Raw genomic sequence first — 57671 nt, 5'->3', positions numbered from 1 at the left:
TTTGGCTCTCGGCCTGAACCGTTACACCTTCTTTGGCTTCAATCGCCTGGTGCAAACCTTCTGACAAACGACGACCGGCCATGGTCCGACCAGTATGCTCATCAATTAGCACAACTTGATCATTCTGAACAATGTATTCCACGTTGTTGTGGAATAAAATATGAGCGCGCAAGGCCGAATTGACGTGATGTAGTAAATTCAGATTACCTGCAGAGTAAAGGCTATCGCCTTCATCCAATAATTTCGCCTGGGTAAGCATATCTTCAGCTAGCTGATGACCGTGCTCTGTCAACTCAACTTGACGCATTTTTTCGTCAATAGTGTAGTGGCCTTCGTCTGTAGGCTTACCGGCCTCATCCACTTCAGCTAATTTTAAGGAGGGAATAAATAGATTGATTTGCTTGTAAAGCTTAGAGCTATCTTCCGCGGGACCGGAAATAATCAGTGGCGTCCGCGCCTCATCGATCAGGATAGAATCGACTTCATCGATAATGGCAAAATTCAGGCTGCGCTGAAAGCGGTCATTGATTGCAAACGCCATATTATCGCGCAGATAATCGAAACCAAATTCGTTATTGGTACCATAGGTAATATCAGACTCATAGGCGGCGCGCTTTTGATCCGACTCCTGACCAGAGCGAATAACGCCGACCGCCAGCCCTAGAAATTCATAGAGTGGTCGCATCCAATTAGCATCGCGCTGCGCAAGGTAGTCATTAACCGTGACCACAAACACGCCATTGCCGTCTAAAGCGTTAAGATAAACCGCAAGCGTCGCCACCAGCGTTTTACCTTCACCCGTGCGCATTTCCGCAATGGTGCCTTCATGCAAGCTGATGCCGCCGATAAGCTGCACATCAAAGTGGCGCATACCCATCACTCTGCGGCTGGCCTCCCGGCACACCGCAAACGCTTCACTCAGTATCTGATCGAGGGTTTCACCGCCGTTTATGCGCTCCCTAAACTCACCGGTCTTGGCCGCCAGCGCCGTGTCGTCTAGCGCACTCAAGCCCTCTTCAAGGGCGTTGACCTTGGCCACCATTTTACGCATCCGCTTGAGTTCGCGGTCGTTTTTGCTACCAAAAAACTTTCTTACTACTGCTGTTATCATGATGAATTCGTTACTATTCCCGGGATCGTGTCCCTATCATTGATGGCTTTGGCAAATTGCAAAAGTTCTAATCTGGCTCTGCCCGAACATGATACTGAGTTCCAAGCCATGAATCGAATTTATAGAGCGTACGAAAACCGCGCCAAGTTACATTATCCGAATTAAAATATGACGACCGCTCCACCGTAATATTCATTTGAATTTACGCCAAAGTTCGCACTGATTACCCGCAGGTAGGAAATAAACTATACCCTTACACCGCGGCGCAATATCGCATAGATGAGAGAATATTACCATGCTTAGGCTGACGCCAGATCAAGCATGGCAGGGATATACACTAAGCTACAGCGGCTGGCGCCATGTAACTAATCGGTGCGTCAGCAGGGTCTTCAAACGTTACCCACTCCCAAGCATCCGTATCCTTAATAAGAGCGCGAAGGGACGCATTATTAAGGCCATGACCTGACTTGTAGGCCCTAAACTCACCGATCAAACTGGTACCCAATAAGTACAGATCGCCAATCGCATCCAACACTTTATGCTTAACAAACTCATCTTCATAACGAAGCCCTTCTTCGTTTAGAATACGGTATTCATCAACCACGATGGCGTTATCAACACTGCCGCCCTGCGCCAAGCCTTTGGAGCGCAAATATTCAATTTCGTGCATAAATCCAAAGGTTCGCGCGCGGCTGACTTCTTTAACAAACGATGTACTTGAAAAATCTAGCTCTGCATGACCAGTCCGGTCTTTAAAAACCGGGTGATCGAAGTCAATGGTAAAAGAGACTTTAAAACCGTCAAAAGGGAGGAAACTCGCGACTTTATCACCATCTTTTACCGTCACCGGACGCTTTATACGGATAAATTTCTTAGGCGCATTTTGCTCCTCAATCCCGGCAGATTGGATGAGGAACACAAATGGCCCAGCGCTGCCATCCATAATAGGCACTTCCGAGGAGCTGACTTCGACATAGGCATTATCAATACCCAGACCCGCCATTGCCGACAGCAAATGTTCAACCGTAGATACTCGCACGTCGCCGTTCATCAACGTGGTCGACAGCGTGGTATCACCCACATTTTCAGCACGAGCGTGGATTTCAACAACTGGATTTAAGTCGGTACGACGAAAGATAACACCGGAATCAACCGGTGCCGGCTTCAATGTCAGGTAGACCTTTTCACCTGTATGCAAGCCTATTCCAGTGGCACGGATAGTATTACGTAAGGTACGTTGTTTAATCATGTATCACACTCACTCTGTAAACCGGACGACTACATATACAGGGACGACCTCGTCATGTGCTAGCGAAAAATCGCTAACACCCCGCCCTGCTGCACCGGCTTCTGCTAGTTAATCGGCTTGACGCCGCAGAAACGCAGGAATATCTAAGTATTCCATGTCTTTATCTGCCATTGGCGCCGGAGCCACATCTCGCGCAACCGCCGCTTGTTGGTTGTTGCGCATTACTGTTGGTCGATCAAGCCTACGATAGTCGGTTGAGCGCGCCTCTACAGGTCTAGACTCAACTACTTTTAGTGGCGTTTCTTGTCCAAGTCCGTCAAGACCGGTTGCGACCACGGTCACACGCAATTCATCAACCATATCGGGATCAATTACCGTTCCGACAACAACTGTTGCGTTCTCGGACGCGAACTCCTCGATAGTATCCCCGACATCGTTAAACTCGCCTAGGGATAGATCTAGACCTGCGGTAATATTAACCAAAATGCCGCGAGCCCCTTGCAAATTAACATCTTCGAGCAAAGGACTACGAATCGCAGCTTCAGCAGCCTCACGAGCACGATTTTCGCCAGTGGCGGTACCGCTACCCATCATCGCCATACCCATCTCAGACATCACAGTGCGCACATCGGCAAAATCGACGTTGATCATGCCTGGGCGAATGATAAGGTCTGCAATGCCTTGAACAGCACCCAACAATACATCGTTTGCGGCTTTAAAGGCATCCAGCAAACTGGTGTTTTTACCCAAAACTGGCAGCAACTTTTCGTTCGGAATGGTAATCAACGAATCCACGTGTTGACGCAGTTCCTTCATGCCTTCCAACGCGACGGCCATCCGTTTCTTGCCTTCAAAAGGAAATGGCTTAGTAACAACCGCTACGGTCAAGATTCCCAGCTCTTTTGCCACCTGCGCAACAACTGGCGCTGCGCCAGTACCTGTGCCGCCACCCATCCCCGCGGTGATGAACACCATGTCAGCACCTTGCAGCGCTTCGGCAATACGGTCGCGATCTTCCATCGCCGACTGACGGCCGATTTCAGGGTTTGCACCCGCACCTAAGCCCTTAGTGATGGTCGTGCCCAACTGCAACACGGTTTTAGACGACACATTCGTCAAAGCCTGCGCATCGGTATTGGCGCAGATAAAATCTACCCCCTCTACGTTTGATGCAATCATGTGCTTAACAGCGTTACCGCCGCCGCCACCAACACCCACTACTTTAATTACTGCGTTTTGAGGAACGTTATCTACTAATTCAAACATGGTTTTCTCCCTTTTACATATTCAATCGCGCTGCCAACGCGACCGCCTGTCACTTCGTTAAAAATTATTTTGAATCCACTGTTTCAGATTCGCCAAGAAACCACCGCTGCGGATGCGACCGCGACCGCGGCCGCCGCGCTCCGCCTGATGTTTAATACCGTAATGCAGCAAACCCACCCCGGTAGCGTAAATGGGGTTGCGAACAATATCGGTTAATCCACGTGCATCCTGCGGAACACCGATACGAACTGGCATATGGAAGATCTCCTCAGCCAATTCAACAACCCCTTCCATTTTTGACGTACCACCGGTTAGAACAATACCGGCGGCACATAAGTCTTCGTAGCCGCTACGACGGAGCTCTGCCTGTATTAAGGTAAACAACTCGTCATAGCGCGGTTCAACCACTTCTGCCAAAGCTTGCCTAGAAAGCTCGCGCGGCGCGCGATCGCCCACGCTGGGCACTTTAATCATCTCGCCCTCGCCGGCTAACTGAGTCAGCGCACAAGCGTATTTAATCTTTATTTCTTCCGCGTATTGGGTTGGCGTCCGCAAAGCCATGGCAATGTCATTAGTGACCTGGTCACCGGCAATAGGAATAACACCGGTATGGCGAATCGCCCCATCGGTAAAGATAGCGATATCGGTGGTGCCACCACCGATATCCACCAAACACACGCCAAGCTCTTTTTCGTCTTCGGTCAACACCGCATAGCTTGATGCCAATTGCTCCAGAATCACGTCTTCAACTTCCAAGCCGCAGCGACGAATACACTTTTCGATGTTCTGGACTGCGTTTACTGCGCAGGTAACCAAATGCACCTTGGCTTCAAGCCGCACACCGGACATGCCAAGGGGTTCCTTAATGCCCTCTTGCTCGTCGATGACAAATTCTTGGGGCAAAATATGCAGCACTTTTTGATCAGCGGGAATCGCAACGGCCTGCGCAGCATCGATCACTCGATCAAGATCCAGCTGGAACACCTCGCGATCGCGAATCGCGACGATACCGTGGGAATTCAAACTGCGAATATGGTTGCCGGCAATACCCACGTAAACGCTATGGATCTCGCATCCCGCCATCAGCTCCGCTTCTTCGATCGCGCGTTGAATGGAATGCACAGTGGATTCAATATTAACCACCACTCCCTTCTTCAAACCCCGCGACGGATGCGAACCAATGCCGACAATTTCCAGCTTGCCGTCTTCGTTCATCGATCCAACGATAGCCACCACTTTCGAGGTGCCAATATCCAGACCGACGATCATCCGGCTTGCATGTGAACTAGCCATTGCTTTGCTTCTCCCTATTTAGCGATCCGTTCCGCACCGGTAACGCACTTACTTTAGCCATTGTCTTTATCTACCTTCCAACTGATGCCATGACACTGCCAAACCATTTATATAGCGTGTGTCTACCCGCCTTACCTGCTCAAAGTCTGCCGCCAATTGCTGCTTGTAAACCCACATAAAGCGACGCAACTTCTCCAGCGGCTCCTGCCGTCCAAGTACCAGCACCGCGCCGCCATTTAAGGTAGCGATCCATCCACCCCGGTCATTCATTTGCAAGCGCTGCAAAACCAAGTTCTCATCACCCAGTAGCTGACTCATCAAACGATACTGGCGCATAATTTCAATGGCACCACCGTCTGGGCCCGTCAGCAAGGGTAAGCTTGCGTCGCTACGTAATTCCTTAGCTGGCAAAAAAATCTTGCCGCGATGATTAAGTAAACCGCCGTTACCCCATGCCGCTATTGGCGTTTCCTCAACAATCGTAATTTTTAACTCTCTAGGCCAAACCCGCTCCACAATGGCGCGATATACCCAAGGTTCCTGCTCCAATTCGCTCTGGATACTCTCCAGATCTAAACTGATATAACCCACTGCCAAATGGCTAGTAACCCTATCAACCAGAATCTCACGGCTGACGTGGCGAAAATCTCCAGCAAACACCACCCTATCAACGGGAATAGATTCCAACTGGCTACCCAGCCGCTCCACTCCATATACAAAGCCCATCACCGCCGCCACCAATAGAAGACGATTAAAAATACGCCCCCATTCCCGCGATACCGGCTGGCGCTCACTGCGCTCCGGTTTACTACGCTTAAAGCGATTATGCTTGGCGCTTACCCGCTTCATTAGCCGGCTGTACCTTCACCGATACTGCCCGCCAATATTGCCAGCACTAGCTGCTCAAAATTTAAGCCTGCTTGCTTGGCCGCCATCGGCACTAAGCTGTGATCCGTCATACCCGGCACGGTATTCACTTCCAGCAGATAAAAGCGGCCGTCGATGTCGCGCATCACATCGACACGCCCCCAGCCCTCGCAACCCAAGCTGTTAAACGCTGCCAATGCCAGCTCGCTCAGTTCCAACTCTTCCTGTGTACTTAAACCGCAGGGACACAGGTAGCGAGTCTCGTCCGATACATACTTGGCATTAAAATCATAAAATGCGGCGTCAGTTTCGAGCTTGATCGCCGGCAGCGCCACCCCATTTAAGATCGCGACAGTATATTCACTGCCTACCACCCACTGCTCAGCAAATACTCGGCCGTAGGCTTGCGCGTCTTGCCATGCACCGCGCAACTCTTCTGCAGTCGCTGCCCGCGACATACCAATGCTAGAACCTTCACAGGCCGGCTTAACAATAACCGCACCGAGGTCTGTAATAATCGCCGCCCAGTCGCTGGCCGCCGTCAATTCAATAAATTTCGGGGTAGACAACCCCATCCCCAACCACAACAATTTGCAGCGGAACTTATCCATCGCCAAGGCGGAAGCCATCACGCCACTGCCGGTATATTTCACGCCTAAACAATCAAGCGCACCCTGCACTGTGCCGTCTTCTCCACCGGGGCCGTGCAAGGCGATAAACACATTGCTGAACTCCGCCTGTAAGTACTGCATCCAGCCATCATCGGCGACATCAATAGTTTCAACAGCAACGCCTTGGCTGGCAAACGCAGCCGCCACCGCCGCACCGCTTTTCAATGAAACCTCACGTTCGGCAGAGCGGCCGCCAAACAATACGGCCAACTTGCCGCCAATGGCCTGATTAATACTTGCTACCGTCACATCGCTCATTAGTAGTGCCTACACCCAATCCTGAACTGACAATTGCTGCGCCAGGGCGCCTATATTTCCTGCGCCCTGGGTAAGTAATACATCACCAGGACGAAGTCGTGCTTTTAGGATCTCGAAGGCTGCGTCTGTACTCTCTACGAAAACCGGCTCAAACGTGCCTTGCAAACGAATACTGCGACACAAACTACGACTGTCAGCACCCGCAATTGGCGCTTCGCCAGCCGGATAGACGTCGAGCAACAGCAAGCTATCTACGGTCGATAACACCCGCACAAAATCCTCGTACAAATCTTTAGTTCTACTATAGCGATGCGGCTGATACAGCATTACTAGGCGGCGGTCTGGCCACGCCTGACGCGCCGCCGAAATCGTTGCTGCCACCTCAGTGGGGTGATGTCCATAATCATCCACCAACATGAATTCGCCGCCGGCCACCGCAAGCTCGCCATAACGCTGGAAACGACGACCCACGCCTTGGAAGTTAGCAATACCGGCGCAAATAGCGCTATCCGACAAGCCTTCATCGGTGGCTACCGCAACCGCTGCCGTCGCGTTTAACACGTTGTGAACACCGGGTTGATGAATACACAGAGCCAACTCGCTGCCATCGCGACGACTAACAGAAAAACGACTTTGCATACCCAGCTTCTCTAATGAATGAATACGGAAATCGGCGTCGTCGCTAAAACCGTAGGTCAAGGTGGGCCGACCAATATCAGGCATTAACTCGCGCACCACGTCATCATCAATACAAACCACCGCAATACCGTAAAACGGCAGATTGTGGAGAAACTCGATAAACGTCCGTTTCAATTTGTTAAAGTCGCCGTCATACGTAGCCATATGATCAGCTTCGATATTCGTCACCACCGATACCATCGGCTGTAAATGTAAAAATGAGGCATCACTTTCATCAGCCTCAGCAACCAAGTAGCGACTTTCTCCCAGCGCGGCGTTGGTGCCGGCACTGTTTACCAATCCGCCAATAACAAAAGTGGGATCTAAACCAGCCTCGGCAAAAATCGAGGTAATCAAACTCGTGGTGGTGGTTTTGCCATGGGTACCAGCAACCGCGATCCCATGACGATAACGCATTAACTCCGCCAGCATTTCGGCCCGACGCACTATCGGTACGCGACCTTGTCTGGCGGCAATAATTTCAGGATTGGCGTCGTTAATGGCACTAGACACAACCACTACATCGGAATCACCAATATTTTCACCGCGATGACCAAACGCAACTCGGGCGCCCAACTGTTGCAGCCGCGCGGTACTTGTCGATGCCTTTAAATCTGAGCCGGAAATAACATAGCCAAGATTTAATAGCACTTCGGCAATACCACACATACCTGCACCACCAATACCCACAAAATGAATGCGTTTTACACGACGCATTTCGGGCACGACAAAGGGATGCTTAGGACTCATGGGCAAACTCCATGCAGTAATCTGCGGCCACATCGGCAGCATCTATTTTTGCGAGCCGTCTCGCGGCTTGCGCATAACTCAATAATGTCTCCCGCTGCGCCCTTGGGCTTTGCAGCCACGCAACTAAGGCTGGCGCTGTAAATTCTTTTTGATCAATAATTTCGCCCGCACCACCGTCAACAAACCACTTAGCATTCGCGCGCTGATGATCATCAATCGCATGTGGCAGCGGTATTAATATTGCTGGCACACCCGCTGCAGCCAACTCAGCTACTGTTAGCGCGCCGGCGCGACATATGACAATATCCGCCCAGCTATATGCTGCCGCCATATCGTCTATAAAGGCTTCTGCCAATACATTTACACCTGCTTCTGAGTATGCTGCTTGCACCGAAGATTCATGGTCGCGTCCAGTTTGATGCCACAACAAAGGCCTATCGATTACCGGGAACTGCTGCCACGCCGCGATTACCACATCATTGATTGGTTTGGCGCCGAGACTGCCGCCCAGTACCAATACTCGCAACTCACCACAGCGCTCAGCCCAGCGCGCAGCAGGGGGGTCGAGTGCAGAAATTTCACGCCGTACTGGGTTGCCGATATAGCGATTTTTATCACCACCTAGGGCAATGGGATAGCCGGTAAGACACAGCCTTGCCACTTTTGACAACAGACGATTGGTGGTTCCCGCCACCGCATTTTGTTCTTGGATCACCACTGGCACACCCAGCAATTTAGCCGCCAAACCACCGGGGCCAGACGCATAACCGCCCATACCCACGACGCAGAAGGGTTTTAATTTAATAATGAGGCGCATGCTATGAAGCACGGCTAATCCAGCTTTGAAAATTGCCAACACCCGAAAAACCGGATTTTTACCGCGCACCCCTGACATATCCAAACAATGTAGCGGTAAGCCCGCAGCAGGCACTAATCGGGCCTCGATACCCGCAGCCGTACCTAGCCAATGAACAGCTACACCGCGCTCTGCCAGCGCATTAGCCACCGCCAGCGCCGGAAAAACGTGCCCGCCAGTACCGCCTGCCATCATCAATACCGTTCGTTCAGCGGCCATCTTGCCTCCGACATTCCAGTTCGATTCTTGCCACCAATGCGACCATGGCCATACATACAATTAAACTGCTGCCACCGTAACTCATAAACGGCAAGGTCAAACCCTTGGTTGGCAATAGGCCGGTATTTACACCCATATTGATAAAAGCCTGACCACTGATCATGACCGCAATACCATATGCGACGTAAGCATGAAACTGCTTGCCCATAAATTCTGCATAACGGCCAATAAATAATATCCGCCCAATCAACGCGACGAACAGGCCGAGTATTAGCATGCTGCCCAGAAATCCAAATTCCTCAGCAAAGATCGCAAAGACAAAGTCGGTATGGGCTTCGGGTAAATAAAACAATTTCTGTACACTGTTACCCAAGCCGACGCCGCTAACCTGACCACGCCCAAAGGCGATCAGGGACTGAGTTAACTGGTAACCCGTATTGAACTGGTCGGCCCAAGGATCGGTGAACGCTGTTAAGCGCTTCATTCGATAGGGTTCAAAAACAACCATGGCGACCGCGCCGGCAACACAGCTTAGAATCACCAATAAAAACTGACCAAGCTTAACGCCGCCAAGGAATATCATCACAAAGGCAGTACCCGCAGTCACTACGGTTGCGCCAAAATCCGGCTCGAGCATGAGCAACAATGTCACCGCAAATAGCAGAGCCATTGGTTTGACAAACCCCGACCAACTTTGACGAACCTCATCATTGCGACGCACCAAGTAACCCGCTAGGTAGAAAATGACGCACAGCTTTACAAACTCAGAAGCTTGCAGCGTCAATGGACCGAGTGCGATCCATCGCCGACTTCCATTCACTTCACGACCAACACCCGGAATGAGCACCAAGGTAAGCACTACAAAGCCCAGTAACAGCAACAACCAACCACTGCGTTCCCACACATCAATCGGGGTGAGGTACATCACAATGCTAGCTACCGAAGCCAAACTAAAATGAAATAAATAGCGCTTGGCAAAATAAAACGCATCGTCGTAGCGACTCGCCGCATGCTCGACCGAGGCCGAGGTCATGGCTACAAACCCGACTACTAATAATGCGGCTAAAATCAGCTGCAAATGCCGATCGAATTTTTGTATCTCAGCAAATCTATCTCGCAGGTAGGTCATGCTAAAGGACCTCCCGCTAGAGACATTACGGCATCGCTAAACTGACGACCGCGATGCTCATAATCGCTAAACATATCAAAGCTCGCGCAGGCCGGAGATAGCAATACAATATCCCCCGGCAGTGCATACGCAGATGCCGCTTTTACTGCAGAGGACATACTGTCACTGGTCATTGCTGGAATTCGCTCACCCAGCATTTCAGTGAGCGTCGGCGCCATCTCGCCAATAAACACCGCGGCGCGCGCCGACGCTACAAGAGCGTTTATTAATGGTGCGAAATCTGCACCTTTGCCCACGCCACCGGCAATGAGTACCACTTTACCGGCGCTCGCCAAACCTCGCAGTGCAGATACCGCTGCACCCACATTGGTACCCTTAGAATCGTTGTAATATCGAACATTTTGGTACTCAGCAACAAATTCACAGCGGTGCGCTAAGCCTTTAAAATCGCACAAAGCCGTTAACATTGCCGGCATCGCTAAACCAACGGCACTACCCAGCGCCAGGGCGGCTAGGGCATTACTAATATTATGTGAACCGGCAATTTTCATCGCCGCCACTGGCAGTAAAGCCTCGCGTGCCAAGGCCAAATACTGTTCGCCATCCTGTTCAATAATGCCGAAAGCACGAAAATCAGAACGACCAAGACCGAAACTCCACCGCACCACACCATCAGGTACCAGTGGTGTACTCAAGGCATCGTCGCGATTGATTACGACTTGTCGACACTCTTTGAAGATCTGATGTTTGGCCTGGTGGTACTTAAGAAAGCTGCCATGGCGGTCTAGATGATCTTCACTCATATTCAATACGGTGGCGACTTCAGCGCCCACTGAGTCACAGCGTTCTAACTGAAACGACGATAACTCAACCACGTATAGGTCAATATCGTCGCTTAACAAATCTAAGGCCGGAGTACCTAAATTACCGCCCACCGCGACCCGGTGCCCTTGGTAAGCCGCCATCTCACCCACTAAAGTGGTTACGGTACTTTTGCCATTAGAGCCAGTAATAGCGACTATCGGGGCATTAGCCTCTCGACAGAACCATTCAATATCACCCGATATAACAACGCCCTGCGCTTTAGCTGCCGCAATGGCCGGATCCGCCAGAGAAATACCTGGGCTAACCACTAACTCGGTGGCAGACAAAAACTGCTGAGCATTAAAAGCGCCCAAGCTGAGTTCAATATGCGGAAACTCGCGGCGAAACTGCTCTAAACCAGGGGGGATTTCGCGACTATCTGCAACCGCAAACGACATGCCTTGGTTAGAGAAATAGCGGGCGACAGAAAGCCCGGTTTTCCCCAAACCGATAACAACTCGTCCATTGTCGGATGCAATCAAACTCATGTCCGCATCAACCCCGTAATAAGTTCATCGTAGTTTTAAAGTCGCCAAACCAAATAACACCAGCATGACAGTGATAATCCAGAACCGCACAATCACGCGGGGCTCTGGCCAGCCTTTTAATTCAAAATGATGGTGGATGGGCGCCATTCTAAAAATACGCCGACCGGTCAACTTGAAAGAAGCGACTTGTAAAATGACCGACACCGTCTCCAGTACAAAAATGCCACCCATAATAAAAAACACAATCTCGTGCCGTGTTATTACTGCGACCGTCCCTAGCGTTGCGCCTAGTGCGAGGGCACCCACATCGCCCATGAATACTTGAGCGGGGTAGGTGTTAAACCATAGGAATCCCAAACCTGCGCCGGCTAGTGCGCCGCAAACAACAATAAGTTCACCCGCCCCCGCTACATAGGGAATATTCAGATATTCTGCAAATTGCACGTTGCCCGTTAAGTAGGCAATGATACCCAGCGCGGCACCAACCATTACCGTAGGCAATATCGCGAGGCCATCTAAACCATCGGTTAAGTTAACGGCATTACTCGACCCAACAATGACGAAATACGTCAGCACAATAAAAAATGCGCCCATCTGCCAGCTAAAGTTTTTAAAGAAGGGAAAAAACAATTGAGTATCAACGGGGCTATCCGCCGTAATATAAAGAAATATAGCTGCACCCAAGCCCGCGACACTTTGCCAAAAGAATTTCCAGCGCGCCGGAAGTCCGCGAGGATTGCGCTCGATCACCTTGCGGTAGTCGTCTACCCAACCCACGGCGCCAAATACTGCAGTGACCGCAAGCACCGTCCACACAAAAGGATTTCGTAAGTCTGACCACAATAGAGTGCTGGTAAAAATCGCTACTAAAATAAGGGCGCCACCCATTGTTGGCGTACCTGACTTAATTAAATGCGATTTCGGACCGTCGTCGCGAACCGCTTGACCAATTTGATAATAATTTAACTTGCGAATCATCACTGGACCGACAAGCAGCGAAATGGCCAATGCTGTCAACACACCTAATATGCCGCGAAAAGTCAGGTACTGGAATACCGCAAAACCGCTGACATACTGACTGAGATATTCAGAAAGAAATAGCAGCATCAGCTGTTACTCCCCGTCAGTTTTGCAGAAAGTTCGTCTACCACTTGCTCCATCGCGGCGCTGCGCGAACCCTTAACCAATACGGTATCCCCTACTTCAACAAAATCATTTAATATCGAAATTAAGTCAGCTTTACTTGAAAAGGCAAAGCTATATTGTCCAAATTCACTGGCCATTAGAGGCGCAAACTCGCCCACAAAAAACACAGCATTAATTCTATTTTCGCGGGCATAAGCGGCGATCTCGCGGTGCCGCAGATATGACTCTGGTCCGAGCTCACCCATATGCCCCATAACAAATACTTTTCTACCTACGCCACTCGCCAACACATCAATAGCTGCGCGCACTGATCCAGGATTAGCGTTATAACTGTCATCAATGACGGCAACGCCGCCAATATCTCGTCTTAGCAAACGCCCGCTGACGCTGCGCATCGATTCAAGTCCAGCAACCACGTCATCCAAACTCACGCCGGAAGACAATGACGCTGCCGCAGCAGCAAGCGCGTTAGCAACCATATGCTTACCCGACAGGGGCATACACACCTTTGCGCTGCCATTAAAACTCACCAATTCAAATTGAACTTTACCAGGCACACTCAAATCAATATTACGAGCAAACACATCAACATCCTCACGCACAAGGCTGAATAAGCGCTGCGTTACAGCTTTGGCACTCTCGCGCCAAAACTCGCAATACGCATCATCAGCATTTATGACGGCAAGGCCATGTTTGGGCAAACTACGGAATATTTCGCCTTTGGTCTTAGCCACAACTTCCAGTGATCCAAACCCCGCAATATGCGCTTGCTGCGCATTTGTTAATATCGCAATATCTGGCTCAGCAAATTCACATAAGTAATTAATATCACCCTGTTTCGCCGCGCCCATTTCAATCACTGCAAAACGATGCTTTTCTTCGATGGCGAGCAAACTCAATGGCACACCAACTTCATTATTTAAATTTCCCTGCGTTGCGAACACTTCGCCGCACCTGGCGAAGATATTCGCCAACATTTCCTTAGTGCTGGTCTTACCGCTGCTTCCTGTAACCGCAACTAGTGAGCCGGCGAACTGCCGACGATTTTCTCTCGCTAGCAATCCCAGCGCACGACGACTATCTGCAACCAAAACATTGGGAAGAATATCGCTAGATTCAGTCACTAGCGCGGCAATGGCACCATTTTGTTTGGCCATCTCGACAAACCGATTACCATTAAAATTTTCACCGGAAAGCGCAATAAATAAATCGCCGTCTTTAACACTTCGCGTATCTGTAGAGACACCAAAGAGTGAGACGTTCTCGCCATGCAGTACTCCCGAGGTAATATCGGCAATTTTCTGCAATGTCATTGCCGCAATCACAACGTCACCCTCGCAGCCAAAGCAAGGCGAGCGCACTGCACATCACTGAAGGGCAGCCTGCGACCGCCAACTTCCTGATAGTCCTCGTGCCCTTTGCCCGCAACCAACACAACATCACCGGGATTTGCAGATTGAATTGCGCTATTGATCGCGACATCACGCTCTAGCTCTATCGAGGGCTCATTACTCATTCCCGAGCAGATATCTGAAATGATTTGCGCAGCTTGTTCTGATCTTGGATTATCGCTGGTCACCCAAACTTGATCGGAGAATTTTTCTGCAATCGCTCCCATTAGCGGCCGCTTAGATTTATCTCGGTCGCCGCCACAGCCCATTACACAAATAACTTTACCGCTAATGGCAGCCCGCAAGGTTTCTAATACTTTCTGCAAGGCATCAGGGGTATGCGCGTAATCAATTACCGCAATGACGTCGTCTTTTGCACGCAGGCATTCCATACGACCAGGTACAGGTTGCAGTGACGGCAAGGCGGCTTCTATTTTTTCCGCCGGCACACCTAAACCAAGTAATACTGCGCTTGCAGCTAGTAAATTGGACAAATTAAAGCCGCCTAATAACGAGGAGCTAATCGTCAGATCTCCCCACACGCTTCGCAGCCTCGCGCTAATACCATTGATATCGCAGCTCACGTCTTCGGCATAAACCTTTGCCCGGCTATCGAAAACACTGAAGTCAATTACCTGCTTAGCGCTTGATCTTGCTAGCAGTTGACGACCAAATTCATCATCGCGATTTATTACCGCCAGCTGCAGATCAGTCCAGTTGAGCAAACGGGCTTTTTCTTCGCCATAGGCTTCCATAGAGCCATGGTAGTCGAGGTGGTCTTGGCTAAGATTGGTAAACACGGCCGCAGTAAACTGCAATGCAGCTGGGCGATGTTGGGCCAAGCCATGTGATGACACCTCCATGGCAGCCCAACTTGCACCACCATCTCGCCAGTCGGCTAAAAGTGCCTGTACAGAAATTGCATCAGGTGTGGTGTTATTGCCACTATTTAAGCGGCCAAATCGGCCACTGCCCAATGTGCCAATCAATCCGCAGGGCTCACCAATCGCCTCTAATAATTGTGCAATCATCCACGCGCAACTGGTTTTACCATTGGTTCCGGTAATACCAATTAGCTTAAGTTGCGATGATGGATGACCGTAAAAACGTCCAGCAATATCACTCAAGTTTGTAGTTAAATTATCAACAACAATAACCGGCAGTGACCACTGCGCGGCGTCGAATGGTGCGTCAGCAATCACCGCCACGGCACCGGCCTGAATAGCAGAATTAATATAATCTCGACCATCGACAAGGTGGCCCTTAACAGCAAGGAATACATCACCTGCCTTTACTTCGCGACTATTTAAGGCCAAACCTGTCACGGGCACCGCGGCAACTTCGGGCGCCAAGTCATCTAGTAGATCGCCGAGTAATCTCGGTACTGTATAGTCCTGTTGCTCTGCCATCACGCTGCCGCATCTCCCTTAACTTTAGGTTTAGGGGAAGCCGGTTCGAGATTATCCGGCGCTATATTTAATAACCGCAAGGCGTCTGAAACGACCTTTGAAAATACCGGTGCAGCAACCAGGCCACCAAAGTAATCACCGTGTGGCTCATCGATAGTGACCACAGCCACAATGCGCGGATTACTTGCAGGCGCAACGCCGGCAAACACCGCAAAATATCGATCTTCTGAGTAGCCACCAGCTTCGGCTTTATGGGACGTGCCCGTTTTACCCGCAATACGGTAGGCGTCCACTTGAGCGCGGGTAGCCGTGCCACCCAAGGACGTCACCTCTTCCAGCATATCCACGATCTGACGCGCAATCTTGGCGGAAATCACTTGCTGCATAACCGGTTTATCGCTGCGCTTTAATAAGGACGCTTGCTGAAACTTCCCGCGATTTGCAAACACCGTGTAAGCTTGTGCAAGCTGTAGATTAGTGACCGTTAAGCCATAGCCAAACGCAAATGTTGCGCGCTCTATTGGTCGCCAATTAGGTCTATTGGGCAACATACCGTTACTTTCACCCGGGAAGCCTGAGCCCGTTGAACGGCCAAGACCGAAGCGATTAAAAACACCCCATACATCATGCTCATCCAAGGATAACGCAATCTTTGTAGTACCCACCTGGCTAGATTTTTTTAATACTTCAGCGACGGTAATCGCACCGTAATTACGGTGGTCTTCAAGTAATTTTCGACCAACCTTTATATAACCTGGGTTGGTATTTATAACCGTGTCAGACTGATATTTACCGCTCTCTAAAGCGGCAACAATCGTCAAGGGTTTGACCGTTGAACCGGGCTCAAACATATCGATAACAGCGCGATTACGCATAGAATCGGGAATTAGCTGGCGTCGATTATTAGGGTTAAACGAAGGCTGATTCACCATCGCCAATACTTCGCCGTTTTCACTATCGATAATAACGACCGAACCGGCCTTAGCGCCAGTTTTGGTGATGGCTTCTTTGAGCTCTCGATAGGCGAGATACTGCAAGCGCAAATCTATACTGAGCTGGACATCCTTGCCCGGGCTAGCCGCCTCGCCGGCGTCTATCTCCCTAATAATATTGCCATATAAGTCTTTCAGAACTTGTTTGCGGCCGGGCGTGCCATTGAGCCATTCATCATACGCAAGCTCTAAGCCCTCCTGACCGCGATCATCAATATCGGTAAAACCAAGGATATGCGACGTCACTTCACCGGCGGGATAAAAACGGCGGTACTCACGCTGCAAATAAACACCGGGCACTTTCATTTGAATAATTTGTTTAGCTGCGGCAGGCGACATATGACGACGCAAGTACATAAACTGACTACCGCTATACCTTTCCATGCGCCGTGACAAATCTGCGGCTTTCATATCTAGACTTGCGGCGAGGCGCGACCACTCGCCCTTGGCATTTTTTAATTCTTGCGGATTCGCCCAAATAGAAGCGACAGGTGTACTGACCGCAAGTGGCTCACCATTGCGGTCAGAAATCATGCCTCGGTGCGCGGGTATAACTTCGGTGCGATTGGTGCGAGCATTACCTTGGCCCTGTAAAAACTGATAGCCACGATCAACATCTAATACTTGCAATGTCAGTGTCCGCCACACCAAAAGCAATGCGAGCACAAATAGCGCTCCCACTACTATGCGGAAACGCCAAGGTGAAATAGGTGCTTTAACCCGATTTCCCATAACCCCCAACCATTTTTACTTCCCGCGCTTTAGGCGCTTGCATTTTTAACTTCCGCACAGCCATATCTTGAACACGATCCGGCGAAGCCCAAGTGCTTTGTTCAAGCAACAACCGACCCCAGTCCTCTTCAAACAGCATTGCCTCACGCCGCAGATCCTGCAGCTGACCAAATAATTTTCGACTTTTATGCGAACTCTGGACCACAGCCACACAGGAGATCAGCACCAACAAAATAAGCAAAGGCACAGCTACGCCGCCAAGAGGAGCCTGCCTCTCTTCTTCAATTTGGTAGGTCTTTTTATTAGTGCTGCGCTGCTTTTTGCCCAGCATATATCACCCCTATGCACATTTTTCGTATGCCAACTTCTCTGCCACTCGCATTACCGCACTGCGAGAACGCAGGTTCGACTCGACTTCTTGCTCCGATGCTTTGATCGCTTTGCCGATAATTTTTAAACGGCGGTTACGCTGACTTTCGGTTACGGGTATATAAGCGGGTACGTCGTCGCCCTCTGACTGCCGCCGAATAAAACGCTTCACCATTCGGTCCTCCAAGGAGTGAAAACTAATCACCACCAAGCGGCCACCTACCTCTAACTGGTCTACCACATTACCAAGTAGGCGCTCGAGATCGGTTAGCTCATTATTTATAAAAATTCTTATTGCCTGAAAACTTCGGGTAGCTGGATGCTTATGCTTTTCCCAGGCCGGATTTGCCTCGGTAACAATTTTGGCCAACTGCAACGTGCGAGTGATCGGCGTCTCTTCCCGCGCGGCAATAATGGCTCTCACAATACGCTTGGCAAAGCGCTCTTCACCGTAGTCCCGCAGGACCTTGATCATTTCATCCTCGCCCGCGGTTGCAATCCACTCAGCTGCACTCATGCCGCTACCAGTATCCATGCGCATATCAAGATCACCATCACGCATAAAACTGAAGCCGCGCTCGGCCTGATCTAGCTGCGGGGAGGACACGCCCAAATCCAGCAGGACGCCGGAAAATGGCCCAGCAACATCTGCTTGCTGCGCTAAACTGGAAATATCTGCAAAGGAGCCCCGCGCAATTCGAAACCGTGAATCACTAGCCGCAAGCTCTTTACCCTCGGCAATTGCTTGAGCATCTTTATCTACTCCCAACAAGCTGCCATCTGACGCCAAACGCGACAAGATCAAGCGGCTATGACCGCCGCGCCCAAACGTGCCATCAACATAGCGGCCGCTAGTATCTGTCACTAGCGCGCTGACGGCCTCATTGAGCAATACTGTTAAATGTTGTTCCACTTGACTCACTCTCACTAAAGAGAAAGGGATAACATTTCTGCTGGCATATCACCCTCTCCCGCGGCGCCCAGCCATTCAAACCAGCCAGACTCGCTCCACAATTCTAGTTTCTTACCTTGACCAACGAGCAATAGCTTCTTATCTAGGTCGGCGTAGTCCCGCAGTGGCTGGGATAGCAGCACACGGCCGTTGCCATCCATTTCCAGCGGTGTTGCATAACCGAGCAATAAGCGCTGTGCGAGCCGCGCTTTGCGATGAATATTCGGGAGTGCTTCAATTTTAGGCAGTAAATCTAGCCACTGAGGCTCTGGGTATACCAGCAAGCAGCGCTCTTCGGTATGCGCAGTAATCACTAAGCGACCGTCACAAGCAGACATCAAGGCGTCGCGAATCTTGGCTGGTATCGCCAAACGCCCCTTGCTATCCATTGTAATTGTGTGACTGCCAAGGAACATAATCCCCACCAAGCTCCGCTATTTATCCGCAAAAAACCACTAAAAACCACTTTTACCCACTGGAGCACACTATAGGAACTTGAAAGCACAGGTGTCAAGCTGTAGTCGTAGAAAATAGCAGGGAATTTTCGTAAAGGTGTCAGTAACTTACGTGTAAATTCGGAGAAAACGAGCAGAAGATTTAGAGCTAATTTCGACAAAACAATTAGATGGGGGCCCAACTTAACGTAGAACATTAAGTATGAGTATATTTTAGCGAAGAGTGGAATGAAATTGAGTCGGCCGATAAGCCGGGTTCTGTCTTGGACGACCATTCATCTGGGACCTGCGTCACCGCAAGCCTCTAGCAGCCTACCCGAATCCACTGTGGGCCACAGCAAAGGATTCCTATTTGGCCTTGCTCCAGGCGGGGTTTACCATGCCACGAACTGTTGCCAGTCGCGCGGTGCGCTCTTACCGCACCATTTCAACCTTACCGGCAGCTTGCGCTACGTAGGCGGTTTATTTTCTGTTGCACTTTCCGTAGGCTCGCACCTCCCAGGAGTTACCTGGCGCCTTGCCCTGCGGAGCCCGGACTTTCCTCCCAACAGTAAACTGAAGAGCGATCGTCTGGCCGACTCAACTGTAAGAATAACCAGTAGTCTGGTGTTTAGCAAGCGCTAATTAAGGCTAATCCGCCAAGGGGAAGTCTAAGCCATATTGATAGAGCTGGTTCTTTTTCAGGCCGCTGATTTTTGCGCAAAGTGCCGCAGCCTGCTTCAGCGGTAAATCTGCGCGCAGAATATTAAGCACCTCAATAGCCCCGGTCGGAATACCCTCGTCCCCCTTAAAACCGTCTATCAGCAACACACACTCACCACGCTGCTGATTCCTGTCTGCGCTCACCCATTCAAGCAACTCTGATGCCGGCAAACGCTTTACGGTTTCAAATAGCTTGGTGATTTCACGCGCCAAAACCACTACCCGCTCTGCACCCATTGCCGCGCTTATGTCAGCTATGCTGTCGCGCACACGGTGCGGAGCCTCGTAAAAAATCATTGTTCTGCGCTCGCGCTGCAAAGCCGTTAACACCCCTAAGCGGGCGTGCTGCTTAGCTGGCAAAAAACCCTCGAACATAAAGCGATCAGATGGCAGCCCAGCAACGCTAAGCGCGGCAATGACTGCACAGGCACCCGGTATCGGCACCACTTTAATCCCCTCCCTCAAGGCTAAATCAACCAGGCGATAGCCCGGATCTGACACCAAAGGGGTGCCAGCATCCGATATCAACGCTAAACTCTTGCCTTCGCGCAAATGCGCCAATAGGCGCTCAAGCTCTGAGCTATTACTATGATCGTGATATGCGCAAAGTGGCGTCCGTATATCAAAATGAGTCAATAAAGTTCGACTATGACGGGTATCTTCTGCCGCGATGAGCGCTACTGTTTGTAGGACCTCTATGGCTCGGGGTACCATATCCGATAAATTACCTATCGGCGTGGCAACAACGTAGAGGGTCGGGGTATTATCCACAGGCTAATCTCACTCAAATTTCCATGACCGCGCAGACTAACAACGGCGAATCAATGAAGACAAGCACTTTTATACTTATACTCGTCGCCATCTTACTGGCGAGCTGTAGTTCCGCACCCGTAACGTCATCAAAATCCACCGGAAGTAGCGATGATAGCTTTACCGTTAAAGCTCGCCCCGCCGCGCCAAGTCGCGATTTCAATCCCGCAACAGTTTCCGCGGCGATCGTGGAACGATGGCTTATTGACGCGAAAACAATGGAGGGCGAAGAATCTGCTGAGCTGCTATTACGGGCCGCCGAGGTCTTACTGCGAGAAAGTGAGCTGGCCCGCGCTGACGACGTGGTCGGTGAGCTGATCGCACCAGAGCTCAGCGCGGACCAAGCTCTTCGTTTGGCAATTATCCGCGCGCGGGTTGCTCGTGGTCACGCTGAGTTTGGCCAGGCACTTGTGGAACTATCTGACCCACTGATAGAAAACGCGGTAATAGAGAGCCCCGTATACAGGCAGATACAGTACAGCCAGCTCAGGGCGTCGCTCTATGAGATCGAGGGTGACCATCTATCCGCCGCCCGCGAACGTATCTTTATTGATCCATTACTCAACCCCGGCCAGCATAGTGTGAATAGGGAATCCATCTGGACATCTCTGATGCAAATTCAAACCGGCCTACTTGTCGACAATATTAATAGCGCTAGCAATAAAGACTATATCGGCTGGCTTGAACTCGCCTCTATAGCCAAAGACAATCAAAACAATATCGACGCGCAAGTGCGCCAACGAGACGCCTGGCTGCGCAACTGGCCCAAGCACCCTGCTCGCAATGCACTTCCCGGCGGACTCGACAGACTCAATGATTTAATCGTCGAGCGCCCCGATCAGGTCGCCCTCATTCTTCCCGTGACAGGTCGCCTCGCCGCTTATGGTAAGGCCATCCGCGACGGCTTTTTCGCCGCATACTATGAGACCCTTAATCAGGGTGGTAGCGTCCCCAGAATCAATCAGTACGACAGCAACGCCGTCGACATCAACACTTTGTATCGAGAAGTATTAGATGGCGGTAACAAGCTGGTTATCGGACCCCTCAGAAAGGAAAACCTGAGTGCACTAGTCGCAAGCCACCCTATTTCAATGAACGTACCGACGCTTGCGCTAAACCGAATTGATGGTGATCGCTTCCCCAGTGGTCTATACCAATTTGGACTCAACCCGGAAGACGAGGCAGAACAAATAGCCAACATTGCTATGAGCAAAGGCTATAAGCGTGCACTTATTCTTACCCCGGAAGGCTCTTGGGGTCAAAAGGTCGCCGTCGCATTTTCACAGCGCTGGCAAGATTTAAACGGCAAAATTGTCGCGACCCAGACCTTTGATGCCACCAAGAATAATTATTCTCAACAGATCAAAAACACCTTACAAATAGACAAAAGCCAACGCCGCTTGCAGCGCTTACAGCAAATTATCGGCATAAGACCCGACTACGAACCTTATCGGCGCACGGATATTGATTTTATTTTCCTGCTTGCGCGACCAAATGAAGGTCGAGCGATAAAACCGCTACTTGCTTACCACTACGCGGGCGATATCCCTGTTTACGCAACATCACATATCTACCCAGGCGGCAACTCACCCAAGAAAGATCAGGATATTAACGGCGTCCGCTTTATAGATATACCCTGGATCTTTGACGACAAATCTGCAATCCGCAAAGATATCAGGGACGGTATACCATCAAGCCCAGCCTACCAGCGAATGTACGCGCTGGGCGTAGACAGCTTCAGACTTCACTTGCGTCTAAAGCAGCTAAGAAGTGGCGCGAGCGGACAAGTCTTCGGTGAAACCGGAACACTCACTCTCAATGAACTCGGTCAAATTGAGCGCGAGCTCGCCTTGGCAGAAATTCAGGACGGGGTCGCCGTAGTCAACCCAATGCGGGCAGCGAGTCAAGACACGGAAAATGATTTTTAAACGACGGCAAAGTGCGCAGGCCGGCGCTCAGGCTGAGCGCGGTGCGCGCGGTCTGCTAAAAGATAATAATCTAAAAATTCTTCATCAAAATTACCGAAGTCGCTTTGGTGAAATTGATATTATTGCACTGTCGGATAGCCACTTAATCTTTGTAGAAGTGCGCTATCGACAAAGCACCGCATTCGGTAGCCCGGCGGAAACCGTGAACAACAAAAAACAACAGCGCATAATCCGCACTGCGAAACATTTCCTTAGCCGAGGTGAATACGCTGAACTACCCTGTCGCTTTGATGTCATTGAAGTGGGTAAGGACGAAAGCGGTAAGTTTCGCTTTAATTGGCTAACAGACGCTTTTCAGGAGTGAAAAAAAATTACCGTGGACTATTCCGAGCAAGTTGTAGATCTATTTCACCGTCACATAGAGAGCTGCATGTACACCATGGAGGCCCTCGGCGAAGGCATTGCCCAAGCGAGTGAGTGCCTAGTGGCTAGCATGCTGCAAGAGCATAAAATTATTTGCTGCGGCGAAGGCAATAGCGGGCTTATTGCCCACCATTTGGCGACCAATTTACTCAACAGTTTTCAACACGAAAGGCCCGCCCTACCGGCAATGGTACTTAGCTCAGACGCTGCCACCGCCATCGCCGCAGATTCAAGCTACAACGACATTTATGCCAATCAAATACGTGCTTTAGGCCAAGCCGGAGACTGCTTGGTGCTTTGCTACAATGGCGGCGGCGCAGCTGCCACTCTTAGGGCCATACAAGCGGCACATGAGCGTAATATGCGCGTTATATCACTAAGTAATATGAAAGGCGGTGATGCCAGCGCATTGTTGTTGCCCGACGACATAGAGCTTACCTTTCCAGTGGATGACCGCGCCCGCGCCATTGAAATGCAGCTCGTTGCAGTACATAGCATTTGCGAATTAATAGATACTCAACTATTTGGAACACCTCACGTATGAACATCGTTATACGACTCGGCCTCACTGCAGCGCTTACCATCGCGGTAAGCGCTTGCACTCAAATTATCACTGCAACCACCGATGAGCCTATCGCTAACGACCCAGGAAGCCGAAGCCTAGGCAGTTATGTTGATGACGAAATTATTGAAACCAAGGTTCTCGTTAACATCAATCAAACCGACCCAGCGCTCAAATCATCACGTATCAGCGCAACCAGCCACAATGGCATCGTCCTGCTCACCGGCAGCACGCCCAACGATCGTTTACGACAGCTTGCAGGTGAGGTCGCGACAGACGTCAAGAAGGTTCGCAAAGTCCATAACGAATTGGTAACAGGCGCGGATGTCAGCATGCTAGCCCGCAGCAACGACGCCTGGATAAGCACGAAAGTAAAAAGTCGTCTCTCCCTTAACGAGCAGCTGGATGCCTCGAGAATCAAAGTGGTTACTGAAAACGGGATCGTGTATTTGATGGGTTTGGTATCTAAGGCAGAATCTGACACCGCCGCCACAATAGTCAGTAAAACCAGCGGTGTACAAAAGGTTGTGCGGGTATTTGAATACTACTAGGGCTTAGTAAAACTGCCGCAAGTTCAGCTGGCAAACCTCAAAGTAATCTACTTAACTACTTTGAGGCTGGGCTTAGGCTTGGACGGTAACTTACTCAATGTAGCCGAGGGCCGGGGATCTGACGGTGGCAGAGTGGGCTCTTCGGCATCAAACAACATGCCTTGGCCATTCTCTTTTGCGTAAACACCCAACACTGCACCAATTGGCGCACTGACCTCTTGAGAAATCCCACCAAAGCGGCCATTAAAACTCACAATGTCATTGCCAACATTTAGTCCCATTACCGCAGATGGAGCTATATTCAAAACAATCTGACCATCTTGTACATACTGCTGAGGTACAAAAACACCTTCACGCATAGCATCCACCAAAATGTAGGGTGTGCAGTTATTCTCCACCACCCACTCGTAGATTGCCCTGATCATATAGGGACGACTAGAAGTCATTGCCATACAGTTCTCAACCAGCGGCTTAAGCTACTGACGCCTCACTACGTTGTTCACGCTCTTTTTCTGTCAAACTTTCCTGAAACGATGGACGCTCAAATAAACGATCCATATAGTCAAACAAAGGCTTTGACTGACGAGTTTGAGGAATAACCACACCCAATTCCGGTAAACGCCACAAGATAGGCGCTAAACAGCAATCGACTAAGGTAAACTCTTCACTCATGAAATATGGCTTTTCAGAAAAAATCGGTGCTACAGTCAACAGACTATCACGCAACTCTTTCCGCGCTTTATCAGCATTTTTCTGATTCGTTCCTGCAAGCAACTCATCAACTAAGCGACACCAGTCGCGCTCAATCCGGTAGATATATTGACGACTCTCACCGCGAGCAACCGGATAAACCGGCAGCAACGGTGGGTGCGGAAACCGCTCATCAAGATACTCCATCATCACCTTGGATTCATACAAGGCCAAGTCGCGATCCACCAGAGTCGGCAAGGAGTTATAGGGATTTAATTCGGCGACCTCTTCCGGCAGGTTATCCGGCTTCACATCGACGATATCAACAGTCACGCCTTTTTCGGCCAATACAATTCTCACCCGATGGCAGTAATGACTAGCTGCATCAGAAAAGAACGTCATGGTAGAACGCTTGGCTACAACGCCCATTGATCTCACCTCAAATTAATAAACTAAAACAACAAACGGGCAACTTTCAACAGCAACCGCCCGCCAACTTTTACAGGCTTTTACTTATTTATAAAAGCAGGTAGAAAAATTTTAGTGCACATCCTTCCAATATTCACGATTCAACAGATACGTGAAGATAAAGAACAGGGCAATAAACAGCAATACAAATCCGCCTATACGTTTACTTTTCAGCTGCGCAGGCTCACCGACGTAATCTAGAAAATTAACCAAATCATAGATTACTTTATCATATTCAGCGGGACTCAAGGTCCCAGCGGTCAAATAGGTAAAAGAACCACATGGGTTCAAGGCTTTACCGTCTTCGCCGAACAAGACATCCTCACCCGTTAATGGATCGCGCAATATGCCACCATTGTCCGCGCGAACGGAGCCCGGCGCGCATTCAGGCAAACCCTGCAACTCTGCCAAAACATGAGGCATACCTACATCTTTATAGACTTTATTATTCACGCCCCAGGGGCGTGAAGGATCTGAATGAAATGTACGAAGGTAGGTATAAAGCCAATCGGTGCCGCGCACACGTGCAACTAAAGTCAAATCAGGCGGTGCAGCACCAAACCACTTTTTTGCATCGTCAGCCGCAATAGAATTAGTCATCAGTGATCCAATTTTAGCATCAACATCAAACTTTAAATTTGATTCAAACAATGCTAACGGAATACCGAGATCCTCTGCTGTGCGCTGATAACGACCATACTCAAGTGAGTGGCAACCCATACAGTAATTCATATAGGTCGCAACACCCCTTTGCAACGACGGCTGATCACTAACATCAGTATCAATATGATCACATTCCATCGTGCCGCAGTTGAAGGCTGATTCAGCCCCAGCCGCCTTTAATGGTAATATAGTCAGTGCCAGCACTGTCAACAAGACCAGCATACTCTTCCAGAAGCCCATACCATTATCAGTGGTGCGGGTTGGCTCCGGCTTAGTCGCCTCCCATTTAGTCCAAAATGGCATCAAGATGAAGAAGGCGAAATAAATGACTGAGCAAATACGAGCCAACAAGGTCCGCGCCTCGGTGGGTGCTTTTACTCCTAGCACACCCAAAATCAAGAACGAGGCGACAAAAATTAAGATAGCGACTTTGCTCGCAGTTCCCTTATAGCGAATCGACCTAACTGGACTGCGATCTAACCAAGGTAGCAAGAAGAGAATCGCAACTGAAGAACCGAAGGCGATAAAACCGAGCAATTTATCAGGCACCGCGCGCAACACCGAATAAAACGGCGTGAAATACCATACCGGCGCGATATGCGCGGGTGTCTTCAAACCATCGGCAATTTCAAAGTTAGCATGCTCAATGAAATAACCACCCATCTCTGGCCCAAAGAAAAGTATGGCGCAGAATACAAACAAAAACACTGCGATCGCCGTTAAATCATGAACGGTGTAGTAAGGGTGGAAGGCAACGCCATCCAAAGGAATACCGTTGGCATCCTTGTGCTTCTTAATATCAACACCGTCAGGATTATTAGAGCCCACTTCGTGCAAGGCAAGCAGATGCAATACCACCAAAGCAATTAACACAATCGGCAGCGCTACAACGTGCAGTGCGAAGAATCGGTTCAGGGTAACACCAGAAATCAGAAAGTCACCGCGAATCCACTGCACGATATCTTCGCCCACAACCGGAATAGCGCCAAACAACGAAATAATAACCTGCGCGCCCCAGTACGACATTTGACCCCACGGAAGCACATAACCTACAAAGGCTTCAGCCATCAGCACCAGGAAAATGAACATTCCAAAAACCCAAATCAATTCACGGGGCTTTTTGTAGGAGCCGTATAGCAATCCACGAAACATATGCAAGTACACAACAACAAAGAACGCTGAAGCGCCGGTGGAGTGCATATAACGAATAATCCAGCCGTATTCAACATCACGCATGATGTATTCAACAGAACGGAAAGCTTCTTCAGAGCTAGGGGTAAAGCTCATGGTCAACCAGACACCGGTTAACAACTGGTTCACCAGTACAACCAGCGCCAGCACACCAAAGAAATACCAGAAATTGAAGTTTTTAGGCGCATAGTATTTACCCATATGGGTATCCCACGCACGCATAATAGGCAGGCGGGCATCAACCCAGTCACGCAAACCCACTAACATTTTGACCATTACGCAGCCCCCTGATCAATACCGATAACAAGCACACTGTTACCCTCATAAGAATACGGAGGAACAATAAGGTTTGTAGACGCTGGCGAACCCTGATAAACGCGTCCCGCCAAATCAAAACGTGAACCGTGACAAGGACAGAAGAAACCACCAAGCCACGCTTTACCACCTAAATCGGGAACACCGACCTCCGGGATATGCTTAGGAGCACAACCTAGATGCGTACACAGGCCAACCAACACCAGATATTCTGGACGAATAGCGCGACTTGCGGTATCGACATACGCTGGTTGATCAGATCCAGTAGAATCGGGATCTTTAAGATACTGGTCGAGCTGGGCTAAACCAGCGAGCTGCTCTTCAGTGCGACGCACCACATAAACTGGCTTACCGCGCCACTCAACAACGACCATCTGACCAGACTCTAATTTGCCGATATCAGCTTTTACTGGCGCGCCTGCGGCCTTGGCTTTAGCGCTGGGATTCCAAGAACCCACAAACGGTGTCGCTATACCGACCGCGCCCGCCGCGCCCACAACTGATGTTGCAGCCGTCAGAAAACGTCGACGCCCTGTATTTATGCCGTCATTACTCATGACGATTCCCCCATAATATACGAACACTTGAACCGGCCCCGCACACACAGTAGCAAGCCCAAAATTACAAATGGGCCAAATAGTAATAAACCTGACCCTAACTGACAACACTAACGCACTTCAAGGCCCATATACGGCCTTTACTCAAGCAAAAAAAAACGCCCACATAATAGCTCGTGAGCGTTTTCCGAGTGCCGTAACGACAATCTCCACAGGCCAAAGGGCCGTCGCGGTTAACGCTTGGAGAATTGCGGCTTCTTACGAGCTTTACGTAGACCGACTTTCTTACGTTCAACTTCGCGAGCATCGCGAGTAACGTAGCCAGCTTTACGCAAACTACTGCGCAAGCCTTCGTCGTATTCCATTAAAGCGCGAGTAATACCGTGACGAATCGCGCCAGCTTGGCCAAAACTACCACCGCCGCTCACCGTTACAGTCACATCAAACTTTTCAGCCATTTCGACCAGCTCAAGCGGCTGACGAACGATCATGCGTGCAACTTCGCGACCAAAATACTGATCGAGAGTACGAGCATTAACTGAAATAGCACCTGTGCCTGATTTAAGGAACACACGAGCTGAGGAGGTTTTACGGCGACCTGTGCCGTAATACTGGCTGGCTGACATATTGCGCTTCCGTTAGATATTCAGTTCAACTGGTTGCTGAGCGGTATGGGGATGCTCAGTACCAGCGTAGACTTTCAATTTTTTAAACATTGCGCGACCCAGCGGATTTTTGGGCAACATACCCTTTACCGCACCTTGGATCACACGCTCAGGGGCTTTCTCAATCAATTTTTCGAAGCTAATAGACTTCAATCCACCTGGGTAACCAGTGTGGTGATGATAGATCTTGCCAGTTGCTTTGTTGCCAGTAACACGGATTTTCTCCGCATTAACAACAACGATATAGTCGCCAGTGTCAACATGAGGCGTATATTCAGCTTTATGCTTACCGCGCAATCTATGCGCAATTTCACTGGCTAAACGACCCAATGTTTTGTCGGCGGCGTCTACCACATACCAGTCATGTATTACGTCACTGGGTTTTGCACTTAAGGTTTTCATGTTTCTCGCCTATAGGGCCCGTACCGAACAAAGAGCGCGAATACTACATAAGCGCCGAAGGTTTTTCAAGTGGAATCTTGCTTTTATAAGTCATAATTACCAACGACCTAAGGCCGATGCTCGCAGGCGAGATAATCTTGGGATTGCATTTCAAGCAAGCGGCTCTGGGTACGCTGAAATTCAAATTCTAAACGCCCCCCCGTATACAGGTTCTCTAGGGGCACAGAAGCTGATAATACCAGTTTCACGTTGCGATCGTAAAACTCATCTATCAAATTAATAAAGCGCCGCGCCTGATCTTCGAGACCCGCACCCATCTGCGGAACGTTACTAATGAGGACCGCATGGAATACCCTCGCCAGCTCAATGTAGTCATATTGACTCCGCGGCCCGTCGCACAGCTCGGCAAAATCAAACCAAGCCACATCATCTGCGACAAACAGTGCCTGAATCTGGCGACCCTCAATATCAAGTAGCTGGTCGGCAGACGCGGCCTCAGGAGCCAAACGCTTAAAGCTAAGCGCTAAGCTCTGATCTGCAGATTCGCCCAGCGGATGATAATAAAGCTCAGCCTGCTCAAGCGCGCGCAATCGGTAGTCAACACCGCCATCGACATTAACCACGTCCACGCGCTTCTTAATCAAGGCTATCGCAGGCAAAAACCGAGCGCGCTGTAGGCCGTCTTTATACAAGCCATCGGGGACAATGTTAGATGTTGCCACCAATACAACTCCCCGAGCAAATAGCCTGTCGAACAAACCTGCCAAAATCATCGCATCGGTAATATCCGACACAAAGAATTCATCAAAGCAAATAACTCTAGCCTCGTCAGCAATGCGATCGGCAACGATAACCAAAGGGTTTTTTTCACCTGAAAGCGACTTTAACTCGCGATGCACACGCTGCATAAACCTATGAAAATGCGCGCGCATTTTATTCTCAAAAGGCAAGGTGTCGAAAAATGTATCCATGAGATAGGTCTTACCCCGCCCCACGCCACCCCAAAAGTACAAGCCGCGAATGGCTGGCGCAACCTGGTTACGACCTGCAAGCCTTAAACCCACTCGCGCGAAAAAGCCACTACTAGCCTGCGAGGGCTGAGCAAGTAAATCGTCGTATAAACGCTGCAAACACTGAACAGCATATTCCTGAGCCGGATCATAAGAAAAGTCGGCCTGCGTAAGATCGTGTTGATAGCGCTGTATCGGTGTAGACATTCCTTCTAGCCTCGTTCAAGACGGGCGCAACTGTAGCGACCCACAGCCAAATTGGCAATTTTTTATCCGGGAATACTGAACACCAGCCTGCTTGCGGTTATAATGAAGTGAACGAGTGGCAACCACGTCAACTCATCGGAGGAACCTCTGTGCAAGATATTAATACACTGATCGCCGTCGCTATTATCTGCCTTCTTACCGGCGCCGCAATAGGCTATTTTATGCTTGGCCGAATGAAACCAGAGCAGCAAAGCCGCGTCGCGCTAGAAAAACAGTTCAATGACATGCAGCGCCAGCAACAAGATTACCAGCAGCAGGTCAGCAGTCACTTTGACCGTACCGGCGAACTACTCAATGAGCTGGCAGAAAGCTATCGCAGCGTTCACAACCACATCGTTGATGGCGCTCAGACTCTGCACAGCACAGGTATTAGTCCGCTACAAGCCATTCCAGAAGGTCGACCCGTGCTGGACAATAAGCCGAGCAAGCTAGCGCCGGCAGCACCGCCACTGGATTACGCCCCGCGTCAACCCGGTAAAAAAGGCGCGCTTCATGAAGAGTTTGGTATGGACGCAGAAAAGAAACGCCAAGATGACATTGAATCCCCGGCTTCTCCCCACGTCTAAGCCTTCACTACGCGACATGCAAGGATATAAGGCGGGCAAGATCCTCAGGCCGGATTATCAATATCTATAAAGCGATGGTAGAGGCCAAATTTCTCAGCCAGTGTTTCCGCCAAAGCCTGCACGCCATAGCGCTCAGTGGCGTGATGGCCAGCAGCAATGTAGTGTATACCCAATTCACGTGCAGCTAATATCGTCGGCTCCGAAACCTCACCGCTCAAATAGGCGTCCACACCCGCCGCTACAGCCTTATCTATATAAGATTGCGCGCCACCAGTGCACCATGCGATCCGCTTGATGGGGCGTTTGTGACCAAGCTCCAATAGTGGCGCTCGCCCCAACACCGCTTCGACATGCCCTGCAAACTCTGTGGCAGTCATTGCCTGAGCCAAGCTACCTACATTACCCACTGAGCGCGGATTATTGGGATCTAGTCCGCCATCCACCGCAATACCTAGACGCTTTGCCAATTGCGCGTTATTACCCAGCACAGGGTGCGCGTCCAGAGGCAGATGGTAGGCAATCAGACTGATATTATTCGCCAGCAATAAAGCCAACCTATTTCGCTTCATACCGACAATACAGGGGTCCTCACCACGCCAAAAATAACCGTGATGAACAATAATAGCGTCGGCTTTTTCGGCAATCGCAGCTTCAATTAATGCCTGAGATGCCGTCACCCCAGACACGATGCGCGCAACATTTACATTACCAGCGACCTGCAGGCCATTCGGACAATAATCGCTAAAATAAGATGGCTCTAATATGTCATCTGCGGCGGCGACCAAAGCCTGAAGAGAAACCGTCATAAACCCTCACAATAATTCTGAAAAATTACTTTTCGTGCTAGGCTAGTAAGCCACTAAAGCTAGAAACCAGCGCGCCCCAAAACCATATCCAACGAGGACCGGCACTTGACACGGAATAGCCTGAAAGCCCTAATCTGGCCCACCGTATGCGGTATTTTGCTAGGACTCTGCATCTTGGCCTATCTGCCAGGGCAGCGCGATAATGACTATGTCTACGCCGTTGAACACGCCGCCCCCGCCGTCGCCAACATCTACACTACCAAAGTTGTCGAGCAGCGCCACCCCCTGGCAGACGACCCTCTTTTTAAACATTTTTTTAGCCGCAATGGCCGCGTAAAACAACAACTTGAGCGCAGCTTAGGGTCAGGTGTTATTGTCAGCGATGCCGGCTACTTACTCACCAATTACCACGTTATCAAAGGCGCCGATGAAATACTTGTATTATTGCATGACGGCCGGCAAGCCTTAGCCAGCGTGATTGGTAGTGATGCCGATACCGACCTTGCGGTATTAAAAATAGATCTCGATAACCTAACCAGTATTACCATCGGTGACCCAGGAAAAGTTCGCGTCGGCAATATTGTCCTTGCCATCGGCAATCCCTACGGTTTTGGTCAAACAGTCACCCAGGGTATTGTTAGCGCCACCGGCCGCTATGGCCTCGGCTTAAGCCAGTTTGAAAACTTTATTCAAACCGATGCAGCCATCAATCCCGGTAACTCAGGCGGCGCATTGATCGACACCAAAGGCCGCCTGCTTGGCATCAATACCGCTATTTACACTCAGAGTGGCGGCTCCACAGGCATTGGTCTGGCCATACCGACCGATCTTGCTCTGCGCACCATGAGCGACCTAATCAGTTATGGACGCCCACTGCGCGGCTGGCTGGGAATAGAAGTACAACCCGTTGGCGTTGGCACAAATGGCGTCATCATCACCGCCCTAGCCTCCAGCGGCCCAGCGGAAAAAGCCGGTTTAAAAATCGGTGACATTCTAATCAATATCAATGGTGAGCAAGTCGGTGATGGTCACGCTGGGATGAAGCTTATTACCTACACGCGCCCCGGCGAAAGGGTCAAGATTAACCTGCTGCGCGGCGAAGAACCCATGATCATAGAAACCGAAGTAGCAATGCGGCCCAATAGCTAGACCACCCTCTAAGTTGCGGCGAGAATCCGCTGCAAAGAGGCAAATAAAACTTCACTATCTTCAGGTCTACCAACGGTAATACGTAAATATTGATCTATTCTAGACATACTAAAATATCGCACTATTATACCGTCCTCACGCAAACTCGCCGCTAATTCCGATGCATCGCGATTGCGATGCCGACAAAACACAAAGTTCGCCGCCGACGGCAACACTTGAAAATCTAGCGCTGCTAGCCGAGTCATCAACGTATTGCGCTCAGCAATCACCGCATTACAAGTCTGTTCAAAATAGTCCTGATCGGCAAATGATGCCGCAGCACCTAACTGAGCCAGACGATCTAGCGGGTATGAATTAAAGCTATTTTTAATTCTAACCAAGGCCTCGATCAACTCCGGATGGCCAACAGCAAACCCCACCCGCAAACCCGCCAAAGATCGCGACTTAGAGAGTGTCTGAGTCACAAGTAAATTCGGATAGCGATCAACCAGCGAAATCGCAGACTCGCCACCAAAATCAACATAAGCCTCGTCAATCACGACCACGGTCTCATTATTTACCGTCAACAGTCGTTCAATTTCGGACAGTGCCAAGAAACACCCTGTCGGCGCATTGGGGTTGGGGAAAATAATGCCGCCGTTGATGCCGCGATACTCTTCAATCCGTATCTGAAAGGACTCGTCTAAAGGGATAGTCTCAAAGGGAATCTGATACAGACCGCAATAAACCGGGTAAAAACTATAGCTAATATCAGGAAACAGCAGCGGCTTATTGTGTTGAAACAGGCCGTGAAAGATATGCGCAAGAACCTCATCAGAACCATTGCCAACAAAGACCTGCTCTATAGAGACCTCATGATAATCGGCAATCGCATGTCTCAGCACATCGCTATTAGGGTCTGGATAAAGACGCAAGGCATCAGTCGCCTCCGCCTTGATAACCTCTAAAACTTTGGGCGACGGCCCATAGGGGTTTTCGTTGGTATTCAGCTTGGTTAATTCACTTAGCTTAGGTTGCTCACCCGGCACGTAAGGCACTAAATCTTTAACAAAAGGACTCCAGTATCTACTCATCATCACCACCCAATAAGCGATATTCGGCACTGCGAGCGTGTGCGGTTAAGGACTCGCCCCGCGCTAGTACCGACGCTACTTTAGCGAGTTCGGAGGCACCGGCGGCTGAGCACTCTATCAAGGAAGAGCGCTTTTGAAAATCATAGACACCTAAGGGCGATGAAAACCGCGCAGTACCGGAAGTAGGTAACACGTGATTGGGCCCAGCGCAGTAATCTCCAAGAGCCTCGGGCGTATAACGACCCATAAAGATGGCGCCAGCGTGACGTATTTTAGGCAGCAACTGCTCTGCGTTATCAACTGACAATTCCAGATGCTCTGGCGCAATCCGATTGCTTAGCGCAAGCGCTTCGTCGATATCTTTGACCAACACCAGCGCACCGCGCCCGCTCAAAGACCGGCGGATAATGTCCACGCGCTCAAGGTCGGGTAGCAAGCGCACAATGCTCGCCTCTACCCGATCTAAAAACGCCGCGTCAGGACTTAATAAAATCGACTGCGCGTCTTCGTCATGCTCTGCCTGTGAAAACAGATCCATGGCGATCCAATCAGGATCCGTTTTGCCATCACAGATTACTAGGATCTCAGAGGGCCCCGCAATCATGTCCAAACCCACGCTACCAAAAACTTGGCGCTTGGCAGTAGCTACAAAAATATTGCCGGGGCCAACTATTTTATCAACCTTAGGAATGGACTCTGTACCATGCGCCAGCGCGGCGATCGCCTGCGCACCGCCAATAGTAAAAATACGATCAACACCCGCTATCGCGGCTGCAGCCAGCACCATTTCATTCACAAAACCCTTGGGCGTTGGCGACACCATAATCAACTCATCGACACCAGCCACTTTGGCTGGAATAGCATTCATCAGCACTGACGACGGGTAGGTTGCTTTACCACCCGGCACATACAAACCGACGCGCTCCAAGGCTGTTATTTGCTGGCCTAATAGCGTGCCATCCGCTTCGCGATAGGACCACGACTCTTGACGCTGATGCAGGTGATAGGCGCGTATCCGCTCGGCTGCAGTTTCCAGCGCCACACGCACGTCGGCATCAATGTTATCGAGGGCAGCCTGAATGCGACTACTTGGGATTTCCAGTGCGGCCGCGCTCTCCGGCTGCCATGCATCAAATCGCTGCGTAAATTCGAGTACCGCTGCGTCGCCTTCGGCGCGCACTTTAGCGAGCACGCCAGCCACAACTTGCCCAACCGTGGGGTTCGACGCAGATTCCCAATCCAGCAGCTTCGTCAATGCCACATCAAAGTCGACATCGGCGGTGCTCATCCTTTTTATCAGAACATCAGTCATTGCTGACCACCTCCTCCGCGCGCTGACGCGCCTCAACAGCTGCAGTTAACTTCGCAATAATATCTTGAATGCTCCGGTGTTTGCGCTTCATGGCAGCCTTATTGACCACCAATCGCGAACTGACATCGGCAATCATATCCCGTGGTTCCATACCGTTGGCGCGCAGAGTGTTTCCGGTATCGACGATATCGACGATCAAATCTGCCAAGTTCATCAGCGGTGCCAACTCCATCGCGCCATAGAGCTTAATCAGCTCTACTTGGATACCACGCTCGGCAAAATGGCGGCGGGCAACATTGACAAACTTAGTGGCAACCCGAACACGACCGTGGGGCAAATCTTCACCAACCCGACCAGCCGTCATTAACCTACAACGCGCTATATTAAGGTCGAGCGGCTCATACATATCGGCCGCCCCCACCTCTAACAACATGTCTTTGCCAGCCACCCCTATATCGGCAGACCCCAGCTTCACATAAGTAGGTACGTCAGTACCGCGAATCACGATCAAGCGAATATGCGAATGATTGGTCTCAAAAATAAGCTTACGACTGCTACTTATATCTTCAGCCGGCACAATGCCCGCCTCAGCCAACAAAGGCAGCGTTTCCTTTAAGATACGCCCCTTAGTGAGCGCAATAGTAACCGGCTGATCCACGTGTAAACTCCAGGTACTGAACTAATAATATCTAATTGGCGACGCGGCGAATGGTTGCGCCGAGTGCGTGAAATTTCTCTTCGATACACTCATAACCGCGATCAATGTGATAAATGCGGTCAACTAGGGTGTCGCCATCCGCCACCAGACCTGCAATAACAAGACTGGCTGAGGCCCGCAAATCACTGGCCATTACCGGTGCAGCCTTCAAACGCTCCGTGCCGGTAATCATTGCGGTATTGCCCTCAACGCTTATTTTGGCGCCCATGCGATTCATTTCATGAGTTTGAATTAAACGATTTTCAAATATGGTTTCGGTAACATGCGAAACCCCACTGGCAACTGCGTTCATCGCGGTAAACTGCGCCTGCATGTCGGTGGGAAAACCAGGGTAAGGCATCGTCTTAATGTTAACCGCCTTAGGGCGACGGCCTTCCATGTCGAGGGTAATCCAATTGTCACCTGACTCTATTTTAGCGCCCGCTTCCTCGAGCTTAACTAAGACCGCCTCAAGCGTTTCCGGACCAATATCGCGCAGACGAATAGAGCCACGAGTCGCGGCAGCCGCAACCAAATAGGTTCCCGCCTCGATACGATCCGCCATCACAGAGTAGGTGCAACCGTTTAAGCGCTCAACACCATCAATCGTAATTGTGGCGCTACCGTGGCCGCTAATCTTGGCACCCATAGCAATAAGACAATTGGCTAAATCTACTATTTCTGGCTCTCTTGCCGCGTTTTCGAGTACGGTCCGCCCTTTCGCCAACGTCGCCGCCATGAGTACGTTTTCAGTACCGCCAACGGTAACCATGTCAAATAATACATGCGCACCGCGCAAACCACCCTCTGGCGCCTGCGCCGTAATATAGCCGGCATCAACATCAATAATGGCGCCCATGGCTTCGAAACCGCGCAAATGCTGATCAACGGGACGACTACCTATGGCGCAACCACCGGGAAAAGACACCCGTGCATGACCAAAATGTGCCAATAGAGGCCCTAACACCAAAATCGACGCCCGCATCGTTCTAACAAGCTCATAGGGCGCGGTGGTTTTGGTGGTGGTTGAACCGTTAATTTCGACGCCGAGATTTTCATCGACAATCAGCTCTGTGCCCATGCTGCGTAATAGCGCAATCATGGTGGTGATATCGTGTAAATGCGGCAGGTTGCGAACCATCACCGGTTCACTAGACAGCAGTGTCGCAGCCAAAATTGGCAGCGCCGCGTTTTTTGAACCGGAAACACGAATTTCGCCGGCCAAGGGGCCGCCGCCAGATATAAGCAACTTATCCATGAAATCTCCTGGAAAATCCGGTGAGCCTTAAGATTGGGCTTCGTCGGGGGTCAAGGCTTTAATATTAATGGCGTGTAAAGAGCCATCCCGAATCCAATCATTAACAGCTGCGTAGACCAGTTGCTGGCGTTTTACAGGGCGCAAGCCAGAAAAAATCTCGCTGACAACACGCACATCAAAATGGCTGCCGTCGCCATTCACGGCTAATTCACTATTGGGAAAATGTTCCGAAAGACGCTGTTCAATATGTTCTACTTGCATGCCCATCCCGCTGTTACCTGCTACCGCATTACTCAAGCGCAGAATTGTACGCAATTGCGAACACTATGGCGAGGCGAAACCCTGACAGGCCTCAACCTCGCAAACAGCTAAACCATTACTCAGCGGCCTTTTCCATTACTTCTTGGGGGGCGACCGTCCAGTTATTAATCACTTGATCGATATCACCGTTGTACTGCTGCACCGCAGCATTAAATTGATTTTGATATATACGACCCAAATTCAAGCCTTCAATAATCACATTACGCAATTTCCAGTCGCCACCAGACCCTTGACGCAAGGTATAGATAACTTGGTAAGGCTTGGCGCGGTCACCATATATATCTTGACGCACACCGACGCTACCGGACAAGTCAACATCGCTTGCCAGCGGCAGTACTTCAATCCTATTGCCGTTAAAGCCCAGCAAGCCTTTTGAGTAGGTGTTAATCAACCCATCTTTAAAACTACTGGTAAAGCGAATAACACGCTCGCGAAATTGTGCACGCTCCGCTTCTGTTTTTAGGCTCTCATAGTATCCACGACTACCGTATTTACCCATAATGCCACGGGCAAAACTCTGAAAATCGACCACGTCGTCCATAATACGGCGAACTTCGTCATTAAAGCGCTGCGGATCCTTGTCGATATAGCTACGCGCGTCCTCAATCACTTTCACCAATTCTTTAGTGGTGTTGGCCACCACTTCATGGGGACCTTTATCAGCAGCAAAACTCTGCGAAAACAGGCCAAATACCATGAATAATGTGATTGCTATTTTTTTGAACATACCTTCCCCTTAATTTTTATCTGTCCATCATTACCGATAAAACAACGGCCGCATAGAACTTGGACTACATTTTACGCTAATGAATCCCAATTCGGACGCAAGCTAAACCTGTTAATTTGTCACATTGGAAATTATCATACACAACCTTAGCCTCAGCTTAACGGCCGGCACAAATAATCAGGGTACTCTGAGTGACCAACAATCCAGATTTTATCAGTTCAGCGCGACGTGTTATCACCATGGAGCGCGACGCGGTAAGTGTCTTAGCTGATCGCATAGACGAAAGCTTTGAGCGCGCCTGCAATATTTTATTGTCATGCAAGGGGCGCGTGGTCGTGACTGGCATGGGCAAGTCCGGCCACATCGGTAATAAAATTGCGGCCACCCTCGCCAGCACGGGCACCCCGGCATTTTTTGTTCACCCCGGCGAAGCCAGTCATGGTGACTTGGGCATGATTACCGCAGGCGACGTTGTGATCGCCTTATCAAATTCAGGTAATACCGCTGAACTTATTACTATTCTACCCTTGCTGAAACTTCTCGCTGTGCCCGTTATCGCCCTAACGGGTAACCCGACTTCAGAACTTGCGACCACTGCCGACGTGCATTTAAACGTCGGCGTTAAAGAAGAAGCATGCCCGCTAAACCTTGCTCCTACGTCAAGCACCACCGTCACTTTGGTAATGGGTGATGCACTGGCTATCGCTCTACTAGAAGCTCGCGGGTTTACTGCCAACGACTTCGCAATGTCTCACCCCGGCGGCGCGCTAGGCCGACGCCTACTGCTAAAAATAGACACCATTATGCATACCGGCGAGGCGATACCCTCGGTTCAATTAGGCTGCGCCTTAAGCAGAGCACTGCTAGAAATGAGCAGCAAAGGTCTGGGTATGACGGCGGTGGTAGATGCTAAGGGAGCACTCATTGGCATTTTCACTGATGGCGACTTGCGCCGCGCCATTGATCGCGGCATAGATATACATAGCAGTCCAATTGATGACATTATGACTCGTAATTGCCGTACTATTCGCCCGGGAACCATGGCAGCAGAAGCGCTGCGTATTATGCAAGATAATAAAATTACTGTTTTGGTAGCAGTCGACACTGACCACAAACCCGTTGGCGTCATCCATACTCACGACCTGTTCAAGGCAGGTGTTGCTTAGAGAATACAGAACTGATGCAAAGTGTTATCGAGAAAGCAAAATCCATCAAACTATTGGTTATGGACGTCGACGGCGTACTCACTGATGGCAGTCTTTATTTTGGAAATAGCGGCGAAGAAATCAAAGGCTTTAGTATTCTTGACGGTTTGGGCATAAAGTTATTGCGCGACGCCGGCATCAAACCCGCCATTATTACCGGCCGCAGTTCCGAGCTGCTTAAACGACGCGCAGCTGAGCTAAAAATTGATTTGATCTATCAGGGCCGCGAAGACAAACTTGTCGCTCTTGAAGAGCTCCGCAAGGATCTCGGACTCAGTTTTGACGAAATAGCCTATGTTGGCGACGATCTCCCAGATCTATCCGCCATCCGCCAGGCAGGCTTAGGTATCACCGTAGCCAATGGTCACTACTACGTCGCACGGTATGCAGACTGGCAAACCAAAGCGGCAGGTGGCAGCGGCGCAGTCAGAGAAATATGCGAACTGATCTTAAAAGCGCAAGGCAAATTAAATGACGCCTTAGAGCAATATCTTTAAATATGAAAAGCTTTAACGTCTTCACGCTACTTTCGCTGCTCTCCGCTTTTACCGCATTCGCTGGGACTGTGATCTATCTGACACAATATAGCGAAAGCGGCAAGCTAAGTATTAGCGGTGAATTTAAAGCCGTTGCCGATGCCGACTCGCACCTCAGTAACGTAAACGGAATAAAGTACAGCGCCAATGGCGATATTGCCTACCAATGGCGTGCCAGCAGTGCAGAGCGTTTAATTTCCGATGGTTCGGTTACCCTAAAAGAACCCTTCTACATTGGTAACATCGCCGAACAGCGGCCATGGACTGCGAGCGCTCTATCCGGGCAGCTTTCGCAAGATGGCGACAAACTCATCCTCACCGATACCGTGGTGGTGAAAGACCTCATCCGCCAAGCAGAAATAAGCACCGAAGCGCTGAATATAAATCTCGAAAATAGTGAGGTAAGTACGCCGCTAGCACTTACTCTCAAATTACGTAATGGCAAAACACACTCAATTGGCATGCAAGCAAGCCTGAAGGATGAGCGCGTTGAACTGCTAAATCAGGTAAAAGGTCGCTATGAACCCTACTAAAGCCGCACTCGGTGCCGCGCTTTTGCTCAGTGTAAGTCAATATTCACTCAGCCTTCCCGATGACCGTAAACAGGCGATCAACCTAAGCTCAGACCGCGCGATATACGAGAAAAATCAGGGTATTTACATCGGCAACGTCAATATGAGCCAAGGCTCATTAAAGATTCGCGCCGATAAACTCACCATCGTTGAATCTGACCGCAAGGTCGAAAAAGTCATCGCCGAGGGCACACCCGCCTATTTTGAACAGCAACCCCGCGCTGACGAAGGTGTCGTTATTGCCACCGCCCAGCGCATCGAATATAGCCTGCAAGATGAGGAAATATTGCTTCAAAGAAATGCTTCCATCACCCATCAGGGTTCGAAAATCTCGGGGGATAGAGTGGTATATAGCGGCCGCAAACAAATGGTTGTCGCCGATGGCGGCAGTAATGACAAAGAAAATCGAGTCAAAATGACATTGCAACCTCAGGCGGTGACTGACGACGCCCAAGCCGCGCAAAAAGACATCAGCCCAGCGGCCATTGTGCAAGCGCCAGAAAATGCCAATGCAACCGTTACCCCAGAGGACGCTAACTAGCTATGCCTGTTTTACAAGCTAAGAATCTGGCCAAAGCCTATAAAGGCCGCGAAATCATTAAAGACGTATCCCTCACTATTCGCAGCGGTGAAATTGTCGGCTTACTGGGACCAAATGGGGCGGGTAAAACCACCTGCTTCTACATGATCGTTGGCATTGTGAACGCTGACCGCGGCACGATTCAACTCGATGATAGTGACCTCACCAAACTCTCTATTCAGGGGCGCGCCAAACACGGGGTGGGGTATTTACCCCAGGAAGCCTCGATCTTTCGCAAACTTAATGTTGCTGACAACATTATGGCCATTCTTGAAACCCGCCGAGATCTCAATCGCAGCCAGCGCAAAGACAAGCTTGAAGCGCTACTACAAGAGTTTCACATCACCCACATTCGTAAGTCTCAAGGTATGGCGTTGTCTGGCGGTGAGCGCAGGCGGGTAGAGATTGCCCGCGCACTGGCGACCGAACCCAGCTTTATACTGCTCGACGAACCCTTTGCAGGGGTAGACCCGATCTCGGTAAACGACATTCAAAATATCATTCGCCACCTGCAGGCTCGGGGTATTGGGGTATTAATCACCGACCATAATGTCCGCGAAACACTGGATATTTGTGACAAGGCGTATATTGTCGGCGAGGGGCGTATTGTGGCCGAAGGCAACGCCGAGGCTGTGCTTAATAGCCAGATCGTTCGTGACATTTACCTCGGCGACAAATTTACGCTGTAAGTACTGTTCCGTATAAATGAGTCGGCACAGGTATTGCAGGGAAACCGTGTCGCGACTACACTGACATAGAGGCATATCACGTGCCGGTAGAACGAAATTTCGTTCGCATTGCCCCTAATTCACGCTGTAGAAGTCACCGCCTATGAAACAATCGCTACAGCTAAGAGTCGGCCAAAGCCTGACAATGACCCCCCAGCTGCAGCAGGCAATTCGTCTATTACAACTGTCCACTTTAGACCTTCAGCAAGAAATTCAATCAGCGCTAGATTCTAACCCACTACTTGAAATCAGCGATGACGACGGCGACATTGAAGTCAACATCGAACCGACTTCCGCCGAACCAAAAAAGCCTGAAAAAACCAGTGACAACGAAATAGAAGCGACTCTGCCTGAAGCAGATACTGAATGGGCAGAACGCAGCGACATTCCCGAAGACCTGCCGGTCGACAGCCAATGGGATGACGTATTCCAAACCAGCGGCAGTGGCAGCAGCTCGGGCAGCGGTGCCTCGGGCGAAGACAACGATTACAACAACGATTATCGAAATTCCAGCTCAGATTCACTGCAAGACCACCTGCGCTGGCAGCTCAATCTGAGCCGTTTATCTGATATCGATCAAATGATCGCAGCCGCGATTATCGATGCCATCGATGAAAAAGGCCGGCTGACAGTAAGCCCAGAGGAACTGGTAGAAGGTTTTAATAGCGATGCGATAGAAATTGAAGAGGTGAACGCCGTTTTACACCTCATTCAACAATTTGATCCGCCTGGCGTTGGCGGCAGAGACCTGCAGGAATGCCTTTTAATCCAGCTCAAACAGTTGCCCCAGAATACGCCCTACGCTGAAGAAGCCTGCCTAGTAGTTAGCCAGTATATGGCACAACTGGGCAACCGCGATTACAACCAAATTATGCGCCGCTGTCGTCTCAAAGAAGAGCAGCTGCGCGATATTTTAAAACTTATCCAATCGCTAGACCCCACTCCTGGTAATGCGATTGGCAGCGACGACACCGAATACGTCATTCCAGATGTTTTTGTCAGCAAAAAAGAAGGTCGCTGGCTAGTGGAGCTGAATCCAGATATTGCACCAAAAATTCAAATAAATGCCCAATACGCGTCAATGGCTCGCAAAAGCAGTAATAGCAGTGATAATGACTATATTCGCGACAATCTCCAAGAAGCACGCTGGTTTATTAAAAGCCTAATTAGTCGCAATGAAACCCTCATGAAAGTAGCGACCAAGATAGTCGAATACCAACGCGGCTTTCTTGAATATGGCGAAGAGGCAATGAAGCCACTCGTGTTGCACGACATTGCCGAAGCCGTCGGTATGCATGAATCCACCATCTCGCGGGTTACCACTCAAAAATATATGCACACGCCACGCGGTATTTTTGAGCTAAAATTCTTTTTCTCAAGCCATGTATCTACAGATACTGGCGGCGAGTGCTCAAGTACGGCAATACGCGCATTAATTAAAAAACTGGTGGCCACAGAAAATCCTCGCAAACCCCTAAGCGACAGTAAAATAACAGACTTACTTGGCGAACAGGGTATTCAAGTTGCGCGGCGCACCATTGCGAAATACAGAGAATCACTGGTTATTCCGCCCTCAAATGAGCGGAAGCGACTAGTATAATGTAGTGATCTAAAGATCACTGCTAGCAGCGACTCGCCGCGAGGCGCCAGCATTTTTTAGCGATGAAGGAGCAAAATATGCAGATTACTGTAAGTGGTCATCACGTAGACGTTACCCCCGCCCTCCGCGATTATGTAAACAATAAGCTGACAAAACTCCAGCGACACTTTGATAATATCACCAATACTGACGTCACTCTGACGGTAGAAAAACTCGTGCAAAAGGCTGAGGCGACGGTGCATGTTGCCGGCGCAGATTTATTTGCAACCTGTGAATCAGAGGACATGTACGCGGCAATTGACAGTCTAACCGACAAGCTTGATCGTCAATTAATTAAACACAAAGAGAAATCGCTGGGCCGCTAAGGCCTTCGATTCCAAACGCAGTTAAACAAGTAACTATCATGACACTTGAATCAATACTCACTACCGGACGCACTGAATACAGTGCGTCCGTCACCAGTAAGAAACGCTTACTAGAATATATTGCCGCTGGCATTGCCGCCGACAATCCCGAATTTAACGCGGACGAGTTATTCAATGAATTACTCGCACGCGAACGTTTAGGCAGCACTGGAATTGGCCATGGCGTGGCCATTCCGCACTGCCGCAGCAGTCGCTGTACCAGCATCACAGGTATGCTGCTCAAGCTAGAACAGCCTATTGATTTTGAAGCTGTGGACGACGCGCCCGTTGATCTCATATTTGCGCTTATCGTCCCTGCGGAAGCCCACGACGAGCACTTAAAGGTTCTTGGCGCACTGGCCACGGCGTTTAATGACCCCGATTACCGCAATAGCTTACGCAGCTCAGAAGACAGCGCTACCCTTTTCAAACGCGCGATAGCAAGCTGATATGGAACTCGTCATTCTCAGTGGACGTTCGGGATCGGGAAAAAGTACGGCCCTTCACCAATTAGAGGATGAGGGCTTCTACGCCATCGACAACTTACCGGTATCACTATTGCCAGAGCTGGTTAGAGAGCTGTCGCAAAGCCCCCTAAAAGTTCATCAGCAGGTTGCGGTTTGCATTGACGCCCGCAACTCCCCAGGCGAACTCGCACGCTTTAAATCGCTCTGCGACGAGGTTAAAAAACATGCCCGCCTGCGCATCGTATTTTTAGACGCCGGCGACGACGAACTGATTAAACGTTTCAGCGAAACACGGCGGCGGCACCCGCTAACCACAGACTCCTTACCGCTGTCGGACGCGATCAAGCTCGAAACCGCGCTGCTTGAACCCATCGTAGTCGAAGCATCACTGGCTATCGACAGCAGCGACATGACCGTCCATGAGCTGCGGGCAGCTATCCGTGATCGCATCTTGGGCGCAGATGCCAGCAAACTGGCGATACAACTGAAGTCCTTCGGGTTTAAACGCGGCCTACCGATTGATGCCGACCTTGTTTATGACCTCCGCATGCTCCCGAATCCCCACTGGCGACAGGAGTTGCGCGCCTTTACTGGGCAAGATGCCGAAGTCCAAAATTATCTTAGCAGTCAAGAAGATGTGCGTCTGATGCACGACCACATCCTCGAATATTTACAGCACTGGCTGCCGAAGATTGAGGCCAGTAACCGCAGCTACTTCACCATTGCCATTGGCTGTACGGGCGGTCAACACCGCTCAGTATATATGGTTGAAACCCTTGCCAACGCTCTACGCACAGCCTATCCAGACCTACAAGTTCGCCATCGCGAACTTTAGTAATCAGAGTAACCACGATGGTCGAATCTAATATAATAATCATCAACAAACTCGGCCTGCACGCCCGTGCAGCTGCAAAATTAGTAGCCACTGCTGGCGCTTTTGGCTCCAGCATTAAAATCGGTGTCAGAGACAAGTCTGTCGACGGCAAGAGCATTATGGCCGTCATGATGTTGGCCGCAAACAAGGGTACCGAGATTACCGTGAGCTGTGATGGCGAGGATGAACAGGCAGCTCTATCTGCGGTACTCGATATTATTTTTCAACGTTTCGGCGAGGCAGAATAATACGTGTTATATGACTTATTTGTGCTGCTAGCTGGGTGCTGCCGATTGTTGCAGGCATCACTTTAAAGGATAATCTCTCCAGACTTTCTTCCACTTAACGGCTCAGGCTAGGGATAGGTATGGCCCAGACTGCTGACAAGCTTCAAACCGAGAGCCAGCTAAAAACCCTGAATGACGCCTTGGGGTCTGGCGGCTTCCTGCAAATTCGCCGGATGTTAAACGGTTTACCCTCCGCCGATGCAGCCCATTTAATAGAATCAACACCACACAAAATTCGTAGTGTGTTGTGGCAGCTCATCGATATTGAGAATGAAGGGGACATTCTCCAGCATCTTAACGATGAAGTTCAGAGCCAGTTCCTGCGCCAAATGGACGCGGAAGAAGTCGCGACCATTACCGAGGGGCTTGAAGCGGATGATATCGCCGATATCCTCCAGCAATTACCCGACCGGGTAATTCGCGAAGTCCTCGACTCCATGGATCACCAAGATCGGATTCGAGTCGAGCATGTGATGTCCTACGACGAGGACACTGCCGGTGGTTTGATGAACACCGACACTATAACCGTTCGGCCAAATATCACCCTTGATGTTGCGCTCCGCTATCTGCGCCGCCACGAACAGCTACCAGAAATGACAGACAGTCTACTTGTCGTTAACCGCAACGACCAGTACATCGGGGTATTGTCGCTGCGTAAGCTTTTGGTATCTGACCCCAGTGTCACCGTTCGCGAAATCATGGATACCGAGGTAGAACCCATTTCAGCAAGGATGTCATCGCGCGAAGTTGCCACACTATTCGCCAGACACGACTGGGTATCCGCACCCGTGGTCGATGAAAATAGCTTATTACTAGGGCGTATCACCATCGATGACGTGGTCGATGTTATCCGAGAAGAGTCTGATCACTCATTAATGAGCATGGCCGGTTTGGACGAGGACGAAGACACGTTCGCCGCTGTTCTAACTACTGCACCGCGACGCGCTGTATGGCTTGGTATTAATTTAATGACTGCGTTTATCGCCTCGGCGGTGATTAATTTATTTGAAGGCACCATCGAAAAAGTCGTTGCCCTCGCCGTATTGATGCCGATAGTGGCTAGTATGGGTGGGGTCGCTGGAACCCAGACCCTAACCGTAGTTATTCGCGGTATGGCTCTAGGTCATATTAGCCCAGACAACCGCCGCTGGTTAATAAATCGGGAGATGGCGGTCGGCGCTATTAACGGCGTGGTTTGGGCTATTGTTGTTGCTGCGGCCACTACCTTGTGGTTTGACGACCCCCTGATGGGCGGCATTATCGGTGCGGCAATCGTTATCAATTTAATTACCGCCGCACTGGCTGGCGCAGTATTACCACTGGCCATGAAATCACTGAATATTGACCCCGCCTTGGCGGGCGGCGTGGTGCTAACCACCATCACGGATGTGATTGGCTTCTTATCATTTCTAGGTCTTGCCAGTTATTTTTATGGCTAAGTCGAAAAACACTATTGAATAACTAAACGGATCGCAATGTGACCGAATCAGAATTAGAACGACCAAGTAAAACCGCCATTAAAAAGGAAATGCAGGCACTGCAAAACCTTGGCGAACAGCTGGTAAAACTCAGTAACAATGAGCTGGCAAAAATTACAGTGCACGACGAACACCTCTCCGACGCGATCGCCACCGCGAGACGTCTAACAAGTCGTGAAGGGCTTCGCCGGCAATTACAATACATTGGCAAGCTAATGCGCGGCATTGATCTGACAGAGATTGAGGCTGGGCTAGCTAGGCGTGACGAAGGCCAGCGCGAGCTCGCCAGAGCGTTTCACAATCTTGAGACCTTACGGGATGAGATTGCAGACGGCGGCTTGCCGGCAATTGATGCGGTAGTTGAACAGTTTCCCGACGCCGATCGTCAACGTCTAAGAACACTGGTCTTACAAATTGCCAAAGACGCGAAAGCTAACAAGCCTCCCGCTGCTAAACGTAAACTCTTTCAATATTTAAAAGAGCTACAGGATCACCAAGCCAAAGATTGACACTGGCATTTATACCCGGCGGTGCTGAGAAACTGGCATCCGTCGCCGCAGCGCATTTTGCTCTGCCTGATCGTAGCTTGCAATGATACAGGCCTCACCCAGCCCGGCTTCTGCTAATACTCGACCCCAGCTGTCGACAATAACTGAGCCGCCCGATGTTTGGCGCGTACTATCATGGATTCCCCCTTGGTTTGCCGCTACCACCAGACATTGATTTTCTATAGCCCGCGCACGCAACAATGGTAGCCAATGGGCCCAGCCGGTATTGCGCGTAAATGCCGAGGGTAAAACAATAATATCCATCTGCAAATCGAGCATGCCGCGAAACATTTCAGGAAAGCGCAAATCATAACAAACGGCAAGGCCAATACGTCCCAGCGCAGATTCCACGACCACCAGCTGATCGCCAGGCGCATAGCTATCGGATTCCCGATAACTACCCTGAGCATCGCCCACATCGGCATCAAACAAATGAATTTTTCGGTACCGCCCAAGGCACGCGCCATCTGCGCCGTAAATAAATGACGTCGCATACACGCGCCCATCTTCTGCAGGAAGCGGAATAGTACCCCCCACCAAGATGATGCTATATCGCACCGACAAGCCGGCAAGAAAGTGTTGCAAAGCGCCTGTTTTCGCCTCCTCAGCCGCCAATTGGAAAATCGTCTTACTACCAAATAGGGCAAAATTTTCCGGCAGCACCGCCAGTGTTGCTCCGCTGGCAGCGGCCTCTGCGACAAGCGCTTCAGCTCGCAACAAATTCTCACTCAATTGGATTGTTGACACCATTTGCAAAGCCGCAACTTTGCTTGTGGACCGCGAATCAGACATAGTCGTCTCCAGTGCTCACAGCGGTAATCGGCAGTGAATACACCTTCACTCAAGCGACTCGCTGATAAGGTCTTCGGCCTGCTGAACACCGCCATTGTCGACATCAAAGATATTTTTAAACGTCAATTCAGGCTGCTGAATAGTCCCCGAAATATCATAAACTGCACTTGAAAAGCTATCGACCTGCTCCTCAAAAACCTTGGTCACCACATAAGCACCCGCCGCTGCGGGCAAGCCACCCACCAGTGCAACGACCCACGGTAGATTACTTCCTACTGGCAGTGTTGCCACCAACCGGAGCGCCGGCACATCGGTATTCAAATCAATAATGCCCGTCATCTGAAACCGGCTAGACGGCCCTTTTATGTCTAAGGGCTGCTGCAGACGTACAATGCCATCGTAAAGATTTAAATCGCCACGCATCGAATCAAAGTAAATACCTTTGCGAAATACATCGCGAAAATCAAACTTCAGGCGCCGTACGACGTTAGCCATATTAAAAATACTGAACAACCGCAATGCGCCACTGGCAGCATCAGAGGTCTTTAAAAAGCGGCCGTCTTCAAAGCTAAAACTAAAACTCCCATCGCTACGCAGAATATCCCACTGCGCAGGAGAACCCGGCCAAAGCATATCTACATCAAAATCACCGCGCTTTGTTTCCATCACCTTAGAATAGCCGAAGTCCGTCAAAACCGCCCCTAGGTCTTGCACGCCAAACTTACCACGTAGCTGCGATGAATGAGTGCCCTCCGCATCTTGCAACCAGTGCAAACTGCTAGTATCGGCCTCGCGCGCCAGCGAAATACCGCGAAGCTGCCCGCGCAGATCAATAAAATGCGCACCGTATTCATCGGTGCGCAAATCAAAGCCAACACTGCCCCACGCCTCACCCCCGACCGAAAGATCGGCGATATCAACGTCGACATCCATTAAACTCCGGGGGTCCAAATCAGTCACCGCCGCTGCCGGACTGTCGTCAAAGGCTGGCAGCGCCAATTTATCTAGGACCACCGACGCAAGGATTGATGAGTTATTCTGCGGAAAAATAAATTCACCGACAAGCTCCTGACTGTCTACCCGCAACTGCCAACGTTCAACATTTTCGGTGAGAGTCAGCCAAACATCTTTTAATAGATAATCAAAAATATCGACATCATCAATATGGAGGTCGTTAACTGCTAAGACCATTCCGGCGCTGTCGCTAGCCGGCACCGTGGCCATATATTGATTGGCAATCCGCTGCCACTGCTCAAAGGTGGCAAAACCCACGCGACCGTTAACATTGAATTGCCCCAGTGACGGACGCGACACCGGCGTATCGACATCACCACTACCCAGTGTCAAATTAATACCGAATACAGTGCCCTCGCTCAAGCCTAAATTCATATTAAACTGATCTTGCAGCGCCAAACTCAGGATACTTTCATCATTGAAGGGCAGAGCAATATGAAGTTGTTGCTTTGACTCTGCGGACTTATAGAAAGGTTGCGGCAGGGATATTTCTACCCCTTGCAGATCAGAGGTCACCGTCAGGCCCGGCGTTTCACCCCCCGCTTGAATGTGTATGCCGATATCACTGCTACCCCTAAAAAACTGCAGTGCTGGCACGCCCAACCAGTGCTCAATATTCCTTGTCGCTACGCTAGTGTCGATATCAACGTCGACTTGGCCACCACTCTGACTAATAGATGCCGTCAAAGGCCGATAAAAAACCATCGCTCGCAAATTATCACTGCTTAAGCCACTGTCGGACTCATAGCTCAAATGTCCCTTAGCGTCACTCAAGCTTAAGCGATAATCAGGCAAACCCAGCATACTAAAGTCGATATCGGTTTCGACACGAATCTTGGGAATAAGCTCATCAACAAAGGGCATATGCAGTCCAAAATCGACGCGCGCATCCCCCTCCCCAGTCCATGAGTCAAAGATGTTTCCAATATAAGAATGTATGGGCGTATCAATCAATAACCGCTTTATTTGCGTGAAATTAGGGTTCGCAGAAGTCGCAACATCCAGCACCGCGTAACCACTGGGCGATGGCTGAATGCTAACATCCAGGGGGCCCAGCGCCAGCCCATCTATCATTGCTGAATCCGATATAGCGATGACATCCCCATTATCAATAAGCACCGATGCTTGCAGTGCTTCGACCGAGGGCCAATCATTTTGAAACCGGAGTTCAATGTCAGCAAGATCAAGGTCTAACTGGACCGAAGGACGCTGCTCCGCACCTGCCAGCAGCGAACCATGATAGATAAACCCTGCGCTATTAATGTAGCCCCCACGAATACTGTCTGCCAACCAGGCATGAAGGCCATCACTGAATACATTAGGCGTATAAACCCCGTGCCGAGTCGCGTCGACACCCCGCGCGCCAATCATTAAGGTCATCATCGGATCTTGCTTAGCATCCTTATGCAAAGGCAAATCCAAACGCAGCATTGCCGACATCGGCTTACCGTTAGTTTCGGCGCTGATTAAACCACTGTGCAGACCTAAGCGCTGATCGTCATAAACCCATCGCAATTCGGCCTTCACATCGTTCAATTGGAAGGCTTCGTCATACAAATTAGGAAAGGCCAACGACAGCGCTTCAGCATCGACTATCAATAAACCGTGTCCAGGCCTGACCTCAAGATATCCGGTCAATCCGTCTGCGCCCGGCGCTCCCTGCCAAGGCGCCACACTTAACTCAGAGGCCTCGGCCCTGAGCACAAAACTATCAATACCCGAGTCCGCAGTGTGGAGGTCAAACTGAATATGATTTAGCTGTCCCTCCGGCGCCAAATCCAACAGCACATTTTGTAAGTACTCAGGCAATATATCGCTCTGTGTAAGCAGTGCTTTGGTCGCTCCAATCTCAAGCTGAGGCAGAGTAAAACGCCACAGTGTATTCTCTGGATGGCGCACGGATATGCCGGCCAAATTTAGGTAATGATCCCGCCACCGGGCGTCGAACTCACTAAAACTGATGCGCCAGAAGCCATCGCGATGGCTGCCAGCAAAACGCATATTAACGTCTTCAAGCAAGGCGTCCTCGACACCCCACAATACGCCAACTGCCAGCTCCGGCGCATTGAGCACACCACTTACAGTAATGCGCTGCCCACGTCGCCAGCTCATCCACAGCTCGCCACTCACTTCGCTATCAAGCAAGGGCGCATTCTGTTGGAAGAGGGGTGCTATTGCCGACAAGCGACTGCCGTCAATGACCATATAGGCGCTGGCACTAAACTTCTGAATATTGCGGGGATCGCCATAAGCTTCCAGCAACAGCTGAATATCGCCGTCGCTGTCAGTGTTGAGCTGCGCATAGATACGTCGAAATTTATCGTCGCTACGCAGCGAAAAATCGCGGCTACTGATGTGCGTCACTTCGCCATTTTGGTAGCGCAGCTTCACCGTGAACAAACCGAGGCCCGCACTTCGGACGCCCAGAACAGAATCAATTAGCATCTCGGGGTTGCCACTGGCACCCTCGTCGCTCACCAATCCTGGAATTTGCCAGCGGCCCTCGCTGTTTTCCTCAAGCTCCACGCTCAGCGTGCCGGCCTGAATTTGACGGATCTTGGGTGTGCCGGTCAGCAATGAAGACAACACATCTATTTCTATACGGGCATGATCAAGGTGAACCGCGCTATCACGGCCAAGGCTAAAATCACTGACATCAATAATCGGAGACAGTCCCGCCCAGCTGCCCTGCATACGGGCCGCCTGCATACTGATACCAGTGAAGACTTCAATACGTTGAAAAATATCTTCCTGATAGCGGTCGATCAAGCCAATATACTGGCGGCCGAGACTTGCATACAAGGCCAAGACGACGAGTAGCACCAAGGCGGCGCCCCAGGTGAATGCGTAGAGCTGGCGGATTGCTCGCATGAGCATCAGTCAACACCCACGATTACCAGCTACCGAGATTAGAGCAAGACGACATCATATTGCTCCTGTGTGTAAACGGCCTCCACCTGAAACCGAATACTCGCGCCAATAAACTCTTCTAAATCTGCCACGTTAGCCGATTCCTCATCAATCAGGCGGTCGACAACTTCCTGGGATGCGAGCACCAGTAAACGCTTACTTTCGTATGCTCGGGATTCACGTAAAATCTCCCTGAACACTTCATAACAGACCGTTTCAGGGGATTTTAAGGAGCCCCTACCGTGGCAGTAGTGGCAGGTTTCACAGAGGATATGCTCTAGGCTTTCGCGGGTACGTTTGCGTGTCATTTCGACCAAGCCCAGCTCAGACACACCTGTAATTGTGGTCTTTGCGTAATCTTTTTCCATTGCTCGCTCCAGCGCACGCAGCACTTGGCGGCGATGCTCTGGATCTTTCATATCAATGAAATCGATAATAATAATACCGCCAAGATTTCGCAGCCGCAGCTGACGAGCCAGCGCAGAGGTGGCCTCAAGATTGGTTTTAAATATAGTTTCTTCTAAGTTGCGATGACCGACAAAAGCACCCGTATTAATATCGATGGTACTCATTGCCTCGGTTTGATCAACAATAAGATAGCCGCCGGACTTAAGCTCTACCTTCCGCCCCAACGCTTTCTGAATTTCATCTTCCACACCATAGAGATCAAATATCGGCCGCTCACCAGGATAGTATTCAAGCTGCGAACTTATCTCAGGCAAATAGTCCTCAGCGAACTGCGCCACGCGCTGAAAACTTTCGCGAGAGTCGATACGAATTTTCTCTAGACCCGGCCGCACCAAGTCGCGCATTGTGCGCATAAACAGCGGCAAATCTTCGTATATTACGCTCGGCGCCACGTCGCGTTTCATCCGGCGCTCCACCGCCGCCCACAAGCGTTTTAAAAATTGGACATCGGCGCACAACTCATCCTCGCCAGCGCCCTCGGCCGCTGTGCGCAAGATATAACCGTCGCGCAAATCTTCGTCGTCGACACGCGCTGCCGCCTCCAGCACCTCACGCAAGCGCTGCCGCTCCTCTTCATCGTCAATCCGATGAGAAACGCCAATATGCGCCGCTCCTGGCATATAGACCAAATACCGCGACGACACCGACAAGCGAGTCGTTAATCGCGCGCCTTTGGTGCCCATAGGATCTTTGCTAGCTTGAACAGTGAGCAACTGACCTTCGCGAATTTTAGTGCGTATATCGGCATGCTCGCCGGTATCGGTATCTAAACAGGCGATATCTGAAGCGTGAATAAAACTGGTGCGTTCTAAGCCAATATCAACAAAGGCGGCCTGCATGCCAGGCAAAACCCGCACTACCTTACCCTGATAGATATTTCCCACAATGCCACGTGAACGACTGCGCTCAATATAAACTTCTTGGAGCACGCCGTTTTCGACCACCGCAACACGGGTTTCTACCGGCGTAACATTGATTAGTATCTCTTCACTCATTCCCTGGCTCTAAAGTCATTCCGGTTTTTCTCAGCAAAACCGCGGTTTCATATAAAGGCAAACCCATCACACCAGAATAGCTACCACTCAAGTGCTTCACAAAGCACCCCGCCGCACCTTGAATGCCATAGGCGCCAGCCTTATCGTCGGCATCACCACTGTCAACGTAAGTGCCTATCTCTGCGGTCGTCAGCGCCGCAAACGCCACATCAGTGACACTCAATTGGAATTCTAGGCAGCCGCCGCGATGCACAGCAACTGCGGTCATAACTTGATGGTTGCGATCACTAAGCCCCGCTAGCATCACCTTAGCATGTTGACGACTTAAGGGCTTTCCCCAAATTTCGCCGTCAACAATAACCGAGGTGTCTGCAGCCAGCACAATGCGATCGGAAAATAGCGCGGCTACCGCCGTCACTTTTTCTTCAGCCATGCGCTGAACGTAATCAATCGCGGCTTCGCCCTCTCGCGGAGTTTCATCGATATCAGCAGCTACTACCTGAAAAGAGACACCAATTTGAGCAAGTAATTCAGCACGCCGCGGCGACGACGAAGCAAGAATAATTGGAGGGCTAAAGTCCATCGCTAAAAAACCGTGAAAGCGCGCTGAAACCACGCTACTAGCGGTCGCACAAAGATCCACAATAGACCGGTAGTTAAAGTCGGAAGGAATATCAGCCAATGGGTGTGCGCGACACCGTTAATATTCTCGGCCCACTGATTAACTAAAATATGGAAGAGTTCGAGTAACAAGACAAAGGCCGCTTGCTTACGTAGACTAAACATCCGTAAACGTTGATAAGACACTTGAATAATGTAGGCGATAACCGCGAAGGCAAAGGCATTTTGGCCAAGCACCGCTCCCTGTAAAATATCGAGCAAAATGCCACACAGCCAGCACACTATCACACCAACCCGCTCCGGCAGCGCCAGCAGCCAGTAGACTAAAATAAGTAGTAGCCAATCCGGCCTAGCCCAGGCGAGACTTGGGCCAAGGGGGAAAATACTGAGCAATAATGCAATAAGTATGGTGACAACAACAAACCACAGGCCATGCGCATGCGAGTCCATGCGCTACTCCTCTATCTTCTGCTCACTGAAAACCAGTAAGACGTTGCGACTGCGATCTAGCTTAGCCATGGGGCGGGCACGCACTTCAGCAAAGGGTTTGCCGGGATCAATAGACACTTCAATCACTTCGCCAACAGGATAACCGCTGGGGAATCTGCCACCTAGGCCAGAACTTACCAACAGGTCGCCAACTTGAATATCTGTGGTAGCTGCCACGTGGGTCAATGCCAATTCATCAATAAGCCCGGTACCTTCAGCAATCGCCCGCAAGCCATTGCGACTTACCCGGACCGGCAGAGCATGAGCACTATCGGTAACGAGTAATACCCGACTCTGCAATAAGCCCACCTCCGTAATTTGTCCTAGCAGTCCATTAGAATCAATTACCGGCTGCCCGACAAAAGCCCCGTCACGACTGCCCTTATCGACCAAGAGTTGATGACGATTGGGATCCGACGCCACGGCGACAACCTCAGCCACAACCACAGTGTCATTGACTAGTTCAGCAGAATTCATCAACTCACGAAGGCGGACATTCTCGGCACGCAATTCGATATATTTTTGGAGTTTGGCGTTCAGAATAAGAGATTCAGATTGCAGGCGTTCATTGTCTGCTACTAATTCGCTGCGGCTACTCCAAGAATCACTAAATTGGTTCACCATGCGAGTCGGAATATCGACTACCCAATAAAACGGCGCCGCAACAAGTGACAGCTGAGTTCGCAAGGGCACCATAAAATCGAAGCGCTGCCCGATCAAAATCAACACTAGAGCAACACCACCGAAAAACAGCAGTCGACCGCCTACAGACGACTCATTGGAAAATACCGGTTTAATTGCTGCTTCCTCGCTCTGTGGGGCGAATCACTATTACTCAGCAGACAATATATCAAGACGATGGCGATCCATCATCTCTAGGGCTTTACCACCGCCACGCGCAACACAGGTTAAAGGGTCTTCAGCAATAATTACTGGCAGCGCACTCTCGTCAGCAATTAACTGATCAATACCGCGCAAAAGGGCGCCACCGCCGGTCAACACAATACCGGTTTCAGCAATATCTGCCGCCAATTCTGGGGGCGACTGTTCTAATGCGCGCTTGACGCCCTGAATAATAACTTGCAGCGGTTCTTGCAGCGCTTCTAAAATTTCATCACTGTTTAAAGTAAAGCGGCGCGGAATACCTTCGGCCAAATTACGGCCACGCACATCGATTTCACGGAGCTCACTGCCTGGATAGGCACAGCCAATTTCCTTCTTAATACGCTCGGCAGTCGCATCACCAATCAAGCTGCCGTAGGTACGGCGCACATGAGTAACAATAGCTTCATCAAAACGGTCGCCGCCCACTCGCACAGAATCTGAATACACTACGCCATTCAAGGAAATAATAGCGATTTCAGTAGTACCACCACCAATATCCACTACCATCGAGCCCGACGCTTCATCAACGCGCAAACCCGCGCCAATTGCCGCAGCCATTGGCTCTTCAATTAAACGTACTTCCCGCGCACCCGCGCTAAGAACAGACTCACGAATAGCTCTGCGCTCTACCTGCGTGCTTTTGCAGGGCACACTGACTAGCACACGCGGACTTGGACGAATAAAACTGTTCTGATGCACCAATTTGATAAAATGCTGAAGCATTTTTTCAGTTACTTGAAAATCAGCAATCACGCCGTCTTTCAGGGGACGAATGGCCGTGATATTACCGGGCGTGCGCCCAAGCATACGTTTGGCTTCCATACCCACGGCTTCAATTGTTTTTTGACCATTATGTACACGAATAGCCACTACCGAGGGTTCATCTAGAACAATCCCCTGACCACGCACGTAAATAAGGGTATTTGCTGTTCCCAGATCAATAGAGAGATCATTGGAAAACAAGCCGCGAATTCGTTTAAACATGATTCATTGTCACCTTATACAGCCCCGTTTTTGGGCGGCGGCCAGGCTAATCGGACCGGGAGCGATTGCCACCCGGCAACATCACGAGGCGCTAATTTAAAAACTTTGCCACTCTATCAACGGCAGGGATTTAGGGCAAGGCGCAAATATGATAACTTTAACGGTTTACTGGCAACTATATAGAAATTCCAGCGCAGACGTCATTTTTGCCTAGCGGAAAACTGCCGGTGTTGTCACAAAATTAGCTTCAAAAAAGGTAGAGCATGAGCTTAGACAAGAACGACATTACAAAGTTAGCACGACTGGCGAGAATCAATATCGCCGAAACAGAAACTGCCGAACTCAGCCAACGCATTGGCGATATTCTTAATATGGTCGACGCCATGCAAGCCGTAGACACTGCCCACGTAGTGCCAATGGCAAATCCGCATGATGCCGTTCAACGTCTGCGTGCCGACGAGATCAGCGAAACCGATCAGCGCGAGCATTTTCAAAAGATCGCACCGCAAACCGCCGACGGTTTGTATTTAGTACCTCAAGTCATTGAATAAAGCGCTGCTGTTTATTGCAACAACACACCACCTTTACCGCCGCACCCTAATTCGACAGACATAACGAGTAATCCCAACTATGCCCAACCATACGATTGCCGATATTCTTCGCGGGCTGGAAGCAAAAACATTTTCCAGCGAAGAAATTACCCAGCAATATCTCGACACCATTGCCAAACACGACAGCAAGTACAACAGTTTTATCTCCGTGACCGCCGAGCAAGCCCTTGTGCAGGCTCGCGCAGCTGATACCGCAAGACAAAACGGCAACGCTGGCCCCCTCTGTGGCGTGCCCATTGCACATAAAGATATTTTTTGTACCGAGGGCGTACGCACTAGCTGCGCATCAAAAATGCTGGATAATTTTATTGCCCCCTACAACGCTACCGTTGTTGAGCGGCTCGCCCACGCCGGGGTGGTAACGC

Annotated in this window: 59 protein-coding genes and 1 other RNA gene (1 of these 60 running past the window's edge); 20 read left to right on the top strand and 40 right to left on the bottom strand. The window is 50.3% G+C overall.

What is annotated here, in order from left to right; genetic code table 11:
* The 19 genes from secA to rsmI form a co-directional block, all read right to left on the bottom strand.
* Positions 1 to 1111 carry the start of a preprotein translocase subunit SecA gene (gene secA / locus ACI955_RS06425; protein ID WP_415242905.1) on the bottom strand. Its footprint begins 1628 nt before the window's first position, so the window shows 1111 of its 2739 coding nt (coding positions 1–1111); its start codon is at positions 1109 to 1111; its stop codon lies off the left edge, out of view.
* Between the two features lie 337 nt (positions 1112 to 1448).
* The gene (lpxC, locus tag ACI955_RS06420) at positions 1449 to 2360 is read right to left on the bottom strand and encodes a UDP-3-O-acyl-N-acetylglucosamine deacetylase (protein WP_415242904.1); all 912 of its coding nucleotides are present in this window, start codon (positions 2358 to 2360) and stop codon (positions 1449 to 1451) included.
* A gap of 108 nt (positions 2361 to 2468) precedes the next feature.
* Positions 2469 to 3626 carry a cell division protein FtsZ gene (ftsZ, locus tag ACI955_RS06415; protein WP_415242903.1) on the bottom strand — a complete coding sequence of 386 codons (1158 nt, stop codon included), beginning with the start codon at positions 3624 to 3626 and terminating at the stop codon, positions 2469 to 2471.
* Positions 3627 to 3683: 57 nt separating this feature from the next.
* Complete coding sequence (gene ftsA, locus ACI955_RS06410) at positions 3684 to 4919, bottom strand: cell division protein FtsA (RefSeq protein ID WP_415242902.1); 1236 nt, start codon at positions 4917 to 4919, stop codon at positions 3684 to 3686.
* 66 nt (positions 4920 to 4985) lie between these two features.
* Positions 4986 to 5768 carry a cell division protein FtsQ/DivIB gene (locus ACI955_RS06405; RefSeq protein ID WP_415242901.1) on the bottom strand — a complete coding sequence of 261 codons (783 nt, stop codon included), beginning with the start codon at positions 5766 to 5768 and terminating at the stop codon, positions 4986 to 4988.
* Positions 5768 to 6715, bottom strand: coding sequence for a D-alanine--D-alanine ligase (locus tag ACI955_RS06400; protein WP_415242900.1), 948 nt, complete (start codon positions 6713 to 6715; stop codon positions 5768 to 5770). The genes ACI955_RS06405 and ACI955_RS06400 overlap by 1 nt, the downstream gene beginning before the upstream one ends.
* Before the next feature lie 9 nt (positions 6716 to 6724).
* Complete coding sequence (gene murC / locus ACI955_RS06395; RefSeq protein ID WP_415242899.1) at positions 6725 to 8143, bottom strand: UDP-N-acetylmuramate--L-alanine ligase; 1419 nt, start codon at positions 8141 to 8143, stop codon at positions 6725 to 6727.
* Positions 8133 to 9218, bottom strand: coding sequence for an undecaprenyldiphospho-muramoylpentapeptide beta-N-acetylglucosaminyltransferase (murG, locus tag ACI955_RS06390; protein ID WP_415242898.1), 1086 nt, complete (start codon positions 9216 to 9218; stop codon positions 8133 to 8135). The genes murC and murG overlap by 11 nt, the downstream gene beginning before the upstream one ends.
* Positions 9208 to 10347 carry a putative lipid II flippase FtsW gene (gene ftsW / locus ACI955_RS06385; protein WP_415242897.1) on the bottom strand — a complete coding sequence of 380 codons (1140 nt, stop codon included), beginning with the start codon at positions 10345 to 10347 and terminating at the stop codon, positions 9208 to 9210. The genes murG and ftsW overlap by 11 nt, the downstream gene beginning before the upstream one ends.
* Complete coding sequence (gene murD, locus ACI955_RS06380; protein WP_415242896.1) at positions 10344 to 11699, bottom strand: UDP-N-acetylmuramoyl-L-alanine--D-glutamate ligase; 1356 nt, start codon at positions 11697 to 11699, stop codon at positions 10344 to 10346. The genes ftsW and murD overlap by 4 nt, the downstream gene beginning before the upstream one ends.
* A gap of 24 nt (positions 11700 to 11723) precedes the next feature.
* Entirely contained in the window at positions 11724 to 12806 is a 1083-nt protein-coding gene (gene mraY, locus ACI955_RS06375; protein ID WP_415242895.1) for a phospho-N-acetylmuramoyl-pentapeptide-transferase, read from the bottom strand.
* Positions 12806 to 14158, bottom strand: a complete 1353-nt coding sequence (locus tag ACI955_RS06370; protein ID WP_415242894.1) for a UDP-N-acetylmuramoyl-tripeptide--D-alanyl-D-alanine ligase — start codon at positions 14156 to 14158, stop codon at positions 12806 to 12808. The genes mraY and ACI955_RS06370 overlap by 1 nt, the downstream gene beginning before the upstream one ends.
* An 8-nt stretch (positions 14159 to 14166) precedes the next feature.
* Positions 14167 to 15645 (bottom strand): UDP-N-acetylmuramoyl-L-alanyl-D-glutamate--2,6-diaminopimelate ligase, encoded by a 1479-nt coding sequence (locus ACI955_RS06365; RefSeq protein WP_415242893.1) that lies wholly within the window; start codon positions 15643 to 15645, stop codon positions 14167 to 14169.
* Entirely contained in the window at positions 15645 to 17369 is a 1725-nt protein-coding gene (locus tag ACI955_RS06360; protein ID WP_415242892.1) for a peptidoglycan D,D-transpeptidase FtsI family protein, read from the bottom strand. Before ACI955_RS06360 ends, ACI955_RS06365 begins: the two co-directional genes overlap by 1 nt.
* Positions 17353 to 17700: a cell division protein FtsL gene (gene ftsL / locus ACI955_RS06355; RefSeq protein ID WP_415242891.1), complete on the bottom strand. Its 348-nt coding sequence runs from the start codon at positions 17698 to 17700 to the stop codon at positions 17353 to 17355. The genes ACI955_RS06360 and ftsL overlap by 17 nt, the downstream gene beginning before the upstream one ends.
* Before the next feature lie 9 nt (positions 17701 to 17709).
* Positions 17710 to 18651: a 16S rRNA (cytosine(1402)-N(4))-methyltransferase RsmH gene (rsmH, locus tag ACI955_RS06350; protein ID WP_415242890.1), complete on the bottom strand. Its 942-nt coding sequence runs from the start codon at positions 18649 to 18651 to the stop codon at positions 17710 to 17712.
* Between the two features lie 14 nt (positions 18652 to 18665).
* Positions 18666 to 19106 (bottom strand): division/cell wall cluster transcriptional repressor MraZ, encoded by a 441-nt coding sequence (gene mraZ / locus ACI955_RS06345; protein ID WP_415242889.1) that lies wholly within the window; start codon positions 19104 to 19106, stop codon positions 18666 to 18668.
* Positions 19107 to 19376: 270 nt separating this feature from the next.
* Positions 19377 to 19727, bottom strand: an RNA gene (gene rnpB / locus ACI955_RS06340) — RNase P RNA component class A.
* A 48-nt stretch (positions 19728 to 19775) separates the two neighbouring features.
* On the bottom strand, positions 19776 to 20618 hold the full coding sequence (rsmI, locus tag ACI955_RS06335) for a 16S rRNA (cytidine(1402)-2'-O)-methyltransferase (protein ID WP_415242888.1): 843 nt from the start codon (positions 20616 to 20618) through the stop codon (positions 19776 to 19778).
* A gap of 53 nt (positions 20619 to 20671) precedes the next feature.
* Between rsmI and ACI955_RS06330 the strand changes: the two genes are divergently transcribed.
* From ACI955_RS06330 to ACI955_RS06315, 4 genes are read left to right on the top strand one after another with little or no spacing between them, the layout of a single operon-like run.
* Positions 20672 to 22585 (top strand): penicillin-binding protein activator, encoded by a 1914-nt coding sequence (locus tag ACI955_RS06330; RefSeq protein ID WP_415242887.1) that lies wholly within the window; start codon positions 20672 to 20674, stop codon positions 22583 to 22585.
* The gene (locus ACI955_RS06325) at positions 22575 to 22949 is read left to right on the top strand and encodes a YraN family protein (RefSeq protein ID WP_415242886.1); all 375 of its coding nucleotides are present in this window, start codon (positions 22575 to 22577) and stop codon (positions 22947 to 22949) included. Before ACI955_RS06330 ends, ACI955_RS06325 begins: the two co-directional genes overlap by 11 nt.
* A gap of 12 nt (positions 22950 to 22961) precedes the next feature.
* Positions 22962 to 23552, top strand: a complete 591-nt coding sequence (locus tag ACI955_RS06320) for an SIS domain-containing protein (RefSeq protein WP_415242885.1) — start codon at positions 22962 to 22964, stop codon at positions 23550 to 23552.
* The gene (locus ACI955_RS06315; protein WP_415242884.1) at positions 23549 to 24121 is read left to right on the top strand and encodes a BON domain-containing protein; all 573 of its coding nucleotides are present in this window, start codon (positions 23549 to 23551) and stop codon (positions 24119 to 24121) included. Before ACI955_RS06320 ends, ACI955_RS06315 begins: the two co-directional genes overlap by 4 nt.
* Positions 24122 to 24168: 47 nt before the next feature.
* Here ACI955_RS06315 and ACI955_RS06310 read toward each other — a convergent pair whose 3' ends face one another.
* The 7 genes from ACI955_RS06310 to zapE form a co-directional block, all read right to left on the bottom strand.
* On the bottom strand, positions 24169 to 24573 hold the full coding sequence (locus ACI955_RS06310; protein ID WP_415242883.1) for a ClpXP protease specificity-enhancing factor: 405 nt from the start codon (positions 24571 to 24573) through the stop codon (positions 24169 to 24171).
* 19 nt (positions 24574 to 24592) lie between these two features.
* Positions 24593 to 25240, bottom strand: coding sequence for a stringent starvation protein SspA (gene sspA / locus ACI955_RS06305; protein ID WP_415242882.1), 648 nt, complete (start codon positions 25238 to 25240; stop codon positions 24593 to 24595).
* Positions 25241 to 25351: 111 nt separating this feature from the next.
* Positions 25352 to 27409 (bottom strand): ubiquinol-cytochrome c reductase, encoded by a 2058-nt coding sequence (locus ACI955_RS06300; protein ID WP_415242881.1) that lies wholly within the window; start codon positions 27407 to 27409, stop codon positions 25352 to 25354.
* On the bottom strand, positions 27409 to 28005 hold the full coding sequence (petA, locus tag ACI955_RS06295; protein WP_415242880.1) for a ubiquinol-cytochrome c reductase iron-sulfur subunit: 597 nt from the start codon (positions 28003 to 28005) through the stop codon (positions 27409 to 27411). Before petA ends, ACI955_RS06300 begins: the two co-directional genes overlap by 1 nt.
* A 233-nt stretch (positions 28006 to 28238) precedes the next feature.
* The gene (rpsI, locus tag ACI955_RS06290; protein ID WP_415242879.1) at positions 28239 to 28631 is read right to left on the bottom strand and encodes a 30S ribosomal protein S9; all 393 of its coding nucleotides are present in this window, start codon (positions 28629 to 28631) and stop codon (positions 28239 to 28241) included.
* A gap of 12 nt (positions 28632 to 28643) precedes the next feature.
* Positions 28644 to 29072, bottom strand: a complete 429-nt coding sequence (gene rplM / locus ACI955_RS06285) for a 50S ribosomal protein L13 (protein WP_415242878.1) — start codon at positions 29070 to 29072, stop codon at positions 28644 to 28646.
* Between the two features lie 107 nt (positions 29073 to 29179).
* Positions 29180 to 30289 carry a cell division protein ZapE gene (gene zapE / locus ACI955_RS06280; protein ID WP_415242877.1) on the bottom strand — a complete coding sequence of 370 codons (1110 nt, stop codon included), beginning with the start codon at positions 30287 to 30289 and terminating at the stop codon, positions 29180 to 29182.
* 149 nt (positions 30290 to 30438) lie between these two features.
* Between zapE and ACI955_RS06275 the strand changes: the two genes are divergently transcribed.
* A complete protein-coding gene (locus ACI955_RS06275) occupies positions 30439 to 30915 on the top strand; it encodes a YhcB family protein (protein ID WP_415242876.1) in 477 nt (158 codons plus the stop codon).
* 44 nt (positions 30916 to 30959) lie between these two features.
* On the opposite strand, the gene ACI955_RS06270 is transcribed toward ACI955_RS06275, so the two are convergent.
* Positions 30960 to 31721 carry a Nif3-like dinuclear metal center hexameric protein gene (locus ACI955_RS06270; protein ID WP_415242875.1) on the bottom strand — a complete coding sequence of 254 codons (762 nt, stop codon included), beginning with the start codon at positions 31719 to 31721 and terminating at the stop codon, positions 30960 to 30962.
* Positions 31722 to 31826: 105 nt separating this feature from the next.
* On the opposite strand from ACI955_RS06270, the gene ACI955_RS06265 reads away from it, so the two are divergent.
* Entirely contained in the window at positions 31827 to 32870 is a 1044-nt protein-coding gene (locus tag ACI955_RS06265; protein WP_415242874.1) for a trypsin-like peptidase domain-containing protein, read from the top strand.
* Positions 32871 to 32878: 8 nt separating this feature from the next.
* Here ACI955_RS06265 and hisC read toward each other — a convergent pair whose 3' ends face one another.
* The 6 genes from hisC to ACI955_RS06235 form a co-directional block, all read right to left on the bottom strand.
* Positions 32879 to 33943 carry a histidinol-phosphate transaminase gene (hisC, locus tag ACI955_RS06260; RefSeq protein ID WP_415242873.1) on the bottom strand — a complete coding sequence of 355 codons (1065 nt, stop codon included), beginning with the start codon at positions 33941 to 33943 and terminating at the stop codon, positions 32879 to 32881.
* Positions 33936 to 35255, bottom strand: a complete 1320-nt coding sequence (hisD, locus tag ACI955_RS06255) for a histidinol dehydrogenase (protein WP_415242872.1) — start codon at positions 35253 to 35255, stop codon at positions 33936 to 33938. The genes hisC and hisD overlap by 8 nt, the downstream gene beginning before the upstream one ends.
* The gene (hisG, locus tag ACI955_RS06250) at positions 35248 to 35913 is read right to left on the bottom strand and encodes an ATP phosphoribosyltransferase (RefSeq protein ID WP_415242871.1); all 666 of its coding nucleotides are present in this window, start codon (positions 35911 to 35913) and stop codon (positions 35248 to 35250) included. The genes hisD and hisG overlap by 8 nt, the downstream gene beginning before the upstream one ends.
* Positions 35914 to 35944: 31 nt before the next feature.
* Complete coding sequence (gene murA, locus ACI955_RS06245; protein WP_415242870.1) at positions 35945 to 37210, bottom strand: UDP-N-acetylglucosamine 1-carboxyvinyltransferase; 1266 nt, start codon at positions 37208 to 37210, stop codon at positions 35945 to 35947.
* 27 nt (positions 37211 to 37237) lie between these two features.
* Complete coding sequence (locus ACI955_RS06240) at positions 37238 to 37525, bottom strand: BolA family protein (RefSeq protein ID WP_415242869.1); 288 nt, start codon at positions 37523 to 37525, stop codon at positions 37238 to 37240.
* A 61-nt stretch (positions 37526 to 37586) separates the two neighbouring features.
* Positions 37587 to 38258, bottom strand: a complete 672-nt coding sequence (locus tag ACI955_RS06235) for an MlaC/ttg2D family ABC transporter substrate-binding protein (protein WP_415242868.1) — start codon at positions 38256 to 38258, stop codon at positions 37587 to 37589.
* Positions 38259 to 38497: 239 nt separating this feature from the next.
* Here ACI955_RS06235 and ACI955_RS06230 point away from each other — a divergent pair, with 239 nt between their 5' ends.
* From ACI955_RS06230 to yjgA, 12 genes are all read left to right on the top strand, one after another.
* On the top strand, positions 38498 to 39424 hold the full coding sequence (locus tag ACI955_RS06230; RefSeq protein WP_415242984.1) for a KpsF/GutQ family sugar-phosphate isomerase: 927 nt from the start codon (positions 38498 to 38500) through the stop codon (positions 39422 to 39424).
* An 11-nt stretch (positions 39425 to 39435) separates the two neighbouring features.
* Positions 39436 to 39960 (top strand): KdsC family phosphatase, encoded by a 525-nt coding sequence (locus ACI955_RS06225; protein ID WP_415242983.1) that lies wholly within the window; start codon positions 39436 to 39438, stop codon positions 39958 to 39960.
* Between the two features lie 2 nt (positions 39961 to 39962).
* Entirely contained in the window at positions 39963 to 40532 is a 570-nt protein-coding gene (lptC, locus tag ACI955_RS06220; protein ID WP_415242867.1) for an LPS export ABC transporter periplasmic protein LptC, read from the top strand.
* Positions 40519 to 41112 carry a lipopolysaccharide transport periplasmic protein LptA gene (gene lptA, locus ACI955_RS06215; RefSeq protein WP_415242866.1) on the top strand — a complete coding sequence of 198 codons (594 nt, stop codon included), beginning with the start codon at positions 40519 to 40521 and terminating at the stop codon, positions 41110 to 41112. The genes lptC and lptA overlap by 14 nt, the downstream gene beginning before the upstream one ends.
* 2 nt (positions 41113 to 41114) lie before the next feature.
* Positions 41115 to 41840 carry an LPS export ABC transporter ATP-binding protein gene (lptB, locus tag ACI955_RS06210; protein WP_415242865.1) on the top strand — a complete coding sequence of 242 codons (726 nt, stop codon included), beginning with the start codon at positions 41115 to 41117 and terminating at the stop codon, positions 41838 to 41840.
* A 142-nt stretch (positions 41841 to 41982) separates the two neighbouring features.
* Positions 41983 to 43479 (top strand): RNA polymerase factor sigma-54, encoded by a 1497-nt coding sequence (locus tag ACI955_RS06205; protein ID WP_415242864.1) that lies wholly within the window; start codon positions 41983 to 41985, stop codon positions 43477 to 43479.
* 77 nt (positions 43480 to 43556) lie between these two features.
* Positions 43557 to 43844 carry a ribosome hibernation-promoting factor, HPF/YfiA family gene (gene hpf / locus ACI955_RS06200; RefSeq protein ID WP_103683591.1) on the top strand — a complete coding sequence of 96 codons (288 nt, stop codon included), beginning with the start codon at positions 43557 to 43559 and terminating at the stop codon, positions 43842 to 43844.
* A gap of 38 nt (positions 43845 to 43882) precedes the next feature.
* Positions 43883 to 44332: a PTS sugar transporter subunit IIA gene (locus ACI955_RS06195; protein WP_415242863.1), complete on the top strand. Its 450-nt coding sequence runs from the start codon at positions 43883 to 43885 to the stop codon at positions 44330 to 44332.
* 1 nt (position 44333) lies between these two features.
* A complete protein-coding gene (rapZ, locus tag ACI955_RS06190) occupies positions 44334 to 45185 on the top strand; it encodes an RNase adapter RapZ (RefSeq protein ID WP_415242862.1) in 852 nt (283 codons plus the stop codon).
* Positions 45186 to 45202: 17 nt separating this feature from the next.
* A complete protein-coding gene (locus ACI955_RS06185; protein ID WP_415242861.1) occupies positions 45203 to 45472 on the top strand; it encodes an HPr family phosphocarrier protein in 270 nt (89 codons plus the stop codon).
* A gap of 119 nt (positions 45473 to 45591) precedes the next feature.
* On the top strand, positions 45592 to 46950 hold the full coding sequence (gene mgtE / locus ACI955_RS06180) for a magnesium transporter (RefSeq protein WP_415242860.1): 1359 nt from the start codon (positions 45592 to 45594) through the stop codon (positions 46948 to 46950).
* 38 nt (positions 46951 to 46988) lie between these two features.
* Entirely contained in the window at positions 46989 to 47498 is a 510-nt protein-coding gene (gene yjgA / locus ACI955_RS06175) for a ribosome biogenesis factor YjgA (RefSeq protein ID WP_415242859.1), read from the top strand.
* Positions 47499 to 47507: 9 nt separating this feature from the next.
* On the opposite strand, the gene ACI955_RS06170 is transcribed toward yjgA, so the two are convergent.
* The 7 genes from ACI955_RS06170 to ACI955_RS06140 form a co-directional block, all read right to left on the bottom strand.
* Positions 47508 to 48329 carry a carbon-nitrogen hydrolase family protein gene (locus tag ACI955_RS06170; RefSeq protein ID WP_415242858.1) on the bottom strand — a complete coding sequence of 274 codons (822 nt, stop codon included), beginning with the start codon at positions 48327 to 48329 and terminating at the stop codon, positions 47508 to 47510.
* Between the two features lie 45 nt (positions 48330 to 48374).
* Entirely contained in the window at positions 48375 to 52220 is a 3846-nt protein-coding gene (locus ACI955_RS06165) for a YhdP family protein (RefSeq protein ID WP_415242857.1), read from the bottom strand.
* Positions 52221 to 52252: 32 nt separating this feature from the next.
* The gene (rng, locus tag ACI955_RS06160) at positions 52253 to 53716 is read right to left on the bottom strand and encodes a ribonuclease G (RefSeq protein WP_415242856.1); all 1464 of its coding nucleotides are present in this window, start codon (positions 53714 to 53716) and stop codon (positions 52253 to 52255) included.
* Positions 53709 to 54299 (bottom strand): Maf family protein, encoded by a 591-nt coding sequence (locus tag ACI955_RS06155; RefSeq protein WP_415242855.1) that lies wholly within the window; start codon positions 54297 to 54299, stop codon positions 53709 to 53711. The genes rng and ACI955_RS06155 overlap by 8 nt, the downstream gene beginning before the upstream one ends.
* Positions 54300 to 54301: 2 nt before the next feature.
* Positions 54302 to 54787, bottom strand: coding sequence for a rod shape-determining protein MreD (gene mreD / locus ACI955_RS06150; RefSeq protein WP_415242854.1), 486 nt, complete (start codon positions 54785 to 54787; stop codon positions 54302 to 54304).
* Positions 54788 to 54790: 3 nt separating this feature from the next.
* On the bottom strand, positions 54791 to 55579 hold the full coding sequence (gene mreC / locus ACI955_RS06145) for a rod shape-determining protein MreC (protein ID WP_415242982.1): 789 nt from the start codon (positions 55577 to 55579) through the stop codon (positions 54791 to 54793).
* 78 nt (positions 55580 to 55657) lie between these two features.
* Entirely contained in the window at positions 55658 to 56695 is a 1038-nt protein-coding gene (locus tag ACI955_RS06140; protein ID WP_415242853.1) for a rod shape-determining protein, read from the bottom strand.
* Positions 56696 to 56958: 263 nt separating this feature from the next.
* Here ACI955_RS06140 and gatC point away from each other — a divergent pair, with 263 nt between their 5' ends.
* Together gatC and ACI955_RS06130 are read left to right on the top strand one after the other, a co-directional pair.
* Positions 56959 to 57246 (top strand): Asp-tRNA(Asn)/Glu-tRNA(Gln) amidotransferase subunit GatC, encoded by a 288-nt coding sequence (gatC, locus tag ACI955_RS06135; protein WP_415242852.1) that lies wholly within the window; start codon positions 56959 to 56961, stop codon positions 57244 to 57246.
* Positions 57247 to 57325: 79 nt separating this feature from the next.
* Positions 57326 to 57671, top strand: a 346-nt coding sequence (locus ACI955_RS06130) for an amidase family protein (RefSeq protein ID WP_415242851.1), incomplete at its 3' end; no start/stop codon positions are given.

The sequence above is a fragment of the Zhongshania sp. genome, assembly GCF_047636175.1.
In the GTDB taxonomy this organism is placed as follows: Bacteria; Pseudomonadota; Gammaproteobacteria; order Pseudomonadales; family Spongiibacteraceae; genus Spongiibacter.
The sequence above is the reverse complement of the archived record's forward strand: the minus strand, read 5'-3'. Positions and strand labels throughout refer to the sequence as shown.

What these genes read in the sequence shown, in the direction of transcription:
- mraY (WP_415242895.1), bottom strand. Translation starts at nt 12,806, where the DNA reads ATGCTGCTATTTCTTTCTGAATATCTCAGTCAGTATGTCAGCGGTTTT.
- rplM (WP_415242878.1), bottom strand. Translation starts at nt 29,072, where the DNA reads ATGAAAACCTTAAGTGCAAAACCCAGTGACGTAATACATGACTGGTAT.
- ACI955_RS06405 (WP_415242901.1), bottom strand. Translation starts at nt 5,768, where the DNA reads ATGAAGCGGGTAAGCGCCAAGCATAATCGCTTTAAGCGTAGTAAACCG.
- rpsI (WP_415242879.1), bottom strand. Translation starts at nt 28,631, where the DNA reads ATGTCAGCCAGCCAGTATTACGGCACAGGTCGCCGTAAAACCTCCTCA.
- gatC (WP_415242852.1), top strand. Translation starts at nt 56,959, where the DNA reads ATGAGCTTAGACAAGAACGACATTACAAAGTTAGCACGACTGGCGAGA.
- ftsL (WP_415242891.1), bottom strand. Translation starts at nt 17,700, where the DNA reads ATGCTGGGCAAAAAGCAGCGCAGCACTAATAAAAAGACCTACCAAATT.
- ACI955_RS06230 (WP_415242984.1), top strand. Translation starts at nt 38,498, where the DNA reads ATGGAGCGCGACGCGGTAAGTGTCTTAGCTGATCGCATAGACGAAAGC.
- sspA (WP_415242882.1), bottom strand. Translation starts at nt 25,240, where the DNA reads ATGGGCGTTGTAGCCAAGCGTTCTACCATGACGTTCTTTTCTGATGCA.
- ACI955_RS06360 (WP_415242892.1), bottom strand. Translation starts at nt 17,369, where the DNA reads ATGGGAAATCGGGTTAAAGCACCTATTTCACCTTGGCGTTTCCGCATA.
- mgtE (WP_415242860.1), top strand. Translation starts at nt 45,592, where the DNA reads ATGGCCCAGACTGCTGACAAGCTTCAAACCGAGAGCCAGCTAAAAACC.
- ACI955_RS06300 (WP_415242881.1), bottom strand. Translation starts at nt 27,409, where the DNA reads ATGGTCAAAATGTTAGTGGGTTTGCGTGACTGGGTTGATGCCCGCCTG.
- murG (WP_415242898.1), bottom strand. Translation starts at nt 9,218, where the DNA reads ATGGCCGCTGAACGAACGGTATTGATGATGGCAGGCGGTACTGGCGGG.
- hpf (WP_103683591.1), top strand. Translation starts at nt 43,557, where the DNA reads ATGCAGATTACTGTAAGTGGTCATCACGTAGACGTTACCCCCGCCCTC.
- murA (WP_415242870.1), bottom strand. Translation starts at nt 37,210, where the DNA reads ATGGATAAGTTGCTTATATCTGGCGGCGGCCCCTTGGCCGGCGAAATT.
- zapE (WP_415242877.1), bottom strand. Translation starts at nt 30,289, where the DNA reads ATGTCTACACCGATACAGCGCTATCAACACGATCTTACGCAGGCCGAC.
- petA (WP_415242880.1), bottom strand. Translation starts at nt 28,005, where the DNA reads ATGAGTAATGACGGCATAAATACAGGGCGTCGACGTTTTCTGACGGCT.
- murD (WP_415242896.1), bottom strand. Translation starts at nt 11,699, where the DNA reads ATGAGTTTGATTGCATCCGACAATGGACGAGTTGTTATCGGTTTGGGG.
- ACI955_RS06400 (WP_415242900.1), bottom strand. Translation starts at nt 6,715, where the DNA reads ATGAGCGATGTGACGGTAGCAAGTATTAATCAGGCCATTGGCGGCAAG.
- lptA (WP_415242866.1), top strand. Translation starts at nt 40,519, where the DNA reads ATGAACCCTACTAAAGCCGCACTCGGTGCCGCGCTTTTGCTCAGTGTA.
- ACI955_RS06195 (WP_415242863.1), top strand. Translation starts at nt 43,883, where the DNA reads ATGACACTTGAATCAATACTCACTACCGGACGCACTGAATACAGTGCG.
- mreD (WP_415242854.1), bottom strand. Translation starts at nt 54,787, where the DNA reads ATGGACTCGCATGCGCATGGCCTGTGGTTTGTTGTTGTCACCATACTT.
- ftsZ (WP_415242903.1), bottom strand. Translation starts at nt 3,626, where the DNA reads ATGTTTGAATTAGTAGATAACGTTCCTCAAAACGCAGTAATTAAAGTA.
- ACI955_RS06155 (WP_415242855.1), bottom strand. Translation starts at nt 54,299, where the DNA reads ATGGACTTTAGCCCTCCAATTATTCTTGCTTCGTCGTCGCCGCGGCGT.
- ACI955_RS06310 (WP_415242883.1), bottom strand. Translation starts at nt 24,573, where the DNA reads ATGGCAATGACTTCTAGTCGTCCCTATATGATCAGGGCAATCTACGAG.
- ACI955_RS06170 (WP_415242858.1), bottom strand. Translation starts at nt 48,329, where the DNA reads ATGTCTGATTCGCGGTCCACAAGCAAAGTTGCGGCTTTGCAAATGGTG.
- ACI955_RS06205 (WP_415242864.1), top strand. Translation starts at nt 41,983, where the DNA reads ATGAAACAATCGCTACAGCTAAGAGTCGGCCAAAGCCTGACAATGACC.
- murC (WP_415242899.1), bottom strand. Translation starts at nt 8,143, where the DNA reads ATGAGTCCTAAGCATCCCTTTGTCGTGCCCGAAATGCGTCGTGTAAAA.
- mraZ (WP_415242889.1), bottom strand. Translation starts at nt 19,106, where the DNA reads ATGTTCCTTGGCAGTCACACAATTACAATGGATAGCAAGGGGCGTTTG.
- lpxC (WP_415242904.1), bottom strand. Translation starts at nt 2,360, where the DNA reads ATGATTAAACAACGTACCTTACGTAATACTATCCGTGCCACTGGAATA.
- ACI955_RS06370 (WP_415242894.1), bottom strand. Translation starts at nt 14,158, where the DNA reads ATGACATTGCAGAAAATTGCCGATATTACCTCGGGAGTACTGCATGGC.
- ACI955_RS06235 (WP_415242868.1), bottom strand. Translation starts at nt 38,258, where the DNA reads ATGTTCAAAAAAATAGCAATCACATTATTCATGGTATTTGGCCTGTTT.
- hisD (WP_415242872.1), bottom strand. Translation starts at nt 35,255, where the DNA reads ATGACTGATGTTCTGATAAAAAGGATGAGCACCGCCGATGTCGACTTT.
- ftsA (WP_415242902.1), bottom strand. Translation starts at nt 4,919, where the DNA reads ATGGCTAGTTCACATGCAAGCCGGATGATCGTCGGTCTGGATATTGGC.
- ftsW (WP_415242897.1), bottom strand. Translation starts at nt 10,347, where the DNA reads ATGACCTACCTGCGAGATAGATTTGCTGAGATACAAAAATTCGATCGG.
- ACI955_RS06315 (WP_415242884.1), top strand. Translation starts at nt 23,549, where the DNA reads ATGAACATCGTTATACGACTCGGCCTCACTGCAGCGCTTACCATCGCG.
- rapZ (WP_415242862.1), top strand. Translation starts at nt 44,334, where the DNA reads ATGGAACTCGTCATTCTCAGTGGACGTTCGGGATCGGGAAAAAGTACG.
- ACI955_RS06270 (WP_415242875.1), bottom strand. Translation starts at nt 31,721, where the DNA reads ATGACGGTTTCTCTTCAGGCTTTGGTCGCCGCCGCAGATGACATATTA.
- ACI955_RS06365 (WP_415242893.1), bottom strand. Translation starts at nt 15,645, where the DNA reads ATGGCAGAGCAACAGGACTATACAGTACCGAGATTACTCGGCGATCTA.
- hisC (WP_415242873.1), bottom strand. Translation starts at nt 33,943, where the DNA reads ATGAGTAGATACTGGAGTCCTTTTGTTAAAGATTTAGTGCCTTACGTG.
- lptC (WP_415242867.1), top strand. Translation starts at nt 39,963, where the DNA reads ATGAAAAGCTTTAACGTCTTCACGCTACTTTCGCTGCTCTCCGCTTTT.
- ACI955_RS06165 (WP_415242857.1), bottom strand. Translation starts at nt 52,220, where the DNA reads ATGCTCATGCGAGCAATCCGCCAGCTCTACGCATTCACCTGGGGCGCC.
- rng (WP_415242856.1), bottom strand. Translation starts at nt 53,716, where the DNA reads ATGAGTGAAGAGATACTAATCAATGTTACGCCGGTAGAAACCCGTGTT.
- lptB (WP_415242865.1), top strand. Translation starts at nt 41,115, where the DNA reads ATGCCTGTTTTACAAGCTAAGAATCTGGCCAAAGCCTATAAAGGCCGC.
- ACI955_RS06330 (WP_415242887.1), top strand. Translation starts at nt 20,672, where the DNA reads ATGAAGACAAGCACTTTTATACTTATACTCGTCGCCATCTTACTGGCG.
- ACI955_RS06185 (WP_415242861.1), top strand. Translation starts at nt 45,203, where the DNA reads ATGGTCGAATCTAATATAATAATCATCAACAAACTCGGCCTGCACGCC.
- ACI955_RS06325 (WP_415242886.1), top strand. Translation starts at nt 22,575, where the DNA reads ATGATTTTTAAACGACGGCAAAGTGCGCAGGCCGGCGCTCAGGCTGAG.
- ACI955_RS06140 (WP_415242853.1), bottom strand. Translation starts at nt 56,695, where the DNA reads ATGTTTAAACGAATTCGCGGCTTGTTTTCCAATGATCTCTCTATTGAT.